Source organism: Stenotrophomonas sp. YJH_SMC_57 (assembly GCF_059369755.1).
The window spans coordinates 225,200-279,743 of record NZ_JCAFSZ010000003.1 but is presented as its reverse complement, the minus strand read 5'-3'; the positions used below and the strand labels follow the sequence as shown (position 1 = coordinate 279,743).

Annotated in this window: 54 protein-coding genes, 1 tRNA gene and 2 riboswitches (1 of these 57 only partly in view); of the genes, 27 read left to right on the top strand and 28 right to left on the bottom strand. The window is 67.5% G+C overall.

The annotated features are described in order from the left end of the window. Positions 1–44 precede the first annotated feature (44 nt). Positions 45–437: a DoxX family membrane protein gene (locus AC5P7U_RS05360; RefSeq protein ID WP_197563914.1), complete on the top strand. Its 393-nt coding sequence runs from the start codon at positions 45–47 to the stop codon at positions 435–437. A 22-nt stretch (positions 438–459) separates the two neighbouring features. On the opposite strand, the gene AC5P7U_RS05355 is transcribed toward AC5P7U_RS05360, so the two are convergent. Further along, complete coding sequence (locus AC5P7U_RS05355) at positions 460–1,149, bottom strand: hypothetical protein (protein WP_006472188.1); 690 nt, start codon at positions 1,147–1,149, stop codon at positions 460–462. Between the two features lie 199 nt (positions 1,150–1,348). Between AC5P7U_RS05355 and AC5P7U_RS05350 the strand changes: the two genes are divergently transcribed. From AC5P7U_RS05350 to AC5P7U_RS05340, 3 genes are all read left to right on the top strand, one after another. After that, positions 1,349–1,633, top strand: coding sequence for a hypothetical protein (locus tag AC5P7U_RS05350; protein ID WP_495220850.1), 285 nt, complete (start codon positions 1,349–1,351; stop codon positions 1,631–1,633). Between the two features lie 92 nt (positions 1,634–1,725). Beyond that, positions 1,726–1,977: a hypothetical protein gene (locus AC5P7U_RS05345; protein WP_006472189.1), complete on the top strand. Its 252-nt coding sequence runs from the start codon at positions 1,726–1,728 to the stop codon at positions 1,975–1,977. Between the two features lie 178 nt (positions 1,978–2,155). Further along, positions 2,156–2,716: a fasciclin domain-containing protein gene (locus AC5P7U_RS05340; protein WP_197563913.1), complete on the top strand. Its 561-nt coding sequence runs from the start codon at positions 2,156–2,158 to the stop codon at positions 2,714–2,716. Between the two features lie 133 nt (positions 2,717–2,849). Here the strand turns inward: AC5P7U_RS05340 and AC5P7U_RS05335 are convergent, their stop codons facing one another. From AC5P7U_RS05335 to dtd, 5 genes are all read right to left on the bottom strand, one after another. After that, positions 2,850–3,416: a P-loop nucleotide/nucleoside kinase family protein gene (locus AC5P7U_RS05335; RefSeq protein ID WP_495220849.1), complete on the bottom strand. Its 567-nt coding sequence runs from the start codon at positions 3,414–3,416 to the stop codon at positions 2,850–2,852. 175 nt (positions 3,417–3,591) lie between these two features. Continuing rightward, a tRNA-Ile gene (locus tag AC5P7U_RS05330) sits at positions 3,592–3,667 on the bottom strand. A 40-nt stretch (positions 3,668–3,707) separates the two neighbouring features. Beyond that, on the bottom strand, positions 3,708–4,019 hold the full coding sequence (locus AC5P7U_RS05325; protein WP_053450895.1) for a hypothetical protein: 312 nt from the start codon (positions 4,017–4,019) through the stop codon (positions 3,708–3,710). A 266-nt stretch (positions 4,020–4,285) separates the two neighbouring features. Then, on the bottom strand, positions 4,286–6,139 hold the full coding sequence (rpoD, locus tag AC5P7U_RS05320; protein WP_053510180.1) for an RNA polymerase sigma factor RpoD: 1,854 nt from the start codon (positions 6,137–6,139) through the stop codon (positions 4,286–4,288). 90 nt (positions 6,140–6,229) lie between these two features. After that, positions 6,230–6,670: a D-aminoacyl-tRNA deacylase gene (dtd, locus tag AC5P7U_RS05315; RefSeq protein ID WP_006472318.1), complete on the bottom strand. Its 441-nt coding sequence runs from the start codon at positions 6,668–6,670 to the stop codon at positions 6,230–6,232. Between the two features lie 62 nt (positions 6,671–6,732). On the opposite strand from dtd, the gene AC5P7U_RS05310 reads away from it, so the two are divergent. From AC5P7U_RS05310 to AC5P7U_RS05295, 4 genes are all read left to right on the top strand, one after another. After that, positions 6,733–7,653: a lauroyl acyltransferase gene (locus AC5P7U_RS05310; RefSeq protein WP_197563912.1), complete on the top strand. Its 921-nt coding sequence runs from the start codon at positions 6,733–6,735 to the stop codon at positions 7,651–7,653. A gap of 83 nt (positions 7,654–7,736) precedes the next feature. Beyond that, entirely contained in the window at positions 7,737–8,870 is a 1,134-nt protein-coding gene (gene ribA, locus AC5P7U_RS05305) for a GTP cyclohydrolase II RibA (protein ID WP_197563911.1), read from the top strand. Positions 8,871–8,945: 75 nt separating this feature from the next. After that, positions 8,946–9,446: a PH domain-containing protein gene (locus AC5P7U_RS05300; protein ID WP_197563910.1), complete on the top strand. Its 501-nt coding sequence runs from the start codon at positions 8,946–8,948 to the stop codon at positions 9,444–9,446. Further along, positions 9,443–10,981, top strand: a complete 1,539-nt coding sequence (locus AC5P7U_RS05295) for a PH domain-containing protein (RefSeq protein WP_197563909.1) — start codon at positions 9,443–9,445, stop codon at positions 10,979–10,981. The genes AC5P7U_RS05300 and AC5P7U_RS05295 overlap by 4 nt, the downstream gene beginning before the upstream one ends. Before the next feature lie 29 nt (positions 10,982–11,010). On the opposite strand, the gene AC5P7U_RS05290 is transcribed toward AC5P7U_RS05295, so the two are convergent. After that, positions 11,011–12,069: a CDP-glycerol glycerophosphotransferase family protein gene (locus tag AC5P7U_RS05290; RefSeq protein WP_197563919.1), complete on the bottom strand. Its 1,059-nt coding sequence runs from the start codon at positions 12,067–12,069 to the stop codon at positions 11,011–11,013. On the opposite strand from AC5P7U_RS05290, the gene AC5P7U_RS05285 reads away from it, so the two are divergent. Beyond that, on the top strand, positions 12,068–12,874 hold the full coding sequence (locus tag AC5P7U_RS05285; RefSeq protein WP_197563908.1) for a glycosyltransferase family 2 protein: 807 nt from the start codon (positions 12,068–12,070) through the stop codon (positions 12,872–12,874). The two genes, AC5P7U_RS05290 and AC5P7U_RS05285, sit on opposite strands and share 2 nt — an antisense overlap. Positions 12,875–12,901: 27 nt before the next feature. Here the strand turns inward: AC5P7U_RS05285 and AC5P7U_RS05280 are convergent, their stop codons facing one another. The 5 genes from AC5P7U_RS05280 to def all read right to left on the bottom strand — a co-directional run bounded on the left by AC5P7U_RS05280 (position 12,902) and on the right by def (position 18,941). Next, a complete protein-coding gene (locus AC5P7U_RS05280) occupies positions 12,902–14,158 on the bottom strand; it encodes an O-antigen ligase family protein (RefSeq protein WP_049456869.1) in 1,257 nt (418 codons plus the stop codon). Positions 14,159–14,316: 158 nt separating this feature from the next. Next, positions 14,317–16,026 carry an ArnT family glycosyltransferase gene (locus tag AC5P7U_RS05275; protein WP_006472610.1) on the bottom strand — a complete coding sequence of 570 codons (1,710 nt, stop codon included), beginning with the start codon at positions 16,024–16,026 and terminating at the stop codon, positions 14,317–14,319. Between the two features lie 23 nt (positions 16,027–16,049). Then, a complete protein-coding gene (rsmB, locus tag AC5P7U_RS05270; RefSeq protein WP_197563907.1) occupies positions 16,050–17,381 on the bottom strand; it encodes a 16S rRNA (cytosine(967)-C(5))-methyltransferase RsmB in 1,332 nt (443 codons plus the stop codon). Between the two features lie 3 nt (positions 17,382–17,384). Further along, positions 17,385–18,308, bottom strand: coding sequence for a methionyl-tRNA formyltransferase (gene fmt / locus AC5P7U_RS05265; protein ID WP_197563906.1), 924 nt, complete (start codon positions 18,306–18,308; stop codon positions 17,385–17,387). A gap of 120 nt (positions 18,309–18,428) precedes the next feature. Continuing rightward, positions 18,429–18,941, bottom strand: coding sequence for a peptide deformylase (gene def, locus AC5P7U_RS05260; protein WP_008267110.1), 513 nt, complete (start codon positions 18,939–18,941; stop codon positions 18,429–18,431). Between the two features lie 126 nt (positions 18,942–19,067). On the opposite strand from def, the gene AC5P7U_RS05255 reads away from it, so the two are divergent. The 9 genes from AC5P7U_RS05255 (at position 19,068) to AC5P7U_RS05215 (ending at position 28,684) form a co-directional block, all read left to right on the top strand. After that, positions 19,068–20,201: a LysM peptidoglycan-binding domain-containing protein gene (locus tag AC5P7U_RS05255; protein ID WP_006472766.1), complete on the top strand. Its 1,134-nt coding sequence runs from the start codon at positions 19,068–19,070 to the stop codon at positions 20,199–20,201. Between the two features lie 130 nt (positions 20,202–20,331). Beyond that, a complete protein-coding gene (dprA, locus tag AC5P7U_RS05250; RefSeq protein ID WP_006472768.1) occupies positions 20,332–21,459 on the top strand; it encodes a DNA-processing protein DprA in 1,128 nt (375 codons plus the stop codon). Between the two features lie 43 nt (positions 21,460–21,502). Next, positions 21,503–21,976, top strand: coding sequence for a DUF494 family protein (locus AC5P7U_RS05245; RefSeq protein WP_006472770.1), 474 nt, complete (start codon positions 21,503–21,505; stop codon positions 21,974–21,976). Positions 21,977–22,015: 39 nt separating this feature from the next. Continuing rightward, positions 22,016–22,768 carry a pilin gene (locus AC5P7U_RS05240; RefSeq protein WP_006472771.1) on the top strand — a complete coding sequence of 251 codons (753 nt, stop codon included), beginning with the start codon at positions 22,016–22,018 and terminating at the stop codon, positions 22,766–22,768. A 49-nt stretch (positions 22,769–22,817) separates the two neighbouring features. Beyond that, a complete protein-coding gene (locus tag AC5P7U_RS05235; protein ID WP_053450908.1) occupies positions 22,818–23,750 on the top strand; it encodes an RDD family protein in 933 nt (310 codons plus the stop codon). A gap of 193 nt (positions 23,751–23,943) precedes the next feature. Further along, the gene (locus AC5P7U_RS05230; RefSeq protein ID WP_197563904.1) at positions 23,944–26,436 is read left to right on the top strand and encodes a DNA topoisomerase I; all 2,493 of its coding nucleotides are present in this window, start codon (positions 23,944–23,946) and stop codon (positions 26,434–26,436) included. A gap of 139 nt (positions 26,437–26,575) precedes the next feature. Beyond that, positions 26,576–27,166, top strand: a complete 591-nt coding sequence (gene tsaC, locus AC5P7U_RS05225) for an L-threonylcarbamoyladenylate synthase type 1 TsaC (protein WP_164241495.1) — start codon at positions 26,576–26,578, stop codon at positions 27,164–27,166. 43 nt (positions 27,167–27,209) lie between these two features. Beyond that, positions 27,210–27,911, top strand: coding sequence for a DUF4124 domain-containing protein (locus AC5P7U_RS05220; RefSeq protein ID WP_197565112.1), 702 nt, complete (start codon positions 27,210–27,212; stop codon positions 27,909–27,911). 35 nt (positions 27,912–27,946) lie between these two features. Next, complete coding sequence (locus AC5P7U_RS05215) at positions 27,947–28,684, top strand: hypothetical protein (RefSeq protein ID WP_197565111.1); 738 nt, start codon at positions 27,947–27,949, stop codon at positions 28,682–28,684. 92 nt (positions 28,685–28,776) lie between these two features. On the opposite strand, the gene AC5P7U_RS05210 is transcribed toward AC5P7U_RS05215, so the two are convergent. Beyond that, complete coding sequence (locus AC5P7U_RS05210; RefSeq protein ID WP_008267396.1) at positions 28,777–29,553, bottom strand: SDR family oxidoreductase; 777 nt, start codon at positions 29,551–29,553, stop codon at positions 28,777–28,779. 111 nt (positions 29,554–29,664) lie between these two features. Between AC5P7U_RS05210 and AC5P7U_RS05205 the strand changes: the two genes are divergently transcribed. Next, complete coding sequence (locus AC5P7U_RS05205; protein ID WP_049456855.1) at positions 29,665–29,877, top strand: hypothetical protein; 213 nt, start codon at positions 29,665–29,667, stop codon at positions 29,875–29,877. Positions 29,878–29,952: 75 nt separating this feature from the next. Here the strand turns inward: AC5P7U_RS05205 and sppA are convergent, their stop codons facing one another. The 4 genes from sppA to AC5P7U_RS05185 form a co-directional block, all read right to left on the bottom strand. Next, on the bottom strand, positions 29,953–31,875 hold the full coding sequence (gene sppA / locus AC5P7U_RS05200; protein WP_006472859.1) for a signal peptide peptidase SppA: 1,923 nt from the start codon (positions 31,873–31,875) through the stop codon (positions 29,953–29,955). A 116-nt stretch (positions 31,876–31,991) separates the two neighbouring features. After that, positions 31,992–33,356: an MATE family efflux transporter gene (locus AC5P7U_RS05195; RefSeq protein ID WP_049456854.1), complete on the bottom strand. Its 1,365-nt coding sequence runs from the start codon at positions 33,354–33,356 to the stop codon at positions 31,992–31,994. A 199-nt stretch (positions 33,357–33,555) separates the two neighbouring features. Then, a complete protein-coding gene (locus AC5P7U_RS05190; RefSeq protein ID WP_197564479.1) occupies positions 33,556–34,131 on the bottom strand; it encodes a DUF3106 domain-containing protein in 576 nt (191 codons plus the stop codon). Beyond that, positions 34,124–35,128 carry a hypothetical protein gene (locus AC5P7U_RS05185; RefSeq protein ID WP_049456852.1) on the bottom strand — a complete coding sequence of 335 codons (1,005 nt, stop codon included), beginning with the start codon at positions 35,126–35,128 and terminating at the stop codon, positions 34,124–34,126. Before AC5P7U_RS05185 ends, AC5P7U_RS05190 begins: the two co-directional genes overlap by 8 nt. A 412-nt stretch (positions 35,129–35,540) precedes the next feature. Between AC5P7U_RS05185 and AC5P7U_RS05180 the strand changes: the two genes are divergently transcribed. Beyond that, positions 35,541–37,718, top strand: a complete 2,178-nt coding sequence (locus AC5P7U_RS05180) for a primosomal protein N' (RefSeq protein ID WP_495220861.1) — start codon at positions 35,541–35,543, stop codon at positions 37,716–37,718. Between the two features lie 95 nt (positions 37,719–37,813). Here AC5P7U_RS05180 and AC5P7U_RS05175 read toward each other — a convergent pair whose 3' ends face one another. Both AC5P7U_RS05175 and AC5P7U_RS05170 read right to left on the bottom strand, forming a co-directional pair. Beyond that, a complete protein-coding gene (locus tag AC5P7U_RS05175; protein ID WP_006472896.1) occupies positions 37,814–38,434 on the bottom strand; it encodes a glutathione S-transferase family protein in 621 nt (206 codons plus the stop codon). 112 nt (positions 38,435–38,546) lie between these two features. Beyond that, entirely contained in the window at positions 38,547–39,326 is a 780-nt protein-coding gene (locus AC5P7U_RS05170) for an NYN domain-containing protein (RefSeq protein ID WP_005419652.1), read from the bottom strand. A 123-nt stretch (positions 39,327–39,449) separates the two neighbouring features. On the opposite strand from AC5P7U_RS05170, the gene AC5P7U_RS05165 reads away from it, so the two are divergent. After that, complete coding sequence (locus AC5P7U_RS05165) at positions 39,450–40,730, top strand: NAD(P)/FAD-dependent oxidoreductase (RefSeq protein ID WP_006472900.1); 1,281 nt, start codon at positions 39,450–39,452, stop codon at positions 40,728–40,730. Positions 40,731–40,812: 82 nt separating this feature from the next. On the opposite strand, the gene AC5P7U_RS05160 is transcribed toward AC5P7U_RS05165, so the two are convergent. Together AC5P7U_RS05160 and AC5P7U_RS05155 are read right to left on the bottom strand one after the other, a co-directional pair. Further along, entirely contained in the window at positions 40,813–41,244 is a 432-nt protein-coding gene (locus AC5P7U_RS05160) for a nuclear transport factor 2 family protein (protein ID WP_040006992.1), read from the bottom strand. A gap of 120 nt (positions 41,245–41,364) precedes the next feature. Beyond that, positions 41,365–41,640: a GIY-YIG nuclease family protein gene (locus AC5P7U_RS05155; RefSeq protein WP_197564478.1), complete on the bottom strand. Its 276-nt coding sequence runs from the start codon at positions 41,638–41,640 to the stop codon at positions 41,365–41,367. A 40-nt stretch (positions 41,641–41,680) separates the two neighbouring features. Next, positions 41,681–41,770: riboswitch (glycine riboswitch) on the top strand. A 13-nt stretch (positions 41,771–41,783) separates the two neighbouring features. Next, positions 41,784–41,887: riboswitch (glycine riboswitch) on the top strand. A gap of 84 nt (positions 41,888–41,971) precedes the next feature. On the opposite strand from AC5P7U_RS05155, the gene AC5P7U_RS05150 reads away from it, so the two are divergent. After that, the gene (locus AC5P7U_RS05150) at positions 41,972–42,589 is read left to right on the top strand and encodes a trimeric intracellular cation channel family protein (RefSeq protein ID WP_006472906.1); all 618 of its coding nucleotides are present in this window, start codon (positions 41,972–41,974) and stop codon (positions 42,587–42,589) included. A gap of 31 nt (positions 42,590–42,620) precedes the next feature. Here the strand turns inward: AC5P7U_RS05150 and AC5P7U_RS05145 are convergent, their stop codons facing one another. From AC5P7U_RS05145 to AC5P7U_RS05125, 5 genes are all read right to left on the bottom strand, one after another. Further along, positions 42,621–43,484: a hypothetical protein gene (locus AC5P7U_RS05145; protein ID WP_414554614.1), complete on the bottom strand. Its 864-nt coding sequence runs from the start codon at positions 43,482–43,484 to the stop codon at positions 42,621–42,623. Positions 43,485–43,844: 360 nt separating this feature from the next. Next, positions 43,845–44,918, bottom strand: a complete 1,074-nt coding sequence (locus tag AC5P7U_RS05140) for a 3-deoxy-7-phosphoheptulonate synthase (protein ID WP_006472967.1) — start codon at positions 44,916–44,918, stop codon at positions 43,845–43,847. Positions 44,919–45,213: 295 nt separating this feature from the next. Continuing rightward, on the bottom strand, positions 45,214–45,471 hold the full coding sequence (locus AC5P7U_RS05135) for a hypothetical protein (protein WP_006472969.1): 258 nt from the start codon (positions 45,469–45,471) through the stop codon (positions 45,214–45,216). Between the two features lie 113 nt (positions 45,472–45,584). Beyond that, positions 45,585–46,322: a DNA alkylation repair protein gene (locus AC5P7U_RS05130; protein ID WP_308308803.1), complete on the bottom strand. Its 738-nt coding sequence runs from the start codon at positions 46,320–46,322 to the stop codon at positions 45,585–45,587. Then, complete coding sequence (locus AC5P7U_RS05125; protein ID WP_197564476.1) at positions 46,319–46,819, bottom strand: MarR family winged helix-turn-helix transcriptional regulator; 501 nt, start codon at positions 46,817–46,819, stop codon at positions 46,319–46,321. Before AC5P7U_RS05125 ends, AC5P7U_RS05130 begins: the two co-directional genes overlap by 4 nt. Positions 46,820–46,974: 155 nt before the next feature. On the opposite strand from AC5P7U_RS05125, the gene AC5P7U_RS05120 reads away from it, so the two are divergent. Further along, the gene (locus AC5P7U_RS05120; protein WP_197564475.1) at positions 46,975–47,241 is read left to right on the top strand and encodes a hypothetical protein; all 267 of its coding nucleotides are present in this window, start codon (positions 46,975–46,977) and stop codon (positions 47,239–47,241) included. A gap of 112 nt (positions 47,242–47,353) precedes the next feature. On the opposite strand, the gene groL is transcribed toward AC5P7U_RS05120, so the two are convergent. Together groL and AC5P7U_RS05110 are read right to left on the bottom strand one after the other, a co-directional pair. After that, entirely contained in the window at positions 47,354–49,003 is a 1,650-nt protein-coding gene (groL, locus tag AC5P7U_RS05115; RefSeq protein ID WP_006473018.1) for a chaperonin GroEL, read from the bottom strand. 81 nt (positions 49,004–49,084) lie between these two features. Next, positions 49,085–49,372 (bottom strand): co-chaperone GroES, encoded by a 288-nt coding sequence (locus tag AC5P7U_RS05110; RefSeq protein WP_006396661.1) that lies wholly within the window; start codon positions 49,370–49,372, stop codon positions 49,085–49,087. A gap of 355 nt (positions 49,373–49,727) precedes the next feature. On the opposite strand from AC5P7U_RS05110, the gene AC5P7U_RS05105 reads away from it, so the two are divergent. The 4 genes from AC5P7U_RS05105 to AC5P7U_RS05090 form a co-directional block, all read left to right on the top strand. After that, positions 49,728–51,518, top strand: a complete 1,791-nt coding sequence (locus AC5P7U_RS05105; protein ID WP_197564474.1) for an endonuclease — start codon at positions 49,728–49,730, stop codon at positions 51,516–51,518. 68 nt (positions 51,519–51,586) lie between these two features. Next, positions 51,587–51,925 (top strand): divalent-cation tolerance protein CutA, encoded by a 339-nt coding sequence (gene cutA / locus AC5P7U_RS05100; RefSeq protein WP_049456835.1) that lies wholly within the window; start codon positions 51,587–51,589, stop codon positions 51,923–51,925. Further along, a complete protein-coding gene (locus tag AC5P7U_RS05095; RefSeq protein ID WP_006473094.1) occupies positions 51,922–54,306 on the top strand; it encodes a protein-disulfide reductase DsbD family protein in 2,385 nt (794 codons plus the stop codon). Before cutA ends, AC5P7U_RS05095 begins: the two co-directional genes overlap by 4 nt. Then, positions 54,303–54,544 carry the start of a TlpA family protein disulfide reductase gene (locus AC5P7U_RS05090; RefSeq protein WP_006473095.1) on the top strand. Its footprint extends 310 nt past the window's final position, so 242 of the gene's 552 nt are visible here — the first part of the coding sequence; its start codon is at positions 54,303–54,305; the stop codon falls past the right edge of the window. The genes AC5P7U_RS05095 and AC5P7U_RS05090 overlap by 4 nt, the downstream gene beginning before the upstream one ends.

Sequence of the window (54,544 nt, the reverse complement as noted above, 5' to 3'; positions counted from 1 at the left end):
CTGGGCTCCGATCGCCTTCGCACGCCATCTCCGAGGACATCGACGTGAGCACCTCATCGCATTCGCTCGCCTACCTGCTTGCACGCCTGCTGCTGATGGCGCTGTTCCTGGTTTCCGGCATCGGCAAGCTCGGCGACCCCGGTGCCACCCGGGGCTACATGGAAGCGATGGGCGTGCCGGGCATCCTGCTGTGGCCGACCATCGTCTTCGAGATCGGCAGCGGGCTCTGCATCCTGCTCGGCTTCCAGACCCGCCTGGTGTCGGTGGTGCTGGCGGGTTTCAGCCTGGTGACCGCTTTCATCTTCCACCACAACGTCGCCGACCCGACCCAGCAGATCATGTTCCTGAAGAACCTGGGGCTGGCCGGTGGATTCCTGCTGCTGGCCTGTACCGGTGCCGGGCGTTACAGCATTGATGGGCGTGGGCGGCGCGGCTAGGCGCTGATCCGCCGCCTGCGCGCTAGCGGCGGAGCTCCGCCTCGGGTGCCAGCGTGTGGATCACCTTGCCCTGCGCATCGAGGAACTCGATTGCACCGTAGCCTTCGGCGGTGACCGTCAGGCGTAGGCGCGTGCGGTCTGACCTGTCGTTCAGGGCAATGGCCGGCGTGCCATCAGCGCCAACCACCAGGCCGATGCGCGTGGGTGCCTGCACGCCGGGAATCAGCTTGTTGCCCAATGCAGGTTCACGGATCAGCTTCGGCGCCTGGTTGATCGAGAAGCTCACTCCGCCGTCCGGTGATACCCGCCACCCGATCGCGTCCATCGCCGGATGATCCAGCGCCAGCACCGACATCCCGCCGTCGACATCGGCGGTGCCGAAGCCACCGCGCTCGCTGCCCTTGTCGTCGTACAGCACCATCCCGGCCACGTTGAACGCGCGTTTGTACTGCAGGCCATCGATGATCGGCGCCGGTGTCCTGCCGGACAACGTCATGCGGATCACGCCGGTGTCGTCGACGATATCGATCCGCCGCGCGGTGATGCGTTCGTGGTCCGGCGTTTCCACGCGTGTCTGCGGTGCCTTGTCCACGATCAAACGCTGCAGGGTTTCAACCGAAGGGCGCCTGGGTGAATCGGAAGACTCTTCAGCTGCGGCAGGCACGGCGGCGAGGGTGGTCAGAACGACGAACGTGCAGGCACTGCGCTTCATGCGGGCTCCTGGTCGGACGGATCGGCGGAAGCCGCATCATGCCACTCTTCCGGAGGATGCTCCGACGAGTGCACAGTGCTCTGGCGAGCAGGGGCCCACACTCCATCATTGGAAGCAAGCCCCCGGCGCTGCATGCATTCTTAATTCTTCAGATTTCCATCAAGCACCCTGCGCCCCATGCCGGCCGCAAAGCAGCATGATGAGCGCCCCATTCAAGTCAGGGTTTCCGTTCATCTCCATGCGTGACATCGGACAGTTCTACGTAACCAGCGTCGAGGGAGTGACGCGCGCGGACGGCACACTCCTGCAGGTCACTCGCATCGATTGCGCCTGCATCAAGTGCTCGTGGCAGTTCAGGGCGATACCCAATCATGGACTGGTCGATCTTGATGGGGCCGCGGCCCTCAGTTGCCCGACCTGCGGCAATCACCAGTCCGTCAGCCGGGCACGGCTCGAAGAGCTCAATCGACGCAACGGCGAATAGCCAGCGCTTGGACCTTCCATCAACATCGCACCGACGCTGCCGATACCTGTTCGGCGCTAGCCTTCAGTCAACCGATATCTGCCGGCCTTCCCATGAGTCATACCGGACTGTTTCAGATCACCAACCTGACGTACAAAGCCGGAGAGCACGGCACTCTGGCGCGGGCACTGCAGATCGTAGCGACGTGCACGGCCTGCGGCGCTACGAGCGTGTGGGGCGAAGATGAGATGGAACATGTAGCCGGGGGAACCGTGCTGGCCTGCCGCAACTGTGGCGTCCGCCAGGCCATCAGCAACGCGCGCCTTTCAAGCAGCCCATCCGACATCCGTCATCCGCGCCGCTGAGTGGCACGCGGTTCGTATCGCGTAGCGCACCGTCAGGCGCAGGCGTTCACCCGGCTTTTACAGCGCGCCGCCACCTCGGGCGAAGAAGCACCCAGATGCATCTGCCTGCATCCAAGCACCGCGCCCCCGCGTATGTAGGATGCCCGCGCCTTGCGGGCCTCCCATAGAGGAACGCGCCGTGAAAGCTCTTCAGCGGATAGCCGCCACCGTAAGCTTCGCCGTACTCGTTTCAGCAACTTCACTGAGCTTCGCCGCCAACACCGTGATGGTGGGCGGAGCGGAGATGTATCCCAGCAAGACCATTGTCCAGAACGCCATCAACTCCAAGGACCACACCACCCTGGTCGCCGCGGTCAAGGCAGCCGGGCTGGTCGATACCCTCAATGGTGCGGGCCCCTTCACCGTTTTCGCACCCACCAATGCAGCCTTCAGCAAGTTGCCCGCAGGCACGGTCGATACGCTGGTAAAGCCTGAAAACAAGGCGCAGTTGACCAAGATCCTGACCTACCACGTGGTGCCGGGCAACTACAGTTCCGCGCAACTGATGGCCGATGCCAGGAAGCACGGCGGCAAGGCCATGCTGAAGACCGTTGAAGGTGAGTCGCTTACCGTCGCGCTGCATGACGGCAAGCTATGGGTCATTGATGCCAAGGGTGGCAAGGCGGGAATCAGCATTGCCGATGTCGGCCAGTCCAATGGCGTGATCCACGTGATCGACACCGTGTTGATGCCGAAGTAACGGCGACCGGCGGGTGGAGCATAAGCGCGGCAGTCGCACAGCGGCTGCCGCCGTCGCCTCCCTTGAACCGGAATCACGGCTGCGAAGCGGATGACGCGCTACCTCATCCATCCAGGAGCCTTGATCGCGCTTGTCAGTCAGAAGCAGACCCGGGATTCCAGCTGATTACCTGAACGTCATAGAGCTCACATTCGGTTTGACCCATCGGCTCCCAATGATCGCTCGCCAACTCAAAGAAGGCATCCGGCACGTCCATGGAAAACGTTGCGCCCTTCTCCCGATTGCGCTGGCGGACGCGATCGCGACGAACCTCACGTGGGGCGTCGAGCAGATACACGGCCAGATCGTAGCCTGCCTCCCTGACCTTCGCGTAGAAATTCTCGCGGCTGGCTCTCTCCACCAGACCCAGCTCAAGCACAACGTCGCGCCCCGTATCGAGCACTTCGCTGGCTGTGACCCATATCTGATCCAGGCAGCGCGCCTTCCTTGCCGCATACCATTCCATCAGGTTGGCGGCGGGGCGGTCCGGGCTGTACAGCCGGACGAACCACGCGTCCAGGATGAATCCTGCGGCCGTATGCAGACGTCGCAACTCGGCAACAAACGTGGACTTGCCCGCACCTACGGGTCCTTCGACCAGGTGAATCGTTGCCATCGTGGTTGAGCCATCCTTCATGGCATTCAGAGACAGATCGGCCATCGGAGACCAATCGCTGTTTCGGTGGTGATAGCGGAGCTGCGGGGATGGCCGTGGACACCCGTGACACTGACGATCAGTCTCACCTGCACCGCTGGCAATCACGCGCCCCTGCCCCACATGAATTCTCCCCGCGGCAAAAAAAAGGCACCTGGGCGGAACCCAAGTGCCATTCTTGTGGTGGGCCCACCAGGATTCGAACCTGGAACCAAGGGATTATGAGTCCCCTGCTCTAACCGTTGAGCTATAGGCCCTGCGCAGCGTCACAGTGTAGTGGAGGCCGCGCTCGATCGGCTACCCGGCGGCGGCAAACGCCTCCGAAACACGCCCCAGCCGCCTCTCCGCTGCTTCCGCGAGCCATACCTGCCGCCTCAGGTATGCCTGGAACAACGCGACCATCCTTCTGACTTCCTCCAGTCCCTGTTGGTTGTCGCCACTGAAGCCGGCAAGCAATCCGGCCTCAGACAGCGTCAGCAGCGCATACGTCGTACGACGTGCAAACCCCAACCGATCCTCGCACTCATCCCGCATCACCTCATCCCAGTCCAGCAGCGGCGGGAAATCGGCTCGTACGGGCTCAGGCAAATCGTGCTCCACATCATTCATGGCGTGACTCCAGATGCATGACGAATCAATGCCGCAGGCCGTGCGAGTTGCACGTGACCTGCCGCGCGCTTGCATCGGCGCCGGTGATGACCGGCCCGCCTACGGGATGTGTTGAGCATCTGCGCGATCAGCGTGCGACCGTCGCAGGAAGAATTCAAACGGCAGATGCGACATCGGCAAGAGCCGTCGGGCATGTCCCGGCACCCACCAAAGAAAAACCCCGCACCAGGCGGGGTTTCTCTCAACGCTTCAACAGCCGCTGGAAATCAATCGATATCCAGGAAGCTGCGCAGCTGCTCCGAGCGGCTCGGGTGACGCAGCTTGCGCAGGGCCTTCGCTTCGATCTGGCGGATGCGCTCGCGGGTCACGTCGAACTGCTTGCCGACCTCTTCCAGCGTGTGGTCGGTGTTCATGTCGATGCCGAAGCGCATGCGCAGCACCTTGGCTTCCCTCGGAGTGAGGCCGGCCAGCACGTCGCGCACGGTTTCAGACAGGTTGATGTTGGTGGTGTTCTCGATCGGGGACTCCACATTGGTGTCCTCGATGAAGTCGCCCAGATGGGAATCCTCGTCGTCGCCGATCGGGGTTTCCATCGAGATCGGCTCCTTGGCGATCTTCATCACCTTGCGGATCTTGTCTTCCGGCATGTCCATTTCCTTGGCCAGCTCCTCCGGCGTGGCCTCGCGGCCGTACTGCTGGAGCATCTGGCGGGAAATGCGGTTCAACTTGTTGATCGTCTCGATCATGTGCACCGGAATACGGATGGTGCGTGCCTGGTCGGCAATCGAGCGGGTGATCGCCTGGCGGATCCACCAGGTGGCATAGGTCGAGAACTTGTAACCGCGGCGGTACTCGAACTTGTCCACGGCCTTCATCAGGCCGATGTTGCCTTCCTGGATCAGGTCGAGGAACTGCAGGCCGCGGTTGGTGTACTTCTTGGCGATCGAGATCACCAGGCGCAGGTTGGCCTCGACCATTTCCTTCTTGGCCTTGCGCGCCTTGGCTTCACCGTAGGCCATGGCACGGCTGATTTCCTTCAGCTCTTCCAGGTCCAGCTGGGTCAGCTTCTCGATGTCGATCGTCGCCTGCTGTTCGGCGATGATCTGGTCCTTCACTTCGCGCAGCGCCGAAGACCACTTTTGCTTGCGCTTCAGTGCATCTTCCACCCATTCCAGGTTGGTCTGGTTGCCTTCCCAGGAACGGATGAAGTCCTTGCGCGGCATGCGGGCGGTAACGGTGGCCAGGTTCAGCACGCGGCGCTCATGCGACTTGATGTCGGCCATGGTGTCGCGCAGCTGCTTGGTCAGCACGTCGGTCAGCGGCAGCGGCAGCTTCAGGGTGACGAACACCGCCGACATCTCTTCGCGCAGGCGCGGCAGGTTCTTCTTGTCGCCCTTGGTCGCCGCCTTCTTGAAGGCAGTGAAGGCATCGCTCAGCGCCTGCATGCGCGCGGCGACTTCCTCCGGGTCCGGACCGGTCGGTGCGGCTTCTTCCTCGCCACCCTCGACATCATCGTCCTCGTCCTCGTCGCCATCGGCGTCGGCATCGTCGCCGTCGTCGGACGCGGCAGCGGCCGGCGCAGGCACTTCGTCCGTAAGGTCGTTGAAGCCGACAATCACTTCGGCCAGGCGCTTCTTGCCTTCCTTGTGGGCTTCATAGTCGTTCAGCAGCGACTCGACCGACACCGGGAACTGGCCCAGGGCGGCCTGCACCTGCGAAAGGCCTTCCTCGATGCGCTTGGCAATGGCGATTTCGCCTTCGCGGGTCAGCAGCTCGACGGTGCCCATTTCGCGCATGTACATGCGCACCGGGTCGGTGGTACGGCCACCTTCGGTGTCGAGCGCGCTCAGCGCGGCGGCGGCTTCTTCGGCCGCGGTGTCATCGACTTCGCGGTTACCGGTGTTGCCGTCGTTGAGAAGCAGGGTTTCCACATCCGGCGCAACTTCATGGACATCGATGCCCATGCCGTTGATCATGCCGATGATGTCTTCGATCTGTTCCGGGTCGACCATGTCGTCCGGCAGATGGTCATTGACTTCGGCGTAGGTCAGGTAGCCCTGTTCCAGGCCCTTGCTGATCAGTTGCTTGATTTCGGATTGGGCAGGACGTTCGTTGGCCATGTAGTGCTCGCGCCACCGGCTAGGGAGAAATAGGGAACGTAGCATTATACCAGCCCGGGGCCCCGCCTGCCGGGCGGTGGTCCCGCAGGCTCAGGGCCTGAGAAGGAAGGTCACGGGACCGTCATTGACCAGGCTGACGACCATATGGGCACCAAATCGGCCCGTTTCCACCCCCGGCGCGTGATTTTCACGACAGATCCCGACAAAACGGTTGAACCCGCGTTCAGCCTCGTCCGGCGGCGCCGCGCTGGTGAAGCTCGGGCGCATGCCCGAGCGGGTGTCGGCGGCCAGGGTGAACTGGCTGACCAGCAGCAGGCCGCCGCCGGTATCACGCAGCGACCGGTTCATCTTCCCGGCCTCATCGGCGAACACCCGGTAGCCCAGCAGGCGCTCGGCCATCCGCTGCAGCTGGGCCTCGGTATCGCCGGGCTCCATGCCGACCAGCGCCAGCAGGCCGGGGCCGATCTGCCCGACCGCTTCGTCGTCGACATGCACGGCGGCCTGGCTGACACGTTGGATCAGGACGAGCATCGTGGGCTTCCGAATGAACAGGGCCGGCCACGATAGCAGCGCCCTTGGCTAAACTGGCGCCGATGAATCCGCAACGCAAAGCCCGGCTGGTCTACCGCGCCACCACCCTGTTCGCCCGCCTGCCCTGGCCGCTGCTGCGGGGCGCCGCGCGCGCCCTGGCGTGGGCGTGGATCAGTCTCAATGCCCGTGAGAGCCGCGTCACCCGGCGCAACCTGGAACTGGCCTACCCCGAACTGGATGCCACCGCGCGCGACCGCCTGCACCGCGAGCTGCTGCGCTCCACCGCGCTGCAGGCCATTGAGACCCTGCGCCTGTGGAGCCAGAAGCCGGCCGACAACCTGCGCCTGCACCTGAAGCAGCGCCATGGCGAAGCGCTGTATGACGCGGCGCTGGCCAGCGGCAAGGGCGTGATCGTGGCTGCGCCGCACTTCGGCAACTGGGAGCTGCTCAACCAGTGGCTGGCCTCGCGCGGGCAGATCGCCATCGTCTACAAGCCGCCGGAGGACGAGGCCAGCGACGCCTTCCTGCAGCTGGTGCGCGGCGGCCAGAACGTGCAGCAGGTGCGCGCCGAAGGCCCGGCCGTGCGGCAGCTGTTCAAGGTGCTCAAGGACGGTGGTGCCACCGGCATCCTGCCCGACCAGCAACCCAAGGCCGGCGACGGTGTCTTCGTGCCGTTCTTCGGCGTGCAGGCGCTGACCATGACCCTGGTCAACCGGCTGGCCGAGCGCACCGGTGCCACCGTGCTGTACGGCTGGTGCGAGCGCATCGGGCCGGACATGGAATTCGCCCTGCACATCGAACCGACCGATCCGGCGGTGGCCGACCCGGACCCGCAGGTGGCCGCCACGGCGCTCAATGCCGGTATCGAACGCATCGCCCGCCGCGACCCCGCGCAGTACCAGTGGACGTACAAGCGCTATACGCTGCGACCGGCGGGCAGCGGCGAGGAGGATCCCTACGCCACCGAAGAGCATCCCCACTAGCGGCCCCACTGAGCCCGACCGGTCCCTGCGACCGGCGGCCGCACCACGTTGAATACGACGCCGGCGCCCCCATAGAGACTGCGATGTCCGCCTCCCCCGGTCCTGCCATGCCTGCTTCTTCCCTGTTCGGCGATCCGGCCGCGATCCGCTGCGAACGCGCGGTGGCCGAACTGCGCGCCGGTCGCCCGGTCCTGCTGCACGATGGCCAGGGCCAACGCCTGGCGGTGATCGCGCTGGACAGCGCCACCGCCAGCAGCTTCGCCGCCTTCGCCAGCGCCGCGCGCGAGCGCCACTACCTGTTTCTTACCGCCACCCGCGCCCGCGTGCTCGGCGTGGAAGCCCCCGAAGGCGCACGCCTGCCGCTGGCCGGCATCGCCTTCGATGCCCTGCCCTCGCTGGGCTACCTGCGCGAGCCCGGCCCGATGCCGGAGGGCTGGAGCGCCGGTGACGCCTTCGATGCCGGCGCGGTTGAACTGGCCCGCCTGGGCCTGCTGCTGCCGGCAATGGTGGCCGTGCGCCTGGACGCAGGTGACGCCACCTTCGACGGTGCCGCCGAAGTCGCCCTGTGCGACCTCGCCGAGGGCGCGGCCCATGCGGCCCACGATTACGAACTGGTGGCCCGCTCCCCGGTGCCGCTGCGCGACGTTGGCATGACCACCTTCGCGGTGTTCCGCGGCGGCGTGGCGCAGCGCGACCAGGTGGCGATCATCGTCGGCGAACCGGACCTGACGGCGGTGGTCCCGGTGCGCGTGCATTCCTCGTGCCTGACCGGCGATCTGTTCGGTTCACTCAAGTGCGACTGCGGCGACCAGCTGCGGCGCGGCCTGCGCAAGCTGAAGGAACTGGGTGGCGGCGTGCTGCTGTACCTGGACCAGGAGGGCCGCGGTACCGGCATCGCAGCCAAGATGCGTGCCTACGGCTACCAGCACGATGGCCTGGACACCATCGACGCCGATGCACAGCTGGGCTTCGGCGCCGACGAGCGTCGCTACGGCAGCGCGGTGGCGATGCTGCACGGCCTGGGCATCGCGCGCGTGGCCCTGCTCAGCAACAACCCGACCAAGGCGCAGCGCCTGCGCAATGCCGGCATCGAGGTGCTGGACTGCATTCCGGTCACCGGCGAGATCACCGCCGAGAACGAGCACTACCTGCGCACCAAGGCCGACCGCGCGGGCCACATGCTGGACGTGGACGCGCTGATCCAGGCTGCCCAGTAACGCGGCCGACCTGCTACCGTCTGCGCGGTGCGGCCACGGCCGCCACCGCCCGCCCTGCTGCCTGACGGAGCCCGCGTGACCGACGCCTCGATTCCTGCACCACCCGCCTCCGACTGGCAGGTACTACCGCAACGCGCGGCCCGCCTGGCTGCACTGGAAGGCGCCTTCGGCGGCCTGTTCGTGCCGGGCCTGCCGCTGGCGGCGGCGGCGTGGTTCTTCGATCTGCCCGGCGGGCTGTGGACTGCAGCCCTAGGCTTGCTGATCGGCATCGCCTTCGGTGCGTGGCTGGGCCATCGTCGGCTGGTCCGCACGCGCTGGCGGCTGGATGCACAGGGCCTGGGCCTGCGCCGCGACCTGATGTGGCAGCTGGAAACCCGCATTCCCATTTCGCGCGTGCAGCACCTGGACCTGCGCCGGGGGCCGCTGGAGCGCCGCGCCGGCCTGGCCACGCTGATCGTGCACACCGCCGGCACCCGCATGAGCGCGGTGACCGTCAGCGGCCTGAACGAGGCCGACGCCGAACGCCTGCGCGACACCCTTTCGCACCAGCTCGACCAGGACGCCGACGCCCTGTGAGCCTGCCGCCGCCCCTGCCCGCATCGCTGCCCGACGGTGGCGAAGACCATCGCCTGCATCCGTGGTCGTGGCTGTTCGTGCTGCTGATGCAGCTGCGCCACTACTTCCTGCCGCTGATCGCGCTGCTGGTATTCGGCCAGCGCGGCGATCGCGATCCGATGTGGGCGCAGTTGATCCCGTTGTCGGCCATTGCTGTCCTGGTGCTGGTGTCGGTGCTGCAGTACCTGAGCTACCGCTACCGCATCGGCAGCGATGCGATCACCGTGCGCAGCGGCCTGCTTGCGCGCAACCGTCGCGAGATCCCGTTTGCCCGCATCCACAACGTGGAAGTGCGGCAGAACCCGCTGCACCGCCTGTTCGGCGTGGCCGAGCTGCGCCTGGAGTCGGCCGGTGGCGCGCGCCCGGAGGCGGAAATGCGGGTGCTGAAGCTGGACCAGGCCTTGGCCCTGGAGCGGCTGGTGCGCCAGCGCGGGCAAGCGTCGCAGGCCAGCGAAGCGATTGCGGTGGCCGACATCGCCGACACCGGCAATGAACACGTGCTGCTGCGCCTGTCCAGCGGGGACGTGGTGCGCATGGGCCTGCTGTCCAACCGGGGCTGGGCGCTGGCGATCGCCGCCGTCGGCGTGCTGTTCCAGACCGTGCCACGGCCGGTGATGGATGACGCCCTCCAGCGCGGTGGCCGCGAGGCGTTCGGCTACGCCAGCCACCTGCATCCCGGCGTGGCTGGCGCGTTCCTTCTGGCGGGCACTGCGCTCCTGCTGGGCTGGCTGGCGCTGCGCGTGCTGTCGGTGGTGCTGACCCTGCTGCGCTACCACGGCTTCACGCTCAGCGAGCAGGAGCGCCGCCTGACCGTCTCGGCCGGCCTGCTCAGCCGCACCCGCAGCAGCGTGGCGCGTCGCCGCATCCAGGCCTGGACCCTGCGCGAAAGCACCCTGCATCGCTGGTTCGGGCTGCGCCAGCTGCGCATCGACAGCGCCGCCGGCGGGCCTTCGCGCGATGAGGACCGTGCCCTGCGCGAACTGGCGCCGCTGGCTCCACGCATGCGTTGCGAGCAGCTGGTGCAGCACCTGCTGCCGCAGCTGCAATGGCCGCCGGCACAGTGGCAGTCCATTCCGCAGCGCGGTTGGTGGCGGCTGTGCCTGGGTGCACTGCTGCTGGCGCCGTTGCTGGCGGCGGCCGCGTACTGGCGGTGGGGATCATGGGGGCTGGTGGTGCTGGCCTGGTTGCCGATGGCACTGCTGATCGCGCGTCGGCAGATGGCACGCATGGGCTGGTACCTGGACGATCACTACGTGGCGGTGCGCGGCGGCTGGTGGAAGCGCTGGTGGCGCTGGGCCGAGCTGGACAAGGTGCAGGGCCTGCGCCTGCAGCGCTCGCCGCTGGACAAGCTGCTCGGCACCAGCAGCCTGCAGCTGGATACCGCCGGTGCGCACGGTGATGTGGCACTGACCCTGCATTACCTGCCGCACGAACAGGCACAGCAGGTGATGGAACAGCTGGCGGCGGCACTGGCAAGGCGCAAGCTGCGCTGGTAAGCACTACCGCGAGCGGGGTCAGCGAGGCATCACCGCTGCGACGGGCCCCAGTAGCCCAGGTCCTTGCGGATCTGCAGGTCGCGCAGCCAGGTGCCGAACGGCTTGCGCCGCAGCGCGCCCATTTCGCCGGACAGGAAATCCTCGGTCGCGGCGATCACCCGCTCGCTGGAGCGGCCATCGCGATACGGATGGATGGCATCGGCGTAACGCACGATCTCCGCCTGCAACGCGGCATCCGGGTGCAGCGCGCGTTGCAGCATCGCCGGCAGCTGTGCCGGGTCGTCGAAATCGATCATGTGCGGCTTGGGTACGCGGTTGCGGAAGGTCACCACCGGCTTGTGCTGGACGATGAACTCCGAAACGATCGACGAGGTGTCCGACACCAGCACATCGGCGGCACGCTGCGCGGCCATCACCTGTTCCGGCTCGACGAAGCGGGCATTGGCACCGGCCAGCGCGCGGTAGCGCTCGAACAGTTCCGGCGCGCACTTCGGGTGCAGCGTCAGCAGCCAGTAGCGGTCGCCGGCGGCGATGTCGGCGGCGATCTGCGCATGCAGGTGCGGGGCCGCGCTCAGCCGCTCGGTGAACGTCGAACCGAACAGGATCACCGGGCGGCCAGCGGCCGGCGCGCGCAGCGCGGCACTCTCGCCGCCATCATCACGGAACAGTGGGTCCAGCTTCGGCCAACCGGTCTCGGCCACCGCGAAGTGGCCCTGCTGGGCGGCCATCTCGCGGAACGGCACGGTGGTGGCCGGGCCCTGCGTGCAGTACAGGTCGAACATGCCGCGCACCCGGAAGTGGCCGCGTGCGCTGTCGCGCTTCTCCACGTTGAAGCCATGGAACAGCTGCACCTTGGCGCCGGACAGGAAGGTCGGCACCCAGTTGGCGGCGCTGAACACCGCGCGCGGGCGCATCGCCAGGGCCTGCTTCAGGCCGATGTTGGGCACCCCGGGCAGGCTGCTGCCGGCCGCGCCGCCCTCGAACCAGGCGGCCACGTCCTGCCCGGACGCGTGCAAGGCCTGCGCCAACGGGGCGAGAATAGGCAGCGCATAGCGCTCCGTCGCAAACAACAGGTACCCGGCCATCATGTCCTCCACGACCGCTCCCATCGAACGGCCTCGCATCTCGGCCTGCATTATCGCGTTCAACGAGGCCGGCCGCATCGGCGACTGCCTGGCCTCACTGGCCTTCTGCGACGAGATCATCGTCGTGGACTCGTACTCCACCGATACCACCGTGGCCCTTGCCGAGGCCGCAGGCGCCCGGGTGCTGCAGCGCCCGTTCGAGGGCTTCCGCAGCCAGAAGGCGTTCTGCGTCGAGCAGGCACGGCACGACTGGGTGCTGTGCCTGGATGCCGATGAGCGCATCAGCCCGGAACTGCGCACGGCCATCGAACAGGTCCGCGACGGCGGCTTCGCCGGGCATGCCGGCTACCGCTTCGCGCGCCTGTCGGAGTACTTCGGCAGGTTCCTGCGCCACGGCAACGCCTACCCGGACCGGGTGATGCGCCTGTTCGACCGCCGCCGCGGTGGCTGGCGCGGCAAGCGCGAGATCCATGAGGCAGCCAGCGTCGACGGCAGCGTCGGCACCCTGCACGGGGACCTGATCCACTACCCGTACCGCTCGCTGCAGCAGCAGCTGGCGAAGACCGAGAAGTACGCCCGGATGATGGCCGAGCACGAGTTCGCACGCGGCAAGCGCGCCACGCTCGGCAAGCTGGTGCTGGCCCCGGCCTGGCGCTTCTGGCGCGGCTTCCTGTTCCGTGGTGGCTTCCGCGACGGCTGGCACGGCCTGGTCTACGCCTATGTGCGTGCCAATTACGTGCGGCAGAAGACCATCATGCTGTGGATGCTGGGCAACGGCCAAGCCGTTGCGGATCCCCCGGACCGTTGATCGCCGGGCCGTGCCGGCGCCACAGCATCACGACCCGATGATCGCCCGGTGGCGCGCACCTTCGAGAATCGACAGGCCGGTCAGCAGGCCGACCAGGGTCACGTAGAAACTGGCCGTCATCTGGTGGGCGAACATCGACTGGGTCAGGCCGCACAACGCATAGGTGATCACCAACATGACGCCGGCCGCAGCCGGCCCACGGAAGGTCACCCGTCCACTGCGACGGTGCAGGCGCACGAACAGCCACAACGGGATGCCGTACACCGCCAGCAGCAGTGCCAGGCCCGGCACGCCCTGGGTTGCGGCCCATTCGGCCACGTCGTTGTGCGCATGCCCAAGGTGGCAGCGCGCCTCACCCGGGTTCTCGCGGCAGACCGGCACGCGCTGCATTGCACTGTCGAAATGACCGATGCCGACACCCACCAGCGGATGGTCGAGGAAGGTCTCCCAGGCCACCTTGAGGCGCTCCACCCGGGCACCGGCAGACGAATCACTGTCGCCCTGCTCCATCCGCTGCACATCGCTGTGCAGCTCGCTCAGGCGGACCTGATGGCGCAGCTCAGGCACCGACAGCAGCAGGGTCGCACCGATCGCCAGCATGCCAGCCAGCACCGACAGCCGTGCCACGCCGGTACGCCAGCGCAGGCTCAGCGCCAGCACCACCAGCAGCGCCAGCAACGCGGCAAACACGCCACGGCTGCCGGTCAGCACGATGGTGCCGCAGCCGGCAGCCATGCCGAGGATCACCAGCGACCAGCGGCGTGATGGGCGGCAGAACACCAGCAGCACCATCAGCACCATCACGATGTCGGCCAGCACGATGGCGTTGGTGGACAGCTCCGCGCGCGGAGCCCCGCGCAACACCTGCCACAGCGACATCCCGAAGGTGGCAAGCAGGCCGGCCAGCGCGCCATACCAGAGCCAGCGCAGGTTTGGACGCAGCGCGCAGACCCAGAGTGCGATCCACGGGATCACGACGAACCGCGAGCGGTTGTCGACGTCGCGCAGCCCCTGCTCGAACAGCAGCACCGACAGTACGCCCAAGGCCAACACCGCCAGCATCAGCCAGGCCAGCACCTTCACCGGCTGACCGGCCATGCCGCGCGCGCGCCACAGCAGCTCCGGCGCCAGCAGGGTGCTCAACAGCAGCAGCAGACCATAGGGCAACAGGTTGATCGGCACGGTCAGCACGAGGGCCGGCAGGCAGAACAGGCCCAGCTGGGCCAGTGCATGCGCCACTCCGTGACGTCCACCGACGGGCACGCCCAGCGGATCGCCGGCCATGGGGTTCAGATTGTCCGCTGAGGCTGGCACGTCGGGAAGTATCGCTGCAATCTACTGAAAGAACGGGAATGCCCCGACAGGGGCCATCCCAGCCTGCCATTTCACTTTACTGCCTTTGGCCCTGCTTGGGCAGACCGGACAAGCGGGAATCGGGGCAGTCAGTCATGTTCCTGCAGACGCCTCCCACGTTCGCGCTCCTCTGCGGTAACCACGCAGGGCACCGTCACCGCCGCCGCGGGCACCAGCCACCAGCGCCGCCGGTTGGCCACGCCGGCCAGTTCGGAGCGGCTGCGGTCGACGCATGACAGCATTGCGTTTTCGTTGACCAGCAGCCAACGGTGCGCTGGCACCAGCCGCTGCCAGCGCGTGGCGGCGACCAGCTGCTCGTCCCACGGCACCCGGAAACCGAAGGTCGCTGCAGGGCGGTCGGCCAGCAACAGATGCTGCTCCTTCCAAGCCACCAGCCCCAGCTCCGCATCAGGACCGATACGACTTCCGACGGTGCGCATCAGCCCACGGGCGGAGCTGGAATCGTTCAACAGTGGATAGCCGACCAGGCTGTAGAGCAGCCAGACCACCGCCAACGTCGACACCAGCGCATGGTGCCTGCGACGGCCGCAGACCAACAGGCTCAGTCCACCCCACAGCCCCATGGCCAGGATCGTCCAGGCCAGTGCGTCGACAGCCCCGGGGGCCAGTCCGCGGCTGTGGGTCAGGCGCAGCTCGAAGGCCGGGTCGCCCAGCACTGCCAACGCGCCGGCCAGTGCCAGGCCCAGCGACAACAGTCCGGTGAACAGCCCCGCCACGGCCTGCACATCGCGCCGCTTCAGCAACCCCGGCAACAACGGTGCCAATGCCAGGCAGAACATCGGCAGCGCCGGCAGGATATACACATCGCGCTTGCCGTCAGGAATCGAGAAGAACAGCACCACCAGCAGCCACCAGGCCAGCGGCAGCAGGTAACGCGGGTCGCGGCGGCGCAGCCGACGCCACCAGGCAGGCAGCGCCCACGGCAGCAGCAGGAAGGCGGGAAGCCACATCGACGGCATGATCGCCAGGAAGTACCACCCTGGCTGGTGATGATCCCAGGACTGCATGTAGCGTCGTGCGGTCTGCTGGAACAGGATGTCGTCCATGTAGGCCCGGTACTCGTCCGAGCCGGTGGCCAGGCCGGCCAGCAGCATCGGTACCAGCCACAACGACACCGCCAGCAGGAAGGCCAGCGGCGCCGCCCAGAAGCGCACGTCGCGCGCGTGCAGGCCTACCCTCGGCCATCGCAGTGCCGCTGCGATCGCCGCTGGCACGATCATCAGCAGCGCCAGCATGCCCACGCCCTTGGTGATCACTCCGATGCCAGCGAAGAACCAGCCCAGCCACCACCAGCGCCAGGCGGGGCCCAGCAACAGGTGGCGCAGCAGGCCATAGTTGGCCAGCGTGATGAACAGCAGCAGCAGCGGGTCGATCTGCGCCTTCTTCGCCTGGAAGGTGAACTGCAGCGCGAACAGGAGCGCCCAGCCGGCATACAGCCCGACCCGCCGTGTCCACAGGCGCCGGCCAAGATCCACCACGCACCACAGCGTGCCGAGCGCGGCCAGCAGCGAAGGCAGCAGGAAGGCCACGCGCCAGTGACCGACCAGGCCGTACAGCGTGGCCTGCCACCACATCAGCATGGGCGGCTTGTCCGAGTAGAGCTCGGGCCCACGATGCGGGAACAACCAGTAGCCGCTGTCGACCATCTGCTTGGCCACCAGCGCGAAGCGCGGCTCGTCCGACGGCCATGGATCGCGGAGGCCGAGGCCGGCCCCCAGCACCAGCAGGGCCATCACCACCAACAGCCACGTCTGTCGCGACGCGTGGGTTTTCAGCATTGGACTCGAAACGGCAGCGGGGATCAGCCTGCTTTTATCAGACGCGCGTAGAAGAAACCGTCAGCATCGTTGTCACCAGGCAGGCGCTGGCGCGCCACGCCTTCGCAATCCACGCCGAATGCGTCGCCCAGCGGCTGCGCCTCGGCATCCGGATGCCACTTGAGAAACGCGCGCACCTGGTCGATGTTCTCGGCACGCAGGATCGAGCAGGTCGCATACAGCAGCACGCCCCCCGGGCGCAGCATCGACCAGCAGGCCTCCAGCAGGCGCGCCTGCACTCCCACCAGCGCATCGATGTCCTCGGCGCGGCGGTGGAACATGACGTCAGGCTGGCGGCGGATCACGCCGGTGGCCGAACACGGTGCATCCAGCAGGATCGCGTCGAACGGCACGCCGTCCCACCAGGCGCCGGGATCGCTGGCATCGGCCACCAGGGTCTGCGCATGTTCGCCGACGCCGGTACGGGCATAGGTGTCACGGGCGCGCGCCAGGCGCCGGGCGTCGATATCCAGCGCCAGCAGTCGCAGGCTCGGATCGCGTTCGAGCAGGTGCGCCGATTTGCCACCGGGCGCCGCGCAGGCATCCAGCACGCGCGAGCCAGCGGCGGGAGCCAGTGCATCCGCCGCGCACTGCGCCGACAGGTCCTGCACAGACAGCGCGCCGTCGGCGAAGCCTGGCAGCTGGTTCACCGCCACCGGTGCCGCCAGGCGCAACGCATCGGGACTGAGCACACTGGCTTCCGCGGCAATGCCGGCTTCGGCCAGCGCTGCCAGGGCTTTGTCGCGGCCGCCGTGCTGGCGGTTGGCGCGCAGCCACAGCGGCGCAGGCTGCAGGCTTTCGTTGAACACCGCTTCGGCCTGCGCCGGCCAATCACGTTCGATCGCCTCGGCCAGCCATTCCGGGAAGGCGTCGCGCGCGGGCTGCTCCGGGAACCCTTCGCGCTGCGCGCGGCGCAGGATCGCGTTGACCAGGCCAGCCTGCCGTTCGCGGCCCAGTGCACGGGCAGCATCGACCGTGGCCGAGAGTGCGGCATGCGCCGGCAGCGCCAGCACGTCCAGCTGGGCAAAGCCGACCATCAGCAGGGTGCGCAGGTCGGCATCACGCGCCGACAGCGGCTTCTGCATCCACGACTGCAATGCGGCGTCATAGGTGCTGCGGCGGCGCAGGACGGCGAAACACAGTGCCTCCAGCAGCGCGCGGTCGCGGCTGTCGGCCAGCTTCGGCAGCGCCCAGGCCAGTTCGGCCTTCAGCGAACGGCCACGGGTGAATACCTGCGCCAGCACGCGTGCGGCCAGCATGCGCGTGGCCGCGCCCGGCGCCGCCTTGGCGATGGAGAAATCGTTCTGCTTCGACACCGCTTATGCCCCCACGCGCAGGTCGCGGCGAGCGTTGAGGTAGTCGGCGGCGGTGATCGCCTTGCCGCCTTCGCGCTGCAGTACGCGCAGGCGCAGCACACCCTGGCCACAGGCGATGTCGATGCCGTCGCGGCCGGCCGCCAGCACCGTGCCCGGCGCCTGGGCGTGGGCCTCATCCAGCGCCACCGCGCCATGGATGCGCACGCGCTCGCCGGCCAGCGTCGCCTCGGCGATCGGCCACGGATTGAACGCGCGCACGGTGCGCGCCAGCGCAGCGGCGTCCTGCGCCCAGTCCAGCTTCGCTTCGGCCTTGTCCAGCTTGTGCGCGTAAGTCACGCCCTGCTCAGGCTGCGGCCGCGCGATCGGCTTGATGCCGGCACGCAGCAGGCCCAGGCCATCGGACAGCACCTGCGCGCCCAGTTCGGCCAGCTTGTCGTGCAGCTGCCCACCGCTATCGGTAACAGCAATCGGCAGCTCCTGGTGCAGCAGCACCGGGCCGGTATCCAGGCCCGCTTCCATCTGCATCAGGCAAACGCCGGTCTTGGCGTCGCCGGCCTGGATCGCACGCTGGATCGGCGCGGCACCGCGCCAGCGCGGCAGCAGCGAGGCGTGCACGTTCCAGCAGCCATGGGTCGGAATGGCCAGCACCGCCTTGGGCAGGATCAGGCCGTAGGCCACCACCACCATCAGGTCCGGCTGCAGGTTGCGCAGCTGCTGCTGGGCAGCGTCGCCCTTCAGCGATTCGGGCTGGTAGACCGGGATGCCACGGGCCACGGCTTCGAGCTTGACCGGCGACGGCGCCAGGCCACGGCCACGACCGGCCGGTCGATCAGGCTGGGTGTAGACGGCCACGACCTCGTGATGGCGCGCAGCCGCGCGCAGCGATGACACCGCGAATTCCGGCGTACCGGCAAAGACAATCCTCATGGCTACCCCACTTGCAGGATGGATTCGTGCAGGAAAGAAAACGGCGCCGTCGGCCGGCGCCGTACAGCCCGCGCGCATCGCGCAGGCACGGGCCACCCGAGGGGTGGCCCGGATCGGCGATCACGCCACGTGCTTGCGCTGCTTGGCCAGCTTCTTGCGCACCATCTCGCGCTTGAGCGGCGACAGATAGTCGATGAACAGCTTGCCGTCCAGGTGATCCATCTCGTGCTGGATGCAGGTCGCGAGCACTTCGCCGGCTTCCAGCTGCTGCTCCTGGCCATTGCGGTCCAGGTACTTCACGGTGATGGTGTCGGCGCGGGTCACGTCGGCGAAGATGCCCGGCACCGACAGGCAGCCTTCCTGGTACACCCGGCCCCCGTCCTTGGCGACGATTTCCGGGTTGATGAACACATGCGGTTCATTCTTTTCTTCGCTGACGTCGATGACCATGAAGCGCTTGTGCACATCCACCTGGGTGGCGGCCAGGCCGATGCCCGGCGCGTCGTACATGGTCAGGAACATGTTGTCGATCAGTTCCTGGAAGGCCGGCGTGGTGACTTCGGCGGCTTCGATCAACGCAGCCTTGGTACGCAGGCGCGGATCGGGGAACTCGAGAATGGGGAGAAGGGCCATGGCTGTTTCCGGATAGGGGGCCGGCACGCCGGCATACGTCGCAGATTCTAGCTCCAACGCTTGCCTTGCGCCCCGGTTTCTGGACTATAGTGCGCGGACCTGTTGGGGAATCAGGGCTTCACACCTATGTTGCTTCGTTTTCGTACGGTCGTCGCCGCGGCGATGCTGACCGTGGCTGCCTATGCTACCGCCGTGGAAGTGAATGGCGGGCACCCGGACACCTATGTGGTCCGAAAAGGGGATACGTTGTGGGATATCGCCGCACGTTTCCTGCAGAAGCCGTGGCTGTGGCCGGAGATCTGGCAGGCCAATCCGCAGATCGCCAATCCGCACCTGATCTATCCCGGTGACGTGCTCAGCCTGGCCTATCTGGACCGGGTGACCGTGGCGGCCCAGCCGGGCCCGCGCCAGGAGGCCCCGATCGACGCCATTCCGCTGGCCCAGGTCGAGCCGTTCCTGAAGCAGCTGAGCGTGGTCGACAGCATCGAGCAGCTGCCCCAGGTGGTCGGTCTGGAAGACAACCGCCTGCGCGTGGCCGGCGGTGATACCGCCTATGTGAATCTGGGCGATGCCCAGCTGGGACAGCGCTGGGCCGTGGTCCGCCCGACCGTGCGCTACGCCCAGCCCAAGCCGACCGAAGACCTGAATGCCAACGGCGACGTCACGCCGGGCAGCGGCAACCTGTGGAAGGCGTACAACGCACCCAACGCACGCCGCGGCGTGCTGGGTTATGAATTGGCCCAGCTTGCCACCGGCACCATCACCCGGGTTGCCGACGGCAAGGCCGGGGCCTCCACGCTGGCGCTGGACAAGAGCACGGGTGGCCGTGAAGTCCGTGTCGGCGACCGCCTGGTGCCGGTCGAGGCCCGTCCCTATGACCTGCAGTTCGTGCCGCATGTGCCGGCCGCGGGCGTGGAAGGCGTGGACGTGCGCGTGCTCGCGGTGACCGACATGTTCACCGCCGGCGGCCCGCGCGACGTGATCGCGATTTCGGCCGGGCGGGTCCAGGGCGTGGACAATGGCACCGTGTTCTCGCTGTGGCGGCAGGGTCGTCATGTGGCCAACCGCCTGAAGTACCCGACGTCGTCGCGCATGGACGATGCGCTCAGCGGCAGTGTCGGCCGGGTTGCGCTGCCGGAGGAGTACGCAGCGCATGCGATGGTGTTCCGCACCTTCGACAACGTCAGCTACGCGCTGGTGATGCAGGGCGTGAAGCCGGTGCGCGTGGGCTACAACGCGCTGCACCCGGACGCGAAGTAACGGCTGCCGGGCTGCCCCGGCCACCCCAGGGAGTGCCGGCCGCTGGCCGGCAGACACCTCCGGCAAAACCTGACACGTACATGCGAAGGCGCCCGAGGGCGCCTTTGTTGCATGCGGTCGATAGTGGGGAATGACCAAGCAAGCTGATGAGGCGCTGCTGCGCCTGGTGATGGCGGGGGGCGCACTGGCGCCGCGACGGGCATTGCTGCAGAGCGCGGGCTGCGCGGACGCGGCCATCGCGCAGGGCACTGCGAACTGGCGTGCACACGGCTGCACACCGGAGCAGTGCGCCGCACTGGAACGCCCGGATGCCCGGGCATGGGCAGCCACGCAGCGCTGGCTGGAAGACGACCACCACCACGTGCTGGCCTTCACCGACCCGGCCTTTCCTCCCACCCTGCTGGAGGTACCCAACCCGCCGCTGGCCCTGTTCGTGGCCGGTGACCCCAGCCTGGCCTGGCGCCCCTCCGTGGCCCTGGTCGGCAGCCGCTCGCCAACGCCGGGTGGTCGCGCGCTGGCGGCCCGTTTTGCCAGCGGCTTGGTCGAGGCCGGGTTGGCGGTAACCAGCGGGCTGGCTGCCGGCATCGATGCAGCCGCCCACCTGGCAACCCTGGACGCCGGTGGCTGCACCGTCGCCGTGATCGGTACCGGCCCTGATCTCGCCTACCCGGACAGTCATGCCCGGCTCCAGGCCCGCATCGCCACCGAGGGCGCCGTGCTCAGCGAATACCTTCCGGGCACCGCAGCCCGTCCCGGACACTTCCCGGCGCGCAACCGGCTGGTGGCCGGGCTGGCCCTGGCCACGGTGGTGGTCGAGGCCGCCCAGCGCTCGGGAGCGCTGATCACCGCGCGCCTGGCCGCCGAGGCCGGCCGCGAGGTCTGCGCCCTGCCCGGTTCAGTGCTCAATCCACGCGCGGCGGGCTGCCACCGGCTCATCCGTGAAGGCGCCGCGCTGGTCGAACGCCCCGAAGAGGTGCTGGAGCTGCTGGCCCCTGCGCTGCGGCAGCAGCTGCCGGGCTTGCAATCGCGGCTGGTCACCCCCACTGAACAGGCACCGTCGGCGCTCCTGCCGGCGCGCTGGGCCGACGACCCTGACTACCAGTGCTTGTGGCGGGCCCTGGACCACAACCCAAGCGGTATGGATTCACTGATCACGCGCTGTGGATTGACGGCGCCCCAGGTGTCCTCCATGCTGCTGGCCATGGAACTGGCGGGAATCGTGGTGTGCGTACACGGCCGCTACTGTCGAACTCCCTAGTTTCTTCACCTCTACAGCGTCGCGCGACGCAGGCCGAGGGGCAATGAAAGAGAGCATCCTGGACGTACTGCTGTACCTGTTTGAACACTATTTCAGCGAAGATGCGGACCTGATCCGTGACCGCGATTCGCTTCAGAACGGCCTGATCCAGGCCGGTTTCAGCCCTACCGAGATCAACAAGGCATTCGACTGGCTCGATGCCCTGGCCGCGCAACGGCCGAGCATGTCCCAGGCCCGGGTCGATGGTCCCGTGCGCGTCTACCACGGCCCCGAGCTGGACAAGCTGGACGTGGAATGCCGCGGTTTCCTGCTGTATCTGGAACAGCACGGCATCCTTGATGCCGACCAGCGCGAGCTGGTGCTGGACCGGGCGATGGCCCTGGACCAGGACGAACTGGACCTGGACGACCTGAAGTGGGTCGTGCTGATGGTGCTGTTCAACCAGCCCGGCTCCGAAGCGGCCTATGCCTGGATGGAGACGCAGATGTTCATGGACGAGCCAGAACCCCTGCACTGACCGTACACTTGGGGGCATAGCGCATTCAGGAGCGTCCCCGTGAGCGAGTGGTTCCACGCAGAAGGCAACCGGCAGCAAGGTCCGCTGCCGGCGGAACAGTTGGTTGAGTTGTTCCGCAACAACCAGATCTCCCTGGACACCCTGGTGTGGCGCGACGGTCTGCCGCAATGGCAGCCGTTGCGTACCGTCGTCGACGAACTCGGCCTGATCGTGCCTGCACTGGACGCTGCAGCAACGGCCGTCGAGCCCGCGCCGGAACCGGTGGCACCGCCGCCGCAGCAGCCACCGGTGCTGCCGCCGTCCACCCCGTACGCCACCAGCGCACCGGCTGGCGTCGTGCCGCCGCCGAAGAAGCAGCTGTCCGGCTGCGCCCTCACTGCCATCATCGCGGGCGCTCTACTGCTGGTGCTGGTGCCGATCGTGGCCATCCTTGCCGCCATCGCCCTGCCTGCCTACAACGACTACACCGTGCGCGCCAAGGTCGCCGCCGCGGCCGATGCCCTGCACCCGCTGCAGGACCAGGTGCAGCATTTCGCCGATGAGGAAGGTCGCTGCCCGGGCGCCAACGATGCCGGCTTCCCCGCCCCTGGCGACTTCACCCGGTCCGGCCTGTCGGCGGTGAACATCGGCCGCTTCAACAACGGCCACTGCGGTATCGAGGCAACGCTGTCGATGCCGGGCAAGAGCATCGACGGCGATCTGCTGTGGCTGGAATATGACCGCGACAGCGGCCGCTGGGACTGCAGCGGCGCAAGCGACGACAAGTACCTGCCGCCGGCGTGCCGCGGCTGAGCCGCGCGCGTACCGGTACCTCCAAGGACGATCCAACAGGGAACATGCAATGACTGAGTGGTATTACGCCGAAGGACAGCAACGCCAGGGCCCGCTGCCGGTCCAGGAGATCCGCCAGCGCTTCCAGCGCGGCCAACTGAACCTGGACACGCTGGTCTGGCGCGAAGGCATGGCGCAGTGGGCGGCGCTGCGCCAGGTGGTCGACGAGCTTGAACTGCAGACGCTGGCCGACGCCACGGCGGCCGCCGGCAGCGGCGGCTTCGACCTGCGCGGCGACTATGCCGCCATCGACAACGGCACCGCGCCGCTGCCCGGTACCGGCGCCCTCGGCAGCTCGCCGTACAGCGCGCCTGCCGCTGCAGGCGGCGCTGGCCATGCGCAGCCGGTCATGGGCGGCGAAGTGGTCTACGCGGGCTTCTGGAAGCGCGTGGCCGCCTACATGATCGACTACTTCGTGCTGTTCATCCCCGGCAGCATCATCGGCGCCATCCTCGGTGTGGTGCTCGGCGCCAGCATGGGCGCGGTGGGCAGTGGTGAATCGGCCATCGAGGTGGTCGCGCAGCTGTCCAGCGCACTGATCAACTTCGCCATCGGCATGGCGTACTACACCTGGTTCCATGCCTCCAAGGGCGGCGCCACGCTGGGCAAGATGGCGGTCGGCATCAAGGTCGTGCGCAGCAATGGCGAACGCCTGACCAAGGCGCGCGCGTTCGGTCGCTACTGGGCCATGCTGCTGAGCAGCTTCACCCTCGGCATCGGCTTCCTGATGGCGGCCTTCACCGAGCGCAAGCAGGGCCTGCACGACATGATCTGCGACACCCTGGTGGTCGACCGCTGGGCCTTCACCGACCAGCCGCAGCTGCAGCGCCGCGAGCTGGGCACGGTCACCGTGCTGGTGCTGGTGCTGACCGGCCTGCTGTCGCTGGTGGGCTTGGCCCTGCTGGTCTTCGCGGTCGGCTTCATCGCCAAGATGGCCTCCTGAACGGCCATCGTCACGCCTGGCTGCTTGACATGGGCTGGCCGGGCGTGATTCCTCTAATAAGGTGAAACCTGAACGCCCGGCACATTACCGGGCGTTCAGTTTATGGATTTGCGCGTGGCCGCTTCACTAATGCGGCCGTTTGCTCCACCCTAGCGGCCCCTTCCCCACGGTTCGCCCCACAGACCCTGCTGCCATGCCCAAGCACCTGCTCATCGTCGAATCGCCGGCCAAGGCCAAGACGATCAACAAATACCTCGGCAAGGACTACACGGTCCTGGCCTCGTATGGGCATGTGCGTGACCTGATTCCGAAGGAAGGCGCGGTCGACCCGGACAACGGGTTCGCCATGCACTACGACGTGATCGACAAGAACGAGAAGCACGTCGATGCGATCGCCAAGGCCGCCAAGGGCGCCGACGACATCCTGCTGGCGACCGACCCGGATCGCGAGGGTGAAGCGATCAGCTGGCACATCGCCGAGATCCTGAAGGAACGCGGGCTGGTCAAGGACAAGCCGATGCAGCGCGTGGTGTTCACCGAGATCACCCCGCGCGCGATCAAGGAGGCGATCAGCCAGCCGCGCGAGATCGCCAGTGACCTGGTCGATGCCCAGCAGGCGCGCCGCGCGCTGGACTACCTGGTCGGTTTCAACCTGTCGCCGGTGCTGTGGCGCAAGGTCCAGCGCGGCCTGTCCGCCGGCCGCGTGCAGAGCCCGGCGCTGCGCATGATCGTCGAGCGCGAGGAAGAGATCGAAGCCTTCATCGCCCGCGAATACTGGTCGATCGCCGCCGAGTGCGCGCATCCCTCGCAGCACTTCAACGCCAAGCTGATCAAGCTGGACGGGCAGAAGTTCGAGCAGTTCACCATCACCGACGGTGACACTGCCGAAGCCGCCCGCATGCGCATCCAGCAGGCGGCGCAGGGCTCGCTGCATGTCACCGACGTGGCCAGCAAGGAGCGCAAGCGCCGCCCGGCGCCGCCGTTCACCACCTCCACCCTGCAGCAGGAAGCCTCGCGCAAGCTCGGTTTCACCACCCGCAAGACCATGCAGGTCGCGCAGAAGCTGTACGAAGGCGTGGCGATCGGTGACGAAGGCACCGTCGGCCTGATCTCGTACATGCGTACCGACTCGGTGAACCTGTCGCAGGATGCGTTGGCCGAGATCCGCGACGTGATCGCCCGCGATTACGGCATCGCCTCGCTGCCAGACCAGCCGAACACCTACCAGACCAAGTCGAAGAACGCCCAGGAAGCGCACGAAGCCGTACGCCCGACCTCGGCGCTGCGTACCCCGGCCCAGGTCGCGCGGTTCCTGACCGACGACGAGCGCCGCCTGTACGAGCTGATCTGGAAGCGTGCGGTGGCCTGCCAGATGATTCCGGCCACGCTCAACACGGTCAGCGTCGATCTGTCGGCCGGCAGCGAGCACGTGTTCCGCGCCAGCGGCACCACCGTGGTCGTGCCCGGCTTCCTGGCCGTGTACGAGGAAGGCAAGGACAGCAAGAGCGCCGAGGACGAAGACGAAGGCCGCAAGCTGCCGGCGATGAAGCCCGGCGACCGCGTGCCGCTGGAGCGCATCCAGGCCGAGCAGCATTTCACCCAGCCGCCGCCGCGCTACACCGAAGCGGCGCTGGTGAAGGCGCTGGAAGAGTACGGCATCGGCCGTCCCTCGACCTACGCCTCGATCATCCAGACCCTGCTGTTCCGCAAGTACGTGGAAATGGAAGGCCGCAGCTTCCGCCCGTCCGACGTCGGCCGTGCGGTGTCCAAGTTCCTGTCCAGCCACTTCACCCGGTATGTGGACTACGACTTCACCGCCAAGCTCGAGGACGAGCTCGACGCCGTCTCGCGTGGCGAGGAGGAGTGGATCCCGCTGATGGCCCGCTTCTGGGAGCCGTTCAAGGAGCTGGTGGAAGACAAGAAGGAATCGGTCGACCGTGCCGAGGCCAGTGGCGCCCGCGAGCTCGGCACCGACCCGAAGACCGGCAAGCCGGTCAGCGTGCGGCTGGGCCGCTTCGGGCCGTACGCGGCCATCGGCAGCACCGCCGAGGACGCCGAGGAAAAGCCCAAGTTCGCCTCGCTGCGCCCCGGCCAGTCGATGCACACCATCTCCCTGGAAGACGCGCTGGAACTGTTCCTGATGCCGCGTGCGCTGGGTGAGGACAACGGCGAACCGGTCAGCGTCGGCATCGGTCGTTTCGGTCCGTTCGCCAAGCGTGGCAGCACCTATGCCTCGCTGAAGAAGGAAGACGACCCGTACACCATCGACCTGGCCCGCGCCGTGTTCCTGATCGAAGAGAAGGAAGAGATCGCGCGCAACCGGATCATCAAGGAATTCGAGGGCAGCGACATCCAGGTGCTGAACGGCCGCTTCGGCCCGTACATCAGCGACGGCAGGATGAACGGCAAGATCCCCAAGGATCGCGAGCCGGCCTCGTTGACCCTGGCCGAAGTGCAGCAGCTGATGGAAGAAACCGGCAAGCCGGTGCGCAAGGGCTTCGGTGCCAAGAAGGCCGCTGCGAAGAAGGCACCGGCCAAGAAGGCGGCGGTGAAGAAGGAGGCGGCGCCGAAGAAGGCCGCCGCCAAGAAGGCTCCGGCCAAGAAAGCGGTGAAGAAGGCCGCGGTGAAGAAGGCCGCTGCGAAGAAGGCGCCGGCCAAGAAGGCCGTAAAGAAGGCGGCCAAGTAGATCCACGCCATGCGTGGGTGAGGGGTGTGCGGACCAACGGTCCGCACCCACCACGGTCCGCACCCACCAACGATGCCGGCCAGCGGCCGGCAGCACCGGGCGGCACCGTTCCACCCCTTCTGCACGCAGCAGGGGGATAATGAAGCCCCACGCCGGGCCGGTCGCCGCCATGAAAGAACTCACCCTCGACTCCGCTGTCGCCACGCTTCGTGCGGGCGGCGTGATCGCTTATCCGACCGAAGCGGTCTGGGGCCTGGGCTGCGATCCTTCGCACGAGGCGGCGGTGCACATGGTGCTGCGGCTGAAACAGCGCCCGATCGAGAAAGGCATGATCCTGGTCGCTGCCGATCTGGCCCAGCTGGAAGGCTGGGTACGGCTGCAGGCACTGCCCGACGCCCGCCAGCGCGCGGTGCTGGCCAGCTGGCCCGGTGCCAACACCTGGATCCTGCCGGCCGGCCCGCGTGCGCAGCCCTGGGTCACCGGCGAGCACAGCGGCATCGCGGTGCGCATCAGCGCCCACCCGCTGGTGGCCGCACTCTGCCGTGCCTGGGGAGGCCCGCTGGTCTCCACCAGCGCCAACCTGGCCGGGGAACCGCCAGCACGCAGCCGCGAAGAGCTGGACCCACGCCTGCTGCGCCTGCTCGACGGCATCCTCGATGGACAGACCGGCGGCCTGGCCCAGCCCACCCCGATCCGCGACGCACTCAGCGGCAACGTCCTGCGCTCCTGAGCGACCGATTGCACTGCGCCGGACAATCGCGCACCCTGCCGCCATGACCCTGCTGCGCGCCGCCCTGAGCCTGAGCCTGAGCCTGCTGCTGCCGTGGACGGCCAGCGCCGCCGAGGCCGAGGACGTGCGCGTGTACCGCTGCGTTGCCAGCAACGGCGCTGTCGCCCTGCAGGACCGGCCATGCAACAGTGGCCGCCAGGAAGTACGCGACCTGCAGCGTCCGCGCGATCCCGCCCCTCGCGTGGTCCGCAGCGATGCCGCGCCGCCGCCGCCCAGCGAAACGCCGGTCATCCGCGAGCGCGAAGTCCGCCACGTCTACATCCAGCCACCGCAGCCGATGTACGAGTGCGTGAGTGACGATGGCCGGCGTTACACCAGCGACAACAACGAAGGCAATCCGCGCTGGGTCCCACTGTGGACCAGTGTCTGGCTTCCGCGTGGGCATCACGGCCTGGTCTATCCCGGGCCGCGACCGGCCATCGTCACGCCGGTCGGTACGCCCATTGGCGAAGGCGCGGGGTATCGCCCGCCTGCGGTGGGGGTAGGCGTGCAGGTCCCGGCCGGCAACGTGCTGGTCCGCGACAGCTGCAACGCGCTGCCGCCGCAGGAAGTCTGCGCGCGCCTGCGCGACCGCCGCTGGGAACTGGACCGGCGCTACAACAGCGCGCTGCAGAGCGAACGTACCGCCATCAGCAACGAGCAACGCGGCATCGATGCGCGCCTGTCGCGCGATTGCCAGCGCTGAGCGCGGCGTCCCAGCGCAGCCTGTACGCTGTACGCATGAACAGATTGACCTGGCTGGCCCTGGCCCTGCTGCCCGGCCCTGCATTGGCTGACGAGGGCGTGATCTACCGCTGCACGTCCAGCAGCAGTGACATCCCTACCCTGCAGCGCACGCCCTGCCCGGCCGGCAGCACGCAGCAGGTCGTGCGCGTGCCGGCGCCCTCCAGCCCGCAACCAGCCGTGGTTGAACCCCCACTGGCGCTGGCTCCAGTTCCGCCACCGGTTCCCCAGGCCGGCGAACCCGCTGCAGTGCCTGCAACGCCTGCGGCGCCACGACGCGCGGACCAGGGGCGCACGATCATGGAAGCAGGCATGGTTGAACGCGAAGGCGGCGACCAGATTCTCGACAGCGCGACGCTGCGACGCGAAGCCGAGGCCCGCGCCGCATCCGGCGACGGACCACCGAAACCGCCGTTGCCACCAATCTTCCAGTGCACCGACAGCCAGGGCGGTGGCTACCTGCATGAGTACGAGGCCGCCCCCGGGCGCTGCGAACTGATGACCGTGCAGGGGCTGGGCGGCGCCACGCCGGTGAATGCAGCAGGCTGCGAAGTGGTGCGTGACCGCTGCGAGGCGCTGCCCGAGGCGCAGCGCTGCGGCAGCTGGCAGCAACGCTTCCGCGATGCACGCGGCCGTGAGCGTTTCGCCGCTCCGGAGAACCGCGATGCCGCACGCGGTGAACGCGAGCGGCTGCAGGGTGTGCTGGAGGCCAGCAACTGCCCGGTGCCTGGGTGACAGCCACCGGTAGTGCCGGCCGCTGGCCGGCAACTGCAATCATCTGAAGATCCTGAGGTTGCCGGCCAGCGGCCGGCACTGCCATCGAACGATCAGAATCCGTAGCGCAGGAAACCGCCATCCACCGCGATGCACTCGCCGGTGACATAGCTGGCTGCCGGCAGACACAGGAAGCCCACGGCCGCGGCCACTTCCTCGGGCTCGCCAATGCGGCGCATCGGCGTGCGGTTGATCACTTCCTCGTAGTAGTCCGGGTCCGACAGCGGACCGGACGTGCGCCGCGTACGGATGTACCACGGCGCCACCGCATTGACCCGGATGCCATCCTCGGCCCACTCGACGGCCAGGTTGCGGGTCATCTGGTGCATCGCCGCCTTGCTCATGCCGTACACCACGCCACTGCGCACATGGGTCAGGCCGGACACGCTGCCGACATTGACGATCGACGACGACGCGTGCCGGGCCAGCAGCGGATGCGCGTAGCGCGACAGCTCGAACGCAGAGAACAGGTTGGTCTCGAAGATCTGGCGCCATTCGTCCTCGGAATATTCCGTGGCCGCCTTGGTAACGTTGCCACCGGCATTGTTGACCAGGATATGCAGGCCATCGCTGTGGTCTTCCACCCAGTCCAGGATCTGGCGGCGGTCCTCGTCATCGGAGACATCGGCCGCCAGCGCGTGCACCTGGTGCTGCGGATACACGTCCAGCAGTTCGTCGCGCGCCGTCTCCAGCATGTCGATATCGCGGCCGACGATCATCAGGTCGGCACCGAGGCCGGCCAGTTCATGTGCGATGGCCAGGCCGATACCGGCGCTGGCGCCGGTGATCAGGGCGGTCTGGCCATCCAGGCGCCACCGTTGCTGGGTCATGTGTCCTCCGGGGCCGCGCCCGCTGTATTTCGATGGCGCAAGGATACGCGCTCACGGCGGCTGCCTGCCGGGGGTGCGACACTGCCCGTACGCCCACCGCGGAGAGCCGCCATGCGCATGTTGATCCTGTCCTCGTCCCTGCTGGCCACCGTGCTGCTGGCGGGCTGCCAGCGCCCACCGGCGCCGAACCCGGAAAAGCCACCGGTGCCCCGGGCGATGTCGCGCGCGATCAACGAGCCGCTGGACCGCGCCAAGGGCGTGCAGAAAACCGTGGACGATGCCGCCGCGCGTGAGCGCAAGGCCGAAGCCGAGGCGACGCAGTAACCCGGCAAACGAAAACGCCCGGCCGAAGCCGGGCGTTTCCAGTAGATCCACGCCCTGCGCGGATAGGCGCTCGGATCAGAACCCGCAGAAGCAGTAGGCCAGCGCCTTCACCGGCGCACCGTTGCCCTTCTCGCGTGCCGCGTTCTCGACGAAGCGCAACTGCGTGTCCACTTCCGGCATCGTGCGGGCCAGCATCATCCGCGCCATGCCCGAGTCGGACAGCATCCAGGCACCGGCGCGGCTGCCGGCAAAACCGCTGACGAACTGCGCGAACGGCGTCGCCGCCTTCTCGATGTAGCGCACGCGGTAGGCATCGGCCTTGCCCAGCTTGGCGCGGCTGGCGGCGTCGGCCACGGCATCCTTCAGGCCACCGAAGGCATCGACCAGGCCACGTTCCTTGGCCTGCGCACCGCTCCACACGCGGCCACGGGCCACTTCGTCGACGGCCTCGACCGGCTTCTTGCGCGCATCGGCGACGCGACCGGTGAAGTCGGCATAGCCCTTGTTGATCACCGTCTGGATGACCTGGCCAACGGCCGGGTCCATCGGACGGGTGACGTCGAAGGCACCGGCAAAGCGGGTGGTGCCGACGCCATCGGTGTGCACGCCGATCTTGTCCAGCGCGCGGCTGAAGTTCGGCACCATGCCGAAGATGCCGATCGAACCGGTGATGGTCGACGGATCGGCGTAGATGCGGTCGGCATTCATGCTGATCCAGTAACCACCGGACGCCGCCAGATCGCCCATCGACACCACCACCGGCTTGCCGGCGGCCTGCAGGGCCACCACTTCGCGGCGGATCTGCTCGGAGGCGAACACTTCACCGCCCGGCGAATCGACGCGCAGCACCACGGCCTTGACGTTCTCGTCGTCGCGCGCGGCGCGCAGCAGCGCCGAGGTCGACTCGCCACCAATACGGCCGGCCGGCAGGTCGCCACCGCTGATCTCGCCTGCGGCCACCACCACCGCCACCTGCGGACGCGAGTCCACCGGGTTGCGGCGAGCGTCGAGCAGCGCCAGGTAGCGCCCGAAGTCGACGTTGCGGAAACCGCCGTCGGCATCGTCATCGGCCACGCCACGCTCGATCATCAGATCCTCGAATTCCTCGCGGGTCTTCAGCGCGGTCACCAGTTTCTGCTGCAGCGCGAACTTGGCCAGATCACCACCGGCGGCGGCGATACCTTCCGGCAGCGTGTCGATGCCGGCAGCCAACTGCGCCGGGTCCAGGCGACGGGCCTTGGCGATGTCGCCCAGGTAGCGCTGCCACACGTCGTTCATCCAGAACAGGTCGGCTTCCTTGGAGGCCGGCGAGGCGGCGTCGAGCACGTACGGCTCGGCGGCGGACTTGTATTCGCCCACCTTGAACAGATGCACGTCCACGCCCAGCTTGTCCTGCAGGCCGGTGCGGAAGTACTGGCGATAGCGGCCCAGGCCCTCAAGCACCACCGACCCCATCGGGTCCAGGTAGACCTCGTCGGCCTGTGCGGCCAGCAGGTACTGCGACTGCCCCATGCTCTCGCTGTAGGCCACCAGCTGCTTGCCGGACGCGCGCAGGTCCTGCAGCGCCGACGCCACTTCGCGCAGCGAGGCGAAGCCCGATGGCTGCAGCTTGTCCAGCTCCAGCACCACGCGCTCGATCTTCTTGTCTTCCTTGGCCGACTCGATCACCCGCAGCAGGTCACGCAGCTGGATCTCCTCGGCGCCGTTGTCGCCCACCGCCTTGGCCAGCGCGCGGCTGACCGGATCGGCGCTGAACTGCTCGACCAGGCGGCCTTCCGGTGCGATCACCAGGGTGGTGCGGTCCTGCAGCGATTTGCTGGCACCGGCGCCCATTCCGGCGGCGATGACGAACATCACCAGCAGCAGGAACAGCAGGCCGAAGAACACCAGGTTGAGGATCAACCGGCGGGTGAAGTTCATGACGTCCCACAGCCCGATGAAGAAGCTGGCGACGGGATTGCGACGCGCCGGGGGCAGCGGGGGCACGGGTTGATTCATGGAACGCTCCGGATGGCTTCTTGCCGTGGTACCAGCATAGCCGGTGCCGTGTGATGCGGCATCGGACACAAGTCAGGGGATCGCCCGCCACGGGTCAGCGTGGCGGGCAGGAAGGATCAGGACAGGGTGGACTGGCCGATGCGCAGGCTGCTGCGGCGCAGGCGCCAGCCCATCAGGATGGCGGCCGCGGTCAGGCCTACGATCAGGCCGATCCACATGCCCTGCGGGCCCATGCCCAGGCCCAGGCCGAGCCCGGCGCCGAGCGGCATGCCCAGGCCCCAGTACGCGAACATGGCGATGAACATCGGTACGCGGGTGTCCTTCAGACCGCGCAGCGCGCCGGCCGACAGCACCTGGATGCCATCCGGGAACTGGAAGGTGGCCGCGTACAGCAGCAGGGTCGAAGCCAGGCCGGCCACCGCCAGATCGTTGGTGTACACCCCGACGATGGCATCGTGGCCGAACAGCAGCACCGCCGCCGACAACGTCTGCGTGCCCATGATGATCGCGTAACCCGCCCACGCCGCACGCCGCACACCGAAGCCATCACCACGGCCGACGGCATGGCCGACGCGCACGGTAGTGGCCTCGGCCACGCCCATCGGGATCATGAAGCACAGCTGCGCGACGTTGATCGCGATCTGGTGCGCGGCCGCCTCGTTGGCGCCCAGGCGGCCGATCAGCAGCGCGGTGACGATGAACAGGCCACCTTCCATCAGCACGGTGATGCCGATCGGCAGGCCGGTGCGCAGCAGTTCCCAGATCGCCTTCCAGCGCGGCCCTTCGAAGTGCGAGAACAGCTGCAGGTGGGCGAAGCGCTTGGTGAACCACAGGTAGGTAGCGAAGGCGATCGCCTGCAGCCACATCATCACCGCCGAAGCGATGCCGAGGCCTTCAGCTCCCATTTCCGGGAAACCGAGCTTGCCGTTGGCCAGCACATAGCCCATCGGCGCCAGCACCAGCAGGCCGCCGAAGCCGAGCAGCATGGTCGGCAGCGTCCAGTGCATGCCCTCGCTCAGGTAGCGCATGCAGAAGTACAGGGTCAGCGCCGGGCCGCCCCAGCGCACCGCATGCAGGAACGCGGTCGCGCCGGGCACGATGTCCGGGGCGATGCCGAAGGCCGGCAGCAGCGGCGGCACCACGGTGAGGAAGGTGAACATGATCAGGCCCAGGCCCAGCGCCAGCCACAGTGCCTGGCGGAACAGCGGGCCGATCTCGCGCTCGCGGCCAGCGCCGTGCAGCTGTGACACCGAGGCGGTGAGCGAGATCAGCGTGCCGATCGGGATCAGCATCGGCAGCCACAGCAGGGCGGTGCCGATGGTCACCGCGGCCAGGGTCGCAGTCGCGTGGTGACCGGCAATCACGTTGTCGACGAAGGAGATCAGACCGGTGGACACATGGCCCAGCACAAGCGGCAGGGCGAGCAGACCGGTGGCGCCGACTTCCTTGCTGAAGCGCGGCGTGGAGGTTGCAGTAGACATAAGGTGCTTGACGCGAACTACGGTTGCGCGCGAAGGGCACAGGCACCGGGTTGCGGCCGGTCATCTTACGCGCGCAGCGCGCGCATTCCCATGACACGGCGTGAATGCTGGGTTCCAGCCACAAAAAGGGGACGGAGGGGAGTAAGTCGTTTCAGACCTAATTGTCCCGAATACGACTTAATCCCCTCCGTCCCCTTTTTTACTGTCCGGCCTGGCGCTTGAGCCAGCTGTCACGCTCGGTGGCGGGCACGGCGAGGAAGGCGCTGCGCACCGTGTCGCGTTCCTGCGGCGGCGTGCGCTGTGCGACCAGGGCCAGCTGTGCCAGCTGGGCCGGGCTGAGCTGGCGCAGCACGGCCAGCGCGGCCTCGCGCTGTTGCGGCGGCACATAACCGAACAGGCCATGCAGCTTGGGGAACACCAGGCCCAGCTGCGGGCCCAGTCGCCAGCCTTCGCGGAAGGCTTGGTCCTGCGCCTGGAACTGCTGGCGCAGGCGCTGCTGCTGGTCGGCCGGCAACGCGTTGAATCGCGTCGCGGCCTGGCGGATGCGCTCACGCTCGCCTTCCGGAAGCGCCCGCCACGCGGCGTAGTCGGCACGTCGCTGGCGCTGCTGCGCTGCATCCAGCTGCGCGAAGGCCGACGGCGCAGCGGCCGGGGCCGGTGCTGTCGCCTCAACGCCGGGCGCCGGCGCAGGCAGGGGCACATTCAAGGTCTGCGGTGCGGCGGACAGCGACAGCGGCAGGGCCAGCAGCGCGCTGGCGAACAGGGTCTTATTCATCGGCAGCGGTGGTTTCCAGCGTGGCACTGGCCGGCTCGGGCCGGCTCGGCCTGGATTGCGATTCGTCCACCGGCAACGGACCGCCTGCGGCGGTCCACGCATACAGATCGGCATCGGCCAGCAGCGGGTAGTCGCGGTCGGCCAGCATCGTGGCGTCGTCTGCGGCCTGGGACGGCGTCGTATCCGGCGCGGCATTGACCGTGCTCGGCGGCAACGCCTCCACCGTGACCGGGCCCGCCTCGCCGACCACGCCTTCCGGCAACGGTGCCGCGGCACCGAACGAATGGCCCTGCAGGTAGCGCCAGCCCAGCGCCGCTGCCAGCAGCACGGCTACGGTCAGCAGCAGGATCAGCGGACCGCGCCAGCGCGGCTTGGCAGTCGGGCGGCGGCGCTTGCCGTTGGCGGCGGTACGCCCTTCCTGCGGCGGTGCGCGCCAGCTGGAAGTTGCGGGTTCATTGTGGGCGGCTGGTGCGGCCGGCTGCTGCAGCTGCTGCAGGCGCTTGGCCGGCAGGTCGCGGATGCGCAGCTGCACCTGTTCGGCCAGTTGGCGCCAGGCCGACGCATCGGGCTGGCCGTGTGCATCGCGCGGGCAGGCATCGGCCAGCAGGTGCTGGTAGCCCGCTTCGTCCTGGTCGAGCACGCGCATGGCGATGCCTTCGTCCAGGCTGCCGCCTACCCGCAGCAACAATGCCAGGCGCGGCAGCGGGTCCATGCCGCCCAGCGCGGCCAGCGGCGGCGCCCACTGGCCGCCCATCGGTTCACGCAGTGCCTGGCGCTGGCCCAGCAGGGTCCAGAAGCGGGTCGGCCACTGCGCCATCGGCAGGTCGCTGGCCACCGCGGCAAAGGCGCGCATCACCGCCACCAGGGTCTGCTCGGCGCGGGCGGCATCACCGCACTGCAGTTCAGCCACCACCAGGGCACGGCGTTCAACACCACGCAGGAACGCCGACAGCGCGCCGGCCGCGGTCGAGGAAACAGGGGCGGGCACAGCCGTCATCGGTCACTCCAAAGGTCTGCCGGCATGATAGCGGCAGGCCATCGACGCCCGTAGGACTTGCGCCCGCTTGCACTTCGTGCTGCAGGTTGTGCACAGCACCACGCCCCCCTCGGGCAAAACTGGGGCATCCAGCTGAATCCACTCTGTTTCAGCAATGTTTCACACTCAACTTATTGATTTATATTGATTTTCTCATGTGGCGATTTTTTGACCAACCCAAGCGTGAGGCCGTCGCCATCGGCCTCCTGCGCGCCCGTCGACCGGTAACGCACAACGTTATCCACAGAACATGTGGATAAGACTGAATCTCCAATGGACACCGATATTTAGGTGACATTTATGATTCAACCGCCGTCGCTCCGGCGCCCCCGGCCGTGCCATTCGTGCGCGCATGGCCCGTTACACTGGCCCGATGCTTTCACCGATTCCGACCCTGCAGGTCGCCCTGCCCGTCCCGCTGCCGCGCCTGTTCGACTACCTGTCGCCGGAGGGCGACGCCCCTGCGGTGGTGGTCGGCTGCCGCGTGAAGGTGCCGTTCGGCAACCGCGAGCTGGTCGGCGTGGTGGTTGGCCACGGCCAGGCCGACGACGGCCAGGGACTGCGCCAGGCGCTGGCCTGGTGTGACCCGCAAGCGCTGCTGCAGGGCGAGCTGTGGCAGAGCCTGCAATGGCTGGCGCGCTACACCCACGCACCGCTGGGCGAGGTCCTCAGCACTGCCCTGCCCGGCCCGCTGCGCCATGGCGAGGCCCTGCCCGAGACCCATCACTGGGGTTGGCAGCTGACCCACGAAGGTCGCGCCCAGCGTGAAAAGCTGCGCGCCGGCAGCCGCCCGCGCCAGTTGGCTGAGCTGCTGGCCGAGGCCGTGGTGGATGAGGACGTGCTGGGCGAGCGCATGCAGGACTGGCGCACTGCCGCGCGCAGCCTGGCCAAGCGCGAGCTGGCCGAGCGCGTTGCGCTGAGCGTGGCGCCGCAGCACGCGCAGCCGCTGCCCGGCCCCACGCTCAATCCGGACCAGGCCGAGGCCGTGGCCGCGATCAACGCCGCCGAAGGCTTCCAGCCGTTCCTGCTGGATGGCGTGACCGGCAGCGGCAAGACCGAGGTCTATCTGCAGGCGATCATCCAGTGCCTGGCCCAGGGCCGGCAGGCGCTGGTGCTGGTGCCGGAAATCGGCCTGACCCCGCAGACCCTGGCGCGGTTTCGCGGCCGCCTCGGCATCGCCGTGCACGCACTGCATTCGGGTTTGAACGACAACGAGCGCGCGCGCGTCTGGGCCGCCGCTGCGCGCGGCGAGGCACGGGTCATCGTCGGCACGCGTTCGGCGGTGTTCACGCCACTGCCGCAGGCCGGCCTGCTGATCGTCGACGAGGAACACGACGGCAGCTACAAGCAGCAGGACGGCATCCGCTACCACGCGCGCGATTTCGCCCTGGTGCGGGCCAAGGCACTGGGCATTCCGGTGTTGCTGGGCAGCGCCACGCCCTCGCTGGAAACGCTGCACAACGCCTATGCCGGGCGCTACACCCACCTGCGCCTGAAACAGCGCGCCGGCGATGCACGGCCACCTCGCGTACGCATTCTGGATGTGCGCAAGCGGCCGCTGCATGACGGTCTCTCGGCCGATGTGCTGGCGGGCATCGGCGAGCACCTGCAGCGTGGCCAGCAGGTGCTGGTGTTCAAGAACCGCCGCGGCTATGCGCCGGTGCTGCTGTGCCACGACTGTGGCTGGACCGCACCGTGCAACCGCTGCGATGCACCGATGACCGTGCATGGCGGTGGCCGGCGCCTGCAGTGCCATCACTGCGGTGCACGGCAGCCGGCACCGTTGGCATGCCCGGCCTGCGGCAGCCTGGCGCTGCAACCGCAGGGTATCGGCACCGAACGCCTGGAAGAACATCTCACTGCGGCCTTCGGCGATTTCCCGGTGGTGCGCATCGACCGTGGCACGACCTCGCGCCGCGATGCATTGGAGCAGCAGCTGGCGAAGCTGGGCGACCGGCCCGGCATCCTGGTCGGCACGCAGATCCTGGCCAAGGGCCACGACCTGCCCAAGCTGACCCTGGTGGTGGTGGTGGGCATCGATGAGGGCCTGTTCTCGGCCGACTTCCGTGCCAGTGAGAAACTGGCGCAGCAGTTGATCCAGGTGGCCGGCCGTGCCGGCCGTGCACGCGACCCGGGCGAAGTCTGGCTGCAGACCCATCATCCCGGGCATCCGCTGCTGGAGACCCTGGTGAACGGTGGTTACCACCCGTTCGCGCAGGCCGAGTTGAACCAGCGCCAGGCCGCCGGTTTCCCGCCCTTCGCGCACCTGGCGTTGATGCGCGCGGAAGCGCAGCAGGTCGAGCACGCCAACGCCTTCCTGCTGGCGGCGCGGCAGCTGCTGGGCGAGCAGAACGTGGTGGAGGCCTACGGGCCGATGCCGGCACCGATGCCGCGCCGTGCCGGTTACCAGCGCACGCAGCTGCTGCTGTCGGCACTGCAGCGGCCGCCACTGCACGGCGTGCTGGCACAGCTGGTGCCGCAGCTGTATGCGCTGCCGGAAGCGCGCAAGGTGCGCTGGTCGCTGGATGTGGATCCGACCGATCTGTATTGAGGTCTGGCAACCGGTACTGCGTAGCGTCGAGCTTGCTCGACTGCCGTGCGCCAGACGCAGTCGAGCAAGCTCGACGCTACGCCCAACGCCACCGCTTACGTCAGCGGTGACATCACGCCGCGCTGGTAGGCCGGCCGTTCGCGCAGGCGCGCATACCAGGCCGCCAGGTGCGGCAGTTCCGGGCGCTGGATCGGCAGTTCGTACCAGGCATAGATCAGCGAGCCCAGCGGGATGTCGCCCATCGCGAACGTATCACCGGACAGCCACGGCTGCCGGGCCAGGGTGGCATCGGCCATCGCCAGGTAGTCACCGGCACGCACGATGGCGGCATTGATCCGCGCTTCGTCACGATCGGCCGGCGCGGTGCGCATGATGCCCCAGATCAGGTCACTGTAGATCGGCGCCATCCGCGAGGTGCTCCAGTCCATCCACTTCTCGGCCTGGGCGCGCTGCATCGGGTCTTCGGCGTACAGCGTGCCCAGCGCGTAGCGCGCGCTCAGGTAGCGCACGATCGCGTTGGATTCCCACAGCGGCAGGCCGTGATCTTCGATCACCGGCACCAGGCTGTTGGGATTCATCGCCAGGTACTCCGGCGTCTGCGTGCCACCGTGGCTGCCACCGACTTCGATGGACTCGTACGGCAGGCCGATCTCCTCGGCACACCACAGCACCTTGCGGACGTTGCTGGAATTGCGACGGCCCCAGATCTTCAACATGCGGGTATTCCCTGCTGGCAATGCGAGCGGCAACGATACGCCTGATCGGTGTGGGTGTGTGCGTGCCGGATGCGGGATCTGGCATCTGGACGCTGCCGGCCAGCGGCCGGCACTACCTGTTCTTTTTGGGCAGCGCGCGTACGTAGGAGGATTTGCCGTCCTTCTTCAGTTCGAACAGGCCGATCGCCGCCAACAGATCGCTCAGCTTGCCGTAGCCATAGTTGCGCGGATCGAACGACGCCTGGTTGCCGATCTGGCTGCCGACCGGGCCCAGGTGCGACCAGCCATCCTCACCCTCGGCCGCCGACACCGCACGACGCAGCATCTTCACCAGCCGGGTGTCACTGCGCATTTCCGCACCGCTCTTGCGCGGCCGTGCATCGTCGTTGGTGACCGGTTCGTTGGAGGCCTGTTCGCTGGAGGCCTGTTCGGCATCCGGCACACTGGCGTGGGTCTGGCCCAGCGCCTCCAGATAAGTGAATTTCGAGCACGCGTTGACGAACGGTTCGGGTGTCTTCTTCTCGCCGAAGCCGTACACCTTCACGCCATCGGTCAGCAGCCGCATCACCATCGGGGTGAAATCGGCATCGCTGGAGACGATGGCGAATCCATCGAGGTTGCGCGCGTACAGCAGGTCCATGGCATCGATCACCATCGCCATGTCCGAGGCATTCTTGCCCTTGCTGTAGGCGAACTGCTGGATTGGGCGGATCGCATACTCGTGCAGCACCGCTTCCCAGCCCTTCAGCCGCGGGCTCTTCCAGTTGCCATAGGCGCGGCGCACGTTGGCCACGCCGTAGCGGGCCACTTCGGCCAGCACCTCGTCGATCTTCGAGGCCGGCGCGTTGTCGGCGTCGATCAACAGGGCGATGCGCTTTTCCGGTTCGCTCATGGGCTCCTCACGGGACGTTGCCTGAACCCGAGTATCGCCGATCCACGCGGGCGCTGACGTGACAGGCGGCCGCCGTGCGAAGATGCCAGGCGCTTCCCCCAATGCCCCCACTGGAGTGAGTCGATGAGTCGTGAGCGCGTCCCCCACCTGGTCGTTGTCGGCGGTGGTTTTGCCGGTCTCTGGGCCACACGTGCCCTGGCCCGCGAGCGCATACGCATCACCCTGGTCGACCGCCGCAACCATCACCTGTTCCAGCCGCTGCTGTACCAGGTGGCCACCGCCGGCCTGTCCGCGCCGGACATCGCGGCACCGCTGCGCCATATCCTCGGCCACCAGCGCAATGTGGAAGTCCGCCTCGGCGAAGTAGTGGCCATCGACAAGCAGGCCCGGCAGATCCGCATGGCCGATGGCAGCACGCTGGACTACGACAGCCTGCTGCTGGCCACCGGCGCCACCCACGCCTACTTCGGCAACGACCAATGGGCCGATGATGCGCCCGGCCTGAAAACCCTGGACGATGCCATCGCACTGCGCCGCAAACTGCTGCTGGCGTTCGAGCGCGCCGAGGCCGAACCGGACCCGGCGAAAAAGGCCGCGTGGCTGAGTTTCGCCATCGTCGGTGGCGGCCCCACCGGTGTCGAACTGGCCGGCACGCTGGCCGAGATCGCGCGGCATACGCTGCGCAACGAATTCCGCCACATCGACCCGGCCAGCGCCAAGGTGCGGTTGGTCGAGGCCGGCCCGCGCGTGCTGTCCTCGTTCCCTGAAGTGCTTTCGCTGAAGGCGCGCCGGCAGCTGGAAAAGCTGGGCGTGGAAGTATTGACCGGCACCCCGGTGAGCGACATCGACAGCCAGGGCTTCAAGCTGGGCGAGCAGTTCGTGCCGGCCCGCACCGTGGTGTGGGCTGCCGGTGTGGCCGCCTCGCCGCTGGCGCGCACGCTGGACGTGCCGCTGGACCGCGCCGGACGCGTGCAGGTGCAACCGGACCTGACGCTGCCCGATCATCCGGAACTGTTCGTGGCCGGTGACCTGGCCGCACTGAACCAGGCCAATGGCAAGCCGGTGCCCGGCGTGGCCCCTGCCGCCAAGCAGATGGGCAAGTACGTGGCCGAGGTGATCCGCGCGCGCCTGCATGGCAAGGCCGAACCCGGTCCGTTCAAGTACGCCGACTACGGCAACCTGGCCACCATCGGCCGCATGGCCGCGATCGTGCACCTGGGCCGGCTGCAGCTGTCGGGCATCCTGGCCTGGTGGTTCTGGCTGGCCGCGCACGTGTTCTTCCTGATCGGCTTCCGCAACCGCATCGTGGTGCTGCTGAACTGGGCGGTGGCGTACTGGAGCTACCAGCGCAGCGCACGCATCATCTTCGGTGATGACCAGGAAGACCGACGGCCAAGGCGGTAGGGCCGCGTGCATGTTCCTGTGGAGCCGAGCCATGCTCGGCTGCACTTCGCGCGGAGTGTAGAAGCCGAGCGTAGGCTCGGCTCTACTGCGCCTTCGGCTTCGGGTACCACAACGCATTGACGATGACCCAGCGCTGGTCGAAGCGCCCCATGTGGAAGTAGTCGACGAACCACGGGGTTTCCAGTCGTACCGAGGCTGCATTGCCGGTTACGTCCAGCACCGTGCAGCGGCGGTCCCATTGATCCTTCGGGGTCTTCAGCGCGCCCTGCTTCGTCAGCGAGACCAGCTCTTCCTTCGACATGCGGCGCAGGCCCAGGCGTTCGTCGGGTGTATCGCCGAGCACGGCACGCTTGGCCAGGTCCGGATGCAGGGAACGGGCGACGCGCTGCGGATCGGCTTCCAGCTGGCCGTCGACGTAGTCGTGGCAGGTGGCTTCGATGGCCGCGATCGTGGCCGGGTCGGCGGCGGGACTTGATGATGCGGAAAGAGCGAACAGCAGGGCAATCGTGGACATCCGGGTCTCCAGCTCTGGGCGCGGGGCGATCATCGCATGGGCCGGGTAGCCCATCCACGCATGGCGTGGATCTATTGGTCCGGCGATGCCGGCAGGCCGGAACCGAGCGTGGGCGTGGATCTACAGCAGCGTTCCGGCGGGTGCCAGCAGCCAGGCCAGCTTGCGTTCGCGCGGCTGCTGCTTGAGCTGCCATTCGGCGCGCGAGGCGGCGGCCCGGTCGGGGTACTCGCGCACGGCCAGCACGCGCAGCGGCGGGCGGGCCCGGGTGTAGCGCGCGCCCTTGCCGGCCTGGTGGGCAGCGAAGCGTGCCTCCACGTCGGTGCTGATCCCGGCGTAATAGCTGCCATCGCGGCATTCGAGCAGGTACAGGAACCACGGGCGGAGGGACGGGGCCATGGCCGGATTATGCCGTGCTGCACTGCAGCGGATATACTGGCGCCCGAATGCAGGAGAGAGGCGCCGCGCTGGCGCCCGCCGAAGGCGCAGGCTCCCATGATCGCTCAGGCCGGTGGGCTGGAATCCCACCAACCATGCATTCGACTCGCCGAGCTGGAGAGAGGTCACCGGGCACGCCCGGGACGATCCGCCGAAGGGGCACGCGGCCAACGCCGCTGAACTCTCAGGCAAAAGGACAGCGGGAGCGGCACCGGTCATCGTCATCCCGTCATTGCGCAGGCAGTGGCGGTAGTCGCGCATGGCCGGCCCCACCGCGCCCGGAGCCTGCCCCATGCTGTTGTCCATCATCTACCTGATCGCCATTTCCGCCGAAGCCATGACCGGCGCGCTGTCCGCCGGCCGCCGCCGCATGGACCTGTTCGGCGTGGTCATGATCGCCTGCGTCACCGCCCTCGGCGGCGGCTCGCTGCGCGACATCCTGCTCGGCCACTATCCGCTGGGCTGGGTGAAGCATCCCGAGTATCTCGCCTTCACCGTGTGCGCGGCGCTGATCGCCACCTGGGTGGCGCGCTGGATGCACCACTTCCGCCGCACCTTCCTGGTGCTCGACGGGCTGGGCCTGATCGCCTTCACCCTGATCGGCTGCTCGATCGCGCGCGAGGCCGGCCACGCCACGCCCATCGTGCTGATCGCCGGCATGCTGACCGGCGCGTTCGGCGGCGTGCTGCGCGACATCCTCTGCAACGAGGTGCCGCTGATTTTCCAGAAGGAGCTGTACGCGATCATTTCGCTGCTGACCGGCGCGGTGTACCTGTTGCTGCTGCACTGGGGCGTGGCCGACGCGACCGCGATCCTGTGCTGCCTCGGCGGCGGCTTCGCGCTGCGCCTGCTGGCGATCCACTACCGCTGGGAAATGCCGAAGTTCGTGTACCACGACGAGGTGCATTGAATGCTGTGTACCAGGCGTGGGGCCTCGTGGTTCAACCCTGCAGGTTGACACTCATCGGGCTCTCCCCTGCCAGGATGCGCCGCCGGTAGGCCTCTGACGGATAGACATTCCATGGGATCCCACCGTTGCTGCAATCGACTTCGATCTCTTCAAGCAACCCGGGATCAACCCATCCAGACAGGTAGTCAGGCTCTGATCTTCTATTGAATTCCGGGGAGTGGATCTGGCCTTCAACAACGATCTCGTTCCGAACGGTGGAAAGGAACAGCGCCCGGAGATCGCCCTCCACATGCGTATAGGTGCCTGCCTCGAGAAAGGTCCGCACGCTGACGTTTCCGCCGACGGCCAGTATTCCATCGTTGAGCGAGCAAGCGTGGAGATGCTCACAGTCGAGATCGTCCCGTACAAACAGCCAGCCACCACACTCAAGATTCCGGGTCTTGAGGTTTCCAAGAATGATCATACAAAGTGCCTCATTCACATCGTTGAGCGCCAGCACTCCCTCCACGCACAGATCGCCATCGACGATCACGCAGTGCGTTCTGCAGTCCGACTTCCAATTGCCGACGAGGGAGGCGGCGGGAACCACCTTGAACACGGATTCGCGCTCATCCGGCTCTCTGTCGGCAGATGCCGCGATCATCGCCCGTGCTTTGAGGGTAGTACGCAGAAGCGTCTGATCTCCCTGGTGGCGATAGCTTTCGATTCTTTCATCAAGCTCCGCAAGCAGGTCAGCCGTCTTCGAAGCAGAAGAGGGCTCAAACCAGTCCTCGATGACCGACACCATCCTCTCGGCAATCCCACCTCCCCTCGAGCGTACAAGCGCCACGGCCGCCTCACGGGAGATCGAGCGGGACTTCACGCTCTGCGGACTGTCGTCAGGGAAGACATGCATTGATGGCGTCCAGTGCGGGTGGGACCTTGATCTTCGGCCCAACCCGCAGAGAGACTCCATACAACTTTTCCGAAATCCTGTCGCATGGCTTGTCGATATCCATGCATGGCGTGGATCTACTGCATCGCCCGCGCTTCGCGCGATGGTCGAGCATGGCTCGACGCTACAAAGGGCGGCATCCACGCAGGCGGTGGATCCTGCCACCCCGGCGATGTACCTGGCGCTGTCGCTCATGCGCAGCGCCAGGCGCATCGCCGGTGCAGATGGGCCGGCCTCCAACTCCGACCGGCCCTGATCGCGGCCGCACCCCCGCAGGCGCTGGCCACCATCCACACACGTGCCGCACTCAAGCGGCTTCCATCAGGCGGCTTCGGACACCTTCACTTCACGACGGGCGCGCACGGCCGCAGCCAGTCGCTCCAGCACCGTCACGGTGGTATCCCAGTCGAGGCAGCCATCGGTGATGCTCTGCCCGTAGACCAGCGGCTGGCCTTCCACCAGTTCCTGGCGGCCACCGACCAGATGGCTCTCGATCATCACGCCAACGATGCGCTGTTCGCCGTCTTCCAGCTGAACGGCGATGTCGTCGATCACCTTCGGCTGGTTGTCCGGGTTCTTCAGGCTGTTGGCGTGGCTGGCGTCGATCATCAGGCGGGTCGGCAGTTTGGCCTTGGCCAGCGCCTGGCAGGCCTCGGCGACGCTGCCTGCGTCGTAGTTCGGCTGCGTGCCGCCGCGCAGGATCACATGGCAATCCGGATTGCCGGTGGTCGACACGATGGCGGTGCCGCCCTGCTTGGTGACCGACAGGAAATGATGCGGATTGGAGGCAGCCCCCACCGCGTCAGCAGCGATCTTGACGTTGCCATCGGTGCCGTTCTTGAAGCCGACCGGACACGACAGCCCGGACGCCAGCTCACGATGCACCTGGCTTTCGGTGGTGCGTGCACCGATCGCGCCCCAGGCCACCAGGTCGGCGATGTACTGCGGCGAGATCACATCGAGGAATTCGACACCGGCCGGCAGGCCAAGCTTGTTGATGTCGCGCAGCAGGCCGCGGGCGATGCGCAGGCCCTTGTCGATCCTGAAGCTGCCGTCCAGGTCCGGGTCGTTGATCAGACCCTTCCAGCCCACCGTGGTACGCGGCTTCTCGAAGTACACGCGCATGACGATTTCCAGTTCGCCGGCCAGCGCATCGCGCAGTGGCTTCAGGCGCTGGGCGTACTCGATGGCAGCGTGCGGATCGTGGATCGAGCACGGGCCGACCACCACGGCCAGGCGATCGTCGCGGCCATGCAGGATCTGGTGCAGGGCCGCGCGCGAGGCGCTGACGGTGTCGGAGGCTTCATCGTCACACGGCAGCATCGCCAGCAGCTGGGCAGGCGGTGTCAGCGGTTCGATGGTGCGGATACGCAGGTCGTCGGTGTGCGGGGGCATTGCGGGGGTTCTCCGGAACGTTGGGGGTCCCCAGCGTGGCGGCATGAAAAAAGCCGCCAGGTTCGCTGGCGGCTTTCGGGAATGCGTCTGAAGCTTTCTTCAGGGTGAGCGCAGTCCTTCCTCCGCCAGAGGCTTCGGAAAGTAATACCAGTAAAAGCGGGTGGCGGCTGCGTTCATGGGGTGTATTGATAGCACAGCTTTTGCGCAGTGCAAAATGTTTCATCCGCAACTGGGGACGCGGTTCAGCGAGGTGCGCGCCGGCCCGGCCCGTGCGGCGGCAACCACACGAAGTCGCTCATCTGCCATGCACTTCCACATCCAGCAGCAGGCCTTCATGGATGTCGGCCCAGCGCTCCAGCACCCGACCCAGCTCCTGCCTGGCCTCATCCAGCTGCTCGGGGTTGAGCAGCGAGCGCGCGGTGTAGAGATCGGAGACCAGCCGCCGCAGCACCGCTTCGGGAATGGCCACCGACGGCCCCTCGTGTTCCGGCAGCTGCAACGCCGGGGTTTCACCCAGAGGACCGAACAGCGTGACCTGGAGCGTGCTCTGCATGATCAACTTCCCTGCGGACGGACATGGGCAATGCACTGTTTACCGTGTCTGGGTGACAGGCGCATGTGCCATGCCCGCTTGAATGGTCCGGGGTAGCCGGCCAGTGGCCGGCGCTACCGCAGCGAGCGCGATGCGCGTTTGCGGATGTAGGCGTTGGCAGCATTGGGGTGCTCGTGCTGCCAGCGCACGCACAGGTCACGCAACCATTGCGGCTGCGTCTTGCCGGCATCGTTGAGCCAATTGCCGACCGAGTCCTGCACGTAGCGTTCGGGGTCGTCGGCGAGTGCCTCCAGCAGCGGCAATGCCTGTTGCGGATGCTGCTTGAACAGCGCGACATGCGTGGCCCAGACACCGCGCGGGCGCAGTGCTTCGCAGGCGAACCGGCGCAGGTACGGCGATGCTTCCTGCGTCCAAGGGCGCAGGTGCTCAAGCGCCTGCAACGGCGCAGCAACGATGTCCGCGCGCAACGCCAGCCACGCCCATTCGCGCACGCCGAAGTGCGGGTCATCGGCCAGCGTGCGCATCTGCTGCAGCTTCTCTGCCAAGGTTGCACGGGCATCACTGCCGATCAGGTAGCAGGCCCAGCCGCGCACGGTATCGGAGTTGTGATGCTGCCAGAGCGCAGGCGCGCCCTGCCCCGCCTCACGCAGCAGTTGCGCGGCCAGGGCCATGCGCTGGGTGATGCCCTTGCCTGCAGCGTCGCACATGCGCTGCAGCGCTGCCGGTTCAAGCGACGGCGCCACGCACCGCAGCAACTCACCGAAGTCCACCGCCAGGCACTCGGCCAGATGGGTCGTCGCAACGCGGCCGCTGTTGAGCGCGTGCAGGCGTTGCGTGGTCATCGCGCTCATGCCCTGCTCCCGCGCCCGGCGTCGGTGTGCAGCCAGACCTTGTGCAGCAGCTGCGAAAGCTGCTGCTGCTCGGACGCATCCAGGCCATCGAACAGGCCACCGATCCACTGCGTATGCCGTTCGAACAGGGTTTCCGCCAGGCGCGTGCCCTTTGCGGTCAGTACGATCTGCAGGCGGCGGCCATCCTCGGCATCACTGCGACGCTGCAGCAGGCCTTCGCGCTGCAGGCCATCAAGCAGGCCGCTGATGGTGGCGCGGGCGACCCCCGCGCGCTCGGCCAGCGCATGCGGCGGCAGCGTGCCACCCGCCCCATGCAGCAGGAACAGCACGATGAAGCGCCCTTCGCTGAGTCCATGCGGGGCCAACCGGGTGGCGCAGTCGTGGTCGATCGCCGAGGACAGCGACAGCAGCTGGAAGCACAGGCGCAGCTGCGCGACGTTGCTGTGGCCGCGGCGCTGCGCTTCGTCCAGCAAGGCATCATGCTTGGCTTCGAACATGCTTCAAACCCTGATGATTAGGCGCCTAATCATAAATCGAATGAATGGGATCGGGTCAAGCCGCCTGCCAAGCCACCTGCGATGCCAGAGCGTTTACGTGATCTTGGCGGTCGGCCCACTATAAGAACCACATCAGTCTCTTTCTGGATCCCAGCATGACCCCTTCGCAAGCGGAAACCATTGCCAGCGCCGTCATGCAGCCGGACGACCGGCGCGCCGAGATCGCCGCGCAGCAGCAGGCGCAGGCGCAGCAGTTGAAGCGCCAGCGCAAAGCGGCAGCCATCGGACTGATCGGCATGGCCGCAGGTGCATTGATCGCAGGCCAGTCGGGCCTGCCGTGGGTAAAGGGCCTGCTGTACGGCGGCGTGCCGACCTTCTTCATCGCCAGGATCTGGCTGGATCGCCGCGCCCTGTGCCGCTGACGCCTCTGGGCGTGGGTGGAGGCCAGGCGCAGCGGCGGCGTCCACCCGATGCGGCCCACAAAAAAACCCCGCCTTGCGGCGGGGTTCTTCATTGCTTCGGGAGCGCGTGGACTTAGAAGTCCATGCCGCCCATGCCACCCATGCCGCCCATGCCACCGGCGCCACCCATGGCCGGCTCGTCCTTCTTCGGAGCTTCGGCAACCATGGCTTCGGTGGTGATCATCAGGCCAGCGATCGAGGCAGCGTTCTGCAGCGCCGAACGGGTCACCTTGGTCGGGTCCAGGATGCCGAACTGCAGCATGTCGCCGAACTCGCCGGTGGCGGCGTTGTAGCCGAAGCTGCCGGTGCCTTCCTTGACCTTGTTGATGATGACCGACGGTTCTTCACCGGCGTTGGCGACGATCTCGCGCAGCGGAGCTTCCATCGCACGCAGGGCGATCTGGATGCCGTGGTTCTGGTCTTCGTTGGCACCCTTCAGGCCAGCCAGCGAGGTGACCGCACGGACCAGGGCAACGCCGCCGCCCGGGACCACGCCTTCTTCAACGGCTGCACGGGTAGCGTGCAGGGCGTCGTCGACGCGATCCTTCTTTTCCTTCATTTCGATTTCGGTCGAGGCACCGACCTTGATCACGGCAACGCCGCCGGCCAGCTTGGCAACGCGTTCCTGCAGCTTCTCGCGGTCGTAATCCGAGGAGGTGTCCTGGATCTGGGTCTTGATCTGGCCGACGCGTGCGTCGACGGCAGCCTTGTCACCCACGCCATCGATGATGGTGGTGTTTTCCTTGGAAACCTGCACCTTCTTGGCGCGGCCGAGGTCCTTGATGGTGGCCTTTTCCAGCGACAGGCCCACTTCTTCGGAGATCACGGTGCCGCCGGTCAGCACGGCCATGTCTTCCAGCATCGCCTTGCGACGGTCGCCGAAGCCCGGAGCCTTGACGGCCACGACCTTGACGATGCCACGGATGGTGTTGACCACCAGGGTCGCCAGCGCTTCGCCTTCGACTTCTTCGGCAACGATCAGCAGCGGCTTGCCGGCCTTGGCGACGCCTTCCAGCACCGGCAGCAGGTCACGGACGTTGGAGATCTTCTTGTCGTGCAGCAGGATGAACGGGTCATCCAGGTCAGCGGTCTGCGACTGCTGGTTGTTGATGAAGTACGGGGACAGGTAGCCGCGGTCGAACTGCATGCCCTTGACCACGTCCAGCTCGTTGTCCAGGCCCGAGCCTTCTTCAACGGTGATCACGCCTTCCTTGCCGACTTCCTTCATCGCGTCAGCGATGATCTGGCCGATCGACTCGTCCGAGTTGGCCGAGATGGTACCGACCTGGGCGATCGCCTTGTCGTCGGCGGTCGGCTTGGAGATGTTCTTCAGCTCGGCAACAGCGGCCACGACGGCCTTGTCGATACCGCGCTTGAGGTCCATCGGGTTCATGCCGGCGGCCACAGCCTTGGCGCCTTCGCGGATCAGGGCCTGGGCCAGCACGGTGGCGGTGGTGGTGCCGTCGCCAGCGTCGTCGTTGGTGCGCGAAGCAACTTCCTTCACCATCTGCGCGCCCATGTTCTCGAACTTGTCAGCCAGTTCGATTTCCTTGGCGACGGAGACGCCGTCCTTGGTGATGGTCGGAGCGCCGAAGCTCTTTTCCAGCACGACGTTGCGGCCCTTCGGGCCCAGGGTGGCCTTGACGGCATTGGCGAGAACGTTGACGCCGCGCACCATGCGCGAACGGGCGTCTTCACCGAAACGAATATCCTTGGCAGCCATTGCGATTACCTCGATGTTTGCGCCGGGCCGGGCCCGGCGACGAAAGGGGATGTCTTACAGGAAAGCAGGTCGCGCCGAGGCTCAGCCGATGACGGCGAGCACGTCGTCTTCGCGCAGGACCTTGTACTCGACGCCTTCGCTCTTGTACGAGCTGCCGGCGTACTGGCCGTAGATGACCTTGTCGCCGACCTTCAGCGACGGCGCGCGCACGCTGCCGTTGTCCAGCGGCTTGCCCGGGCCGACGGCCACGACTTCACCCTTGGTGGACTTTTCCTTGGCCGAATCCGGAATGACGATGCCACCGGCGGAGATTTCGTCGGCTTCGATCGGCTTGACCACAACGCGGTCGTGCAGCGGCTTGATGCTCATGAGAGACCTCTTAAGTTATTGATTGGTCTGAAAAAGTCTGGCGATGTTAGCACTCACCCCAGGTGACTGCCAGCATTGCTCGCGAAAAAGCCCGATGAATCGGGAGCAGGACAGAGATGGAGCTGGCCCAGGACCTTTCAAGGCCGCCTCCGGAAAAAATTTCATCGCGCCGGAGCCGGACATCAACGTCCGCGTGAAGATCCCGCATCGCGTGCGGTGCCGCATCGCCACCGGGGAATCCTCGACATTTGGTGATCCGCGTCGCACTGTCAGATATCTGACGTTCATTTACGACAAAGTGTCACTGGATCGGCCTTAGGCTCGGCCGCGCATTCCCAATCACAAGGAGTAGTCGATGCGATTGCTGTCCCCGCTTGCCGCCGCCTGCCTGCTGGCGCTGGCCGCCGCGCCGGCCCAGGCCGAGGTCTTCATCAACGAACTGCACTACGACGACAGCACCCCGGCCGGTGACGTCGGCGAAGCGATCGAGGTCGTGGCCACCGCCGGCGAGGACCTGTCCGGCTACCGCCTGTACCTGTACAACGGCGCCAACGCCTCGGCCGCGGTGGTCTACGCCAACAACCCGGTGCCGGCCGGCACCGCCGCCGGCTGCGGCAGCGCCACCATCGCGGTGGTCAATTACCCGACCAACGGCCTCCAGAACGGCCCGAACGACGGCATCGCCCTGGTCGACGCCAGCGGCAAGGTGGTCCAGTTCCTCAGCTACGAGGGCGCCATCACCGCTTCCGGTGGCCCCGCCGCTGGCATGACCAGCCAGAACATTCCGGTGGCCGAGACCAACAGCACGGCGCCGGGCACCTCGCTGCAGCTGACCGGCAGTGGCAGCCAGTACGCGCACTTCACCTGGGCCGAGTCGGCCAGACAGACGTTCGGCAGCTGCAACAACGGCCAGACCTTCAGCGGCGGTGGCACGCCGGGCCCGAACACGCCGCCATCGGTGTCCACCACCACCCCGGCGCAGGGCAGCACCACCTTCCCGGCCGCCGCCGATCTGGAAGTGGTGTTCAGCGAGACGGTGAACCTGGCCAGCGGCGCTTTCGCGCTGAGCTGCGGCACCTCCGGCAGTGTTCCGCTGACCTTCCCGGCCAGCGGCCGCAGCGTGAAGCTGTCCACCAACACCGCGCTGTTGGCCGGTGAAGCGTGCCGCTTCGACATCCGCGCCGCACGCATCACCGACCTGCAGGGCGCGCGCCCGGCCGCCGACAGCCGCATCGCCTTCACCGTGGCCAGCCCCGGCGGCAATCCCGACCCGGGCAACCCGGGCGTGCCGGCGGGCTACTACTCGAAGGTGAACACCTCCAGCCCCAGCCAGCTGCGCTGCTCGCTGCATGCCACCATCAAGGGCCATACCGCTTACCCGTACAGCGGCTCGGGCACCAGCACCTGGACCATCCTGGAGATCGCCGACGAGGATCCGAACAACAGCGGCAGGATCTTGGACGCGTACCGCAACCGCAGCTACGCCAAGGTGACCGATCGCGCCGGCAGCGGCAGTGGCCTGAAGTACAACCGCGAGCACACCTGGCCGAACTCGCTGGGCTTTGCCAGCACCACCGGTGACAAGGGCCTGCCATACGCGCCCTACACCGACACCCACATGCTGTACCTGACCGACGCGCAGTGGAACGCCGACCGTGGCAACAAGCCGTTCGCCAAGTGCGATGCCAACTGCGGCGAGCGCGCCACCGAGGCCAACAACGGCCAGGGCGGTGGCAGCGGCGGCTACCCGGGCAATTCCAACTGGGTGCGCACGCCGGACGGCAACGCCGGCACGTTCGAGGTGTGGGGCAAGCGCAAGGGCGACATGGCGCGTGCGGTGATGTACATGGCGATCCGCTACGAGGGCGGCAAGGATGCGGCCACCGGCCAGTCCGAGCCGGACCTGGAACTGACCGATGACCGCAGCAAGATCGTCAAGACCAGCAGCTCGCCGGCCTATATGGGCCTGCTGTCGACGCTGATCGATTGGCACCTGTCCGACCCGCCGGATGATGCCGAGCGCTCGCGCAATGACGTGATCTACTCGTTCCAGGGCAACCGCAACCCGTTCATCGACCACCCCGAGTGGGCCACCCCGGCCCTGTTCACCTCGGCCAAGCCGGCCACCTGCCAGCTGGCCAACTGACCGCGCAACGCAGCGGTCCACTGCCGCCGCCGGGCCCTGGCCCGGCGGCGGCCCTATACTCGACGGTCATGTCGACCGTCGATCCCGTCCTGCTGCTGTTGACCACCTGCCCGGACCGGGCCAGTGCCGAGCGCATCGCGCACGCGCTGGTCGGCGAGCGCCTGGCCGCGTGCGTGACCCGACTCGATGGCGCGCAGTCGACCTACCGCTGGCAGGGCGAGGTGACCACCGACAGCGAGCTGCAGCTGCTGGTGAAAACCACCGCGAGCCGCGTCGATGATGCGATTGCCCGGATCGTCGAACTGCATCCGTATGAACTCCCGGAGTGCATCGCGGTCGAAACCCGGGCCGGCCTGCCGGCGTATCTGGACTGGATCCGGGCACAGACCCGGGAGGACACTGATTGAAGACTCTGTTTGCGCGTGGCGCCGCCTTGTGCGCCCTGTTGTGGCTCTCGTTGCCGGCCTTCGCGCTGGATGAGAAGGACCTGCTGCCGGTGGACCAGGCGTTCGCGCTGACCGCCACCGCCCCCGAACGTGGCCAGGTGCAGCTGCAGTTCAAGATCGCACCGGGCTATTACCTGTATCGCCACCGTACCAGCGTCAAGGCCGACCCGGCGTTCAACGCCGGCGCGCTGCAGATGCCCAAGGGCGACAGGCACCACGACGATTTCTTCGGCGAGGTCGAGACCTATCGCGAGCGCCTGCAGGCCACCCTGCCCGGCACACCCACCGATGCGGCCGGCACCATCAGCGTGGAAGTGCGCTACCAGGGTTGCGCCGATGCCGGTGTCTGCTACCCGCCGCAGAAGCGCGTGGTGCAGGTCACCCTGCCGGGTGGCGGTGCGCAGGCTGCGGCACCCGCGGCGCGTACCAGTGCCGGCAACCCGTTCAACAATCCGTTGGCCGGCGCCGGCAGCACGGGCGGCCTGCGCCTGCCGGGTGCGGCCAGCAACAGCCAGGCGCTGCCACTGCCGTCGGAACAGGCCTTCGGCTTCGATGCCATTGCCAGCGATGGCAACACCCTGCTGCTGCGCTTCAGTCCGGCGCCGGGCTACTACCTGTATCGCGACCGCACCTCGCTGAAGCTGGAAGGCAGCGCGGGCGTGCTGGCCGACAAGCCGCGTTGGCCAGCCGCGCAGTCGCATCGCGATGAACATTTCGGCGATGTCTCGGTGTACTTCAACCAGGTGGAAGTGCCGCTGCCGCTGCGCCGTACCGTCAGCGAGGCAGTCGACAGCACCCTGGTGGTGACTTTCCAGGGCTGCCAGACCGATGGCATCTGCTACCCGCCGATGACGCGCCGGGTGAAGCTGTCGATTCCGGCCGGCAAGGCCAACGCCAGCGCCGACCAGGCACCGCCACGCAACGAGGTGATCAGCCCGCTGGCCGCTGGCAACGGCGCCCCGCGCGAAGCGGCCAACGGCGCACCGCTGCGCCTGCTGCCGACCGTGCCCAACGACGAAGCCGCCCGCCCGGCCGCCGCAGGCGCTGAGGGCGCAGGCAATGAATTCGCCACCGATGCGCAGGGTGACAACGCGCTGCGCACGCGCCCGCCTGCGACCACGCCGAACCCGGACCGTTCATTCGTCTGGGTGCTGTTGCTGGCGCTGGCCGGTGGCCTGGTGCTGAACCTGATGCCGTGCGTGCTACCGATCCTGTCGCTGAAGGTGCTGAGCCTGGCGCAGAGTGGCGAAAGCCCGCAGCGCGCGCGCAGCCATGCGCTCTGGTACACGCTGGGCGTGCTGGTCGCGTTCGCGGTGATCGGCGCGCTGATGGTGGGCCTGCGCGCGATCGGCAACGCGGTCGGCATCGGCTTCCAGCTGCAGCATCCGGGCGTGGTGGCGGCGCTGGCCTACATCATGTTCGCGGTGGGCCTGAGCCTGTCCGGTGTATTCACCCTGGGTGGCGGCATCGGCAACCTCGGCCAGTCGCTGGCCAGCCGCAGCGGTCCGGCCGGTGATTTCTTCACCGGTGCGCTGGCCTGCGTGGTCGGCAGCGCCTGCGTCGGCCCGTTCATGGGCGGTGCCATTGCCTACGCCTTCATTGCCCCGCCCTTGAAGGCGATGACCGTGTTCCTGTTCCTCGGCCTGGGCCTGGCCCTGCCGTTCCTGCTGATCGGCTTCGTGCCGGCACTGGCGCGCCGCCTGCCCAAGCCGGGCCCGTGGATGGAAACGCTCAAGCACGTGCTGGCCTTCCCGATGTATGCCACCGCGCTGTGGCTGCTGTGGGTGCTGGGCAAGCAGCGCGGCGTGGACGGCATGGCGCTGGTGCTGGGTGGCCTGCTGCTGCTCGCCTTCGGCCTGTGGCTGTTCGAGCGTAACCGTTGGACCGGCTCGCGCGCGGTGACCCTGCTGGGCGTGCTGCTGGCCATCGGCGCACTGGTGCCGGCCTGGGGCGTGACCCAGCTGGCAGCACCGACGCGTGCCGCACAGGCGGCCAGCGAGAACGTGGTCGAGTATTCGCCGCAGCTGCTGGACCGCCTGCGCGCCGACAACCGCGTGGTGTTCGTCAACATGACCGCCGACTGGTGCGTGAGCTGCAAGGCCAATGAGCGCGCGGTGCTGTCGCGACCGGAGTTCAAGGACCTGCTCAAGCGCACCAACGCGGTGTACATGCGCGGCGACTACACCAACGTGGACCCGCAGATCACCTCGTTCCTGGAAGAGCACAAGGCGGTGGGCGTGCCGCTGTACGTGGTGTACGGCCCCGGCGCACCGCCGACCGTGCTGCCGACCCTGCTGACCCAGGCAGTGGTCGAGGAAGCGCTGCTGCGCACCGCGCGATGAAGTGGCAACGGCCGGCGCTGCTGTGGACAGCGGTGCTGGCCGCCGGCCTGGGCCTGTGGGCCGGACATCGACTGTCGCCGGGCCCGGCGACATCGATCGCGCCACCGGCGGCGGCCGCGAAACCGTCCCTGCGGGCGGGCGATCCGATGCCCGCGCTGTCGCTGCCCGACCTTGAAGGGCACGCACTGGATCTGCGCCGGCACTTCGCCGGCCGCCCGTTGCTGATCAACGTGTGGGC

Excerpts from the sequence above, each read along its gene's own strand:
- AC5P7U_RS05150 (WP_006472906.1), top strand. The coding sequence starts at position 41,972 with ATGCTGTTGTCCATCATCTACCTGATCGCCATTTCCGCCGAAGCCATG.
- tsaC (WP_164241495.1), top strand. The coding sequence starts at position 26,576 with ATGAAGCCCCACGCCGGGCCGGTCGCCGCCATGAAAGAACTCACCCTC.
- AC5P7U_RS05220 (WP_197565112.1), top strand. The coding sequence starts at position 27,210 with ATGACCCTGCTGCGCGCCGCCCTGAGCCTGAGCCTGAGCCTGCTGCTG.
- dtd (WP_006472318.1), bottom strand. The coding sequence starts at position 6,670 with ATGCTCGTCCTGATCCAACGTGTCAGCCAGGCCGCCGTGCATGTCGAC.
- AC5P7U_RS05135 (WP_006472969.1), bottom strand. The coding sequence starts at position 45,471 with ATGCAGAGCACGCTCCAGGTCACGCTGTTCGGTCCTCTGGGTGAAACC.
- dprA (WP_006472768.1), top strand. The coding sequence starts at position 20,332 with ATGACCAAGCAAGCTGATGAGGCGCTGCTGCGCCTGGTGATGGCGGGG.
- AC5P7U_RS05210 (WP_008267396.1), bottom strand. The coding sequence starts at position 29,553 with ATGACCCAGCAACGGTGGCGCCTGGATGGCCAGACCGCCCTGATCACC.
- AC5P7U_RS05255 (WP_006472766.1), top strand. The coding sequence starts at position 19,068 with ATGTTGCTTCGTTTTCGTACGGTCGTCGCCGCGGCGATGCTGACCGTG.
- AC5P7U_RS05235 (WP_053450908.1), top strand. The coding sequence starts at position 22,818 with ATGACTGAGTGGTATTACGCCGAAGGACAGCAACGCCAGGGCCCGCTG.
- AC5P7U_RS05175 (WP_006472896.1), bottom strand. The coding sequence starts at position 38,434 with ATGTTGAAGATCTGGGGCCGTCGCAATTCCAGCAACGTCCGCAAGGTG.
- AC5P7U_RS05245 (WP_006472770.1), top strand. The coding sequence starts at position 21,503 with ATGAAAGAGAGCATCCTGGACGTACTGCTGTACCTGTTTGAACACTAT.
- def (WP_008267110.1), bottom strand. The coding sequence starts at position 18,941 with ATGGCCCTTCTCCCCATTCTCGAGTTCCCCGATCCGCGCCTGCGTACC.
- AC5P7U_RS05160 (WP_040006992.1), bottom strand. The coding sequence starts at position 41,244 with ATGTCCACGATTGCCCTGCTGTTCGCTCTTTCCGCATCATCAAGTCCC.
- ribA (WP_197563911.1), top strand. The coding sequence starts at position 7,737 with ATGTCCGCCTCCCCCGGTCCTGCCATGCCTGCTTCTTCCCTGTTCGGC.
- AC5P7U_RS05355 (WP_006472188.1), bottom strand. The coding sequence starts at position 1,149 with ATGAAGCGCAGTGCCTGCACGTTCGTCGTTCTGACCACCCTCGCCGCC.
- AC5P7U_RS05325 (WP_053450895.1), bottom strand. The coding sequence starts at position 4,019 with ATGAATGATGTGGAGCACGATTTGCCTGAGCCCGTACGAGCCGATTTC.
- AC5P7U_RS05275 (WP_006472610.1), bottom strand. The coding sequence starts at position 16,026 with ATGCTGAAAACCCACGCGTCGCGACAGACGTGGCTGTTGGTGGTGATG.
- AC5P7U_RS05280 (WP_049456869.1), bottom strand. The coding sequence starts at position 14,158 with ATGGCCGGCGATCCGCTGGGCGTGCCCGTCGGTGGACGTCACGGAGTG.
- AC5P7U_RS05165 (WP_006472900.1), top strand. The coding sequence starts at position 39,450 with ATGAGTCGTGAGCGCGTCCCCCACCTGGTCGTTGTCGGCGGTGGTTTT.
- AC5P7U_RS05110 (WP_006396661.1), bottom strand. The coding sequence starts at position 49,372 with ATGAGCATCAAGCCGCTGCACGACCGCGTTGTGGTCAAGCCGATCGAA.
- groL (WP_006473018.1), bottom strand. The coding sequence starts at position 49,003 with ATGGCTGCCAAGGATATTCGTTTCGGTGAAGACGCCCGTTCGCGCATG.
- AC5P7U_RS05195 (WP_049456854.1), bottom strand. The coding sequence starts at position 33,356 with ATGTCTACTGCAACCTCCACGCCGCGCTTCAGCAAGGAAGTCGGCGCC.
- rpoD (WP_053510180.1), bottom strand. The coding sequence starts at position 6,139 with ATGGCCAACGAACGTCCTGCCCAATCCGAAATCAAGCAACTGATCAGC.
- AC5P7U_RS05125 (WP_197564476.1), bottom strand. The coding sequence starts at position 46,819 with ATGTTCGAAGCCAAGCATGATGCCTTGCTGGACGAAGCGCAGCGCCGC.
- fmt (WP_197563906.1), bottom strand. The coding sequence starts at position 18,308 with ATGAGGATTGTCTTTGCCGGTACGCCGGAATTCGCGGTGTCATCGCTG.
- AC5P7U_RS05215 (WP_197565111.1), top strand. The coding sequence starts at position 27,947 with ATGAACAGATTGACCTGGCTGGCCCTGGCCCTGCTGCCCGGCCCTGCA.
- AC5P7U_RS05140 (WP_006472967.1), bottom strand. The coding sequence starts at position 44,918 with ATGCCCCCGCACACCGACGACCTGCGTATCCGCACCATCGAACCGCTG.
- AC5P7U_RS05350 (WP_495220850.1), top strand. The coding sequence starts at position 1,349 with ATGAGCGCCCCATTCAAGTCAGGGTTTCCGTTCATCTCCATGCGTGAC.
- cutA (WP_049456835.1), top strand. The coding sequence starts at position 51,587 with ATGTCGACCGTCGATCCCGTCCTGCTGCTGTTGACCACCTGCCCGGAC.
- AC5P7U_RS05290 (WP_197563919.1), bottom strand. The coding sequence starts at position 12,069 with ATGATGGCCGGGTACCTGTTGTTTGCGACGGAGCGCTATGCGCTGCCT.
- AC5P7U_RS05185 (WP_049456852.1), bottom strand. The coding sequence starts at position 35,128 with ATGACGGCTGTGCCCGCCCCTGTTTCCTCGACCGCGGCCGGCGCGCTG.
- AC5P7U_RS05130 (WP_308308803.1), bottom strand. The coding sequence starts at position 46,322 with ATGAGCGCGATGACCACGCAACGCCTGCACGCGCTCAACAGCGGCCGC.
- AC5P7U_RS05230 (WP_197563904.1), top strand. The coding sequence starts at position 23,944 with ATGCCCAAGCACCTGCTCATCGTCGAATCGCCGGCCAAGGCCAAGACG.
- AC5P7U_RS05310 (WP_197563912.1), top strand. The coding sequence starts at position 6,733 with ATGAATCCGCAACGCAAAGCCCGGCTGGTCTACCGCGCCACCACCCTG.
- AC5P7U_RS05345 (WP_006472189.1), top strand. The coding sequence starts at position 1,726 with ATGAGTCATACCGGACTGTTTCAGATCACCAACCTGACGTACAAAGCC.
- AC5P7U_RS05120 (WP_197564475.1), top strand. The coding sequence starts at position 46,975 with ATGACCCCTTCGCAAGCGGAAACCATTGCCAGCGCCGTCATGCAGCCG.
- sppA (WP_006472859.1), bottom strand. The coding sequence starts at position 31,875 with ATGAATCAACCCGTGCCCCCGCTGCCCCCGGCGCGTCGCAATCCCGTC.
- AC5P7U_RS05105 (WP_197564474.1), top strand. The coding sequence starts at position 49,728 with ATGCGATTGCTGTCCCCGCTTGCCGCCGCCTGCCTGCTGGCGCTGGCC.
- AC5P7U_RS05170 (WP_005419652.1), bottom strand. The coding sequence starts at position 39,326 with ATGAGCGAACCGGAAAAGCGCATCGCCCTGTTGATCGACGCCGACAAC.
- AC5P7U_RS05145 (WP_414554614.1), bottom strand. The coding sequence starts at position 43,484 with ATGCATGTCTTCCCTGACGACAGTCCGCAGAGCGTGAAGTCCCGCTCG.
- AC5P7U_RS05205 (WP_049456855.1), top strand. The coding sequence starts at position 29,665 with ATGCGCATGTTGATCCTGTCCTCGTCCCTGCTGGCCACCGTGCTGCTG.
- AC5P7U_RS05190 (WP_197564479.1), bottom strand. The coding sequence starts at position 34,131 with ATGAATAAGACCCTGTTCGCCAGCGCGCTGCTGGCCCTGCCGCTGTCG.
- AC5P7U_RS05180 (WP_495220861.1), top strand. The coding sequence starts at position 35,541 with ATGCTTTCACCGATTCCGACCCTGCAGGTCGCCCTGCCCGTCCCGCTG.
- AC5P7U_RS05155 (WP_197564478.1), bottom strand. The coding sequence starts at position 41,640 with ATGGCCCCGTCCCTCCGCCCGTGGTTCCTGTACCTGCTCGAATGCCGC.
- AC5P7U_RS05285 (WP_197563908.1), top strand. The coding sequence starts at position 12,068 with ATGTCCTCCACGACCGCTCCCATCGAACGGCCTCGCATCTCGGCCTGC.
- AC5P7U_RS05335 (WP_495220849.1), bottom strand. The coding sequence starts at position 3,416 with ATGGCCGATCTGTCTCTGAATGCCATGAAGGATGGCTCAACCACGATG.